Origin of the sequence: Bradyrhizobium sp. URHA0013 (genome assembly GCF_000518345.1) — a bacterium.
Taxonomy (GTDB): domain Bacteria; phylum Pseudomonadota; class Alphaproteobacteria; order Rhizobiales; family Xanthobacteraceae; genus Bradyrhizobium.
Window position 1 is genome coordinate 222,964 of record NZ_JADK01000008.1, and the last position, 55,870, is coordinate 278,833.

Here is a 55,870-nt window from a genome sequence, read left to right on the forward strand (position 1 = left end):
CAAGGCGGATTCGGTTGCGGCGAATTTACACCAGTGGGAACCGCGCAACCGGCCGCAGCGTCGCGGGGTAGTCATCGATCACACCTAGGCTCTCCGCCAGCGACTTGGGGAAGTTCGTCAAACGATGGAGTCATGACGTGAGTAGGACAAGAATTGCAGCCACGGCGATGGGTCTCGCCGCCGCACTGGCAGCCTCGCAGGCCCAGGCCCAATCGGCGAGCAGCAGCGACCAGGAGATCGCGCTCCTGAAGCAGCAGCTGAAGATGCTGGAGCAGAAGCTCGACAAGCTCCAGAGCCAGACCGCCGCGAATACTGCGGCCACAGCGAAGGCCAGGCTTGAGGCGAAGGCGGAGGCAAAAGCCGAAGCGCGTTCCGAAGCGAAGGCCGCCGTCGCCAACGCCAACGCGGCGATCCCGCTCAAGGGACCGGCGCCCGCATCCGGCGTCGTCGTGACAATGCCGAACAACCGACCGACCATCTGCACTGCCGATGGGGCTAACTGCGTCGGGATCACAAGCCGCGTGCATTGGGATGTCGGCGGCTATGACTATCGGCCCAACACGGCGGCAACCGTGCCGCAAAAGCTCGACAGCGGCGAGAACGTCCGCCGCGCGCGCATCGGTGTCGCCGGCAAGTTCTTCCACGACTGGAATTTCGCGCTGGTCTACGACTTCGGCGGCTCCTCCGACGGGTTTGGCGGCGCAGCTCCGGGTTCGCTGCCCGGCGGCGGCGTCTCTGGCGTCGAGAACGCCTATCTCAGCTATACCGGCCTGAAACCGTTCGGCGGCAAGATGGCCATCGAAGGCGGCATCATGGACCTGCCCTACACTCTCGATGAGGCCACGAGCTCCAACGATATCATGTTCATGGAGCGCGCCTCGGCGGGGATCGTCGCCACGAGCATCGCCGCGGGCGACTTCCGTTCGGCGGTCGGCACGCGCTGGTACAACGACGAGTTCTGGGTCGGCGCCTATGTCACCGGCCCCTCCACCGGTGCGATCCACTCAGCGTCGAGCGTTGCGCCGAACGGCGCCACGGAACAATACGGCGCGGTCGCGCGTGTCGCCGGCCAGGTCGTCAGCGGCAAAGACTACTCGGTCCATCTCGGGGGCAATGCCGAATGGCTGATCCAGCCGACGCGCAATCTGGTGACGGGTGCACAGACGGTGACGCTGACCGATCGTCCGGAACTGCGCATCGATCCCACGGCGCTGGCTACGACCGGCGCGATCGCCAATGCCTCCGGCGCGCAGGTCTACAGCGTCGAAGCCGCCGCCACCTATGGACCGCTGATCCTGCAAGGCGAGTATTTCTGGTACAACATCGATCGCAGCGCCAATACCGGCCTGCCGCCGCTGGGTGCGCCGAGCCTCAAATTCCAGGGCGGCTACGCGCAGGCCGGCTACGTGCTGACTGGCGAGGGTCGCAGCTATAATGCGGCGAATGCGGCCTATGGCGGCGTCAAGCCGGCGCACCCGTTCTCGCTCGAGGGCGGCGGCTGGGGCGCGTGGGAAGTCGCGGGACGCTTCTCCACGATCGACCTCAACGATCAGCTCGGGACCGCCACCGGCATCGCAGGCGGCCGGCAGACCGTCTACACGGCGGCGCTGAACTGGTATGTCAACGGCAACGTCCGTTTCATGCTGGACTATCTGCATGGCACGGTGTCGAGGCAGGCCTCGCCGGTCTCGACCGCCGATGTCGGCTCGAAGTTCGATGCGGTCGCCATGCGGACGCAGTTCGCGTTCTAGGTATCGCCTGTCGTCCCGGGGTACGCGAAAACGCGAACCCGGGACCCAGCATCTGCAACGCTATCTGAAGGAGACAAGCCATGAAGGCCGTCGGCTACAAGAAATCGCTTTCGATCGAGGATCAGGACGCGCTGATCGATTTCGAGACCGCAAAGCCCGAGCCCGGCGGCCGCGACATCCGCGTCGCCGTGAAGGCGATCTCGGCCAATCCGGTCGATTACAAGGTGCGCAAGCGCGCCGCTCCGCCCGAGGGCGAGACGAAGATTCTGGGCTATGACGCGGCCGGCGTGGTCGACGCCGTCGGTCCCGACGTCACCTTATTCAAGCCGGGCGACGAAGTATTTTACGCCGGCTCGATCCTGCGCCAGGGCACCAATTCCGAATTCCATCTCGTTGACGAGCGCATCGTCGGCAACAAGCCGAAGAGCCTGTCGTTCGCGCAGGCAGCCGCCCTTCCCCTCACCTCCATCACCGCCTGGGAGCTGTTGTTCGACCGGCTGGGTGCGGTGCCCGGCAAGAGTGTCGATCCACGTACGCTGCTGATCACGGGCGGCGCCGGCGGCGTCGGCTCGATCCTGATCCAGCTCGCTCGCCGCCTCACCGGGCTGACCGTGGTTGCAACCGCAACGCGGCCGCAATCGCAAAAATGGTGCCTCGATCTCGGCGCGCATGCAGTAATCGACCACGGCCAACCGATGAAGGAGCAGATCGAGAAGCTCAAGCTGCCGCCAGTCGCGCTGGTGGCGAGCCTCACCTTCACCGACCAGCACTACAAGAGCATCGCCGATTTGATGGCGCCGCAGGGCAAGTTCGGCCTGATCGACGATCCGCCGGAATTCACCATGAGTGCGTTCAAGGGCAAGGCAATCTCGGTGCATTGGGAATCGATGTTCACGCGCTCCTCGTTCCAGACCGCCGATATGATCGCGCAACATCATCTGCTGAACGACGTCGCCGACCTCATCGACAAGGGCGTCTTGCGTACCACGCTCGACCAGACCTTCGGCACGATCAACGCGGCCAATCTCAAGCGCGCGCACGCGCTTTTGGAGAGCGGCAAGTCGCGCGGCAAGATCGTGCTGGAGGGGTGGTAGGTCTTAGCTCGAAGCGGGCGCCGCTTTCGTCTCCGGCGGACGCGTCGCCCGCTCGATAAAGCCCTTGGCGAGCGCGTGGTAGATCCCTTCCTCGCAGATCAGCCGTGAGGTGGCGTGTGCGATCAGGGCAGCGGCCATTAACGGCACCACCATGGCGTGGTTGTCGGTCATCTCGGTCACGATGACGAAAGCGGTGATCGGCGCCTGCACCACCCCTGCAAAATACGACACCATGCCGAGCAACATGATCGCACCGAGCGGAGCGTCGTGGAAGAAGGACGCGATATTGCTGCCGAGGCCGGCTCCAACGGCGAGTGACGGCGAAAAAATTCCGCCGGGTATGCCACTGATCGCCGCGAAGGTGGTGGCGAGAAGCTTGAGGATGCCGAAGTCCTGCGGCAGCGGTGCGCCCTGCTCCAGAGCCGTCTTTACCTGCTGGTAGCCTGTGCCATAGACCGTATCGCCGGAGACGATGCCGCAGATCGCGACCGCCAATCCGCACGCGAGCGCGAACCACAAAGGGTGGCCCTTGACCGCACGCCCGAACGGATGGGCCGAGCCCCGCGCCATGGTGATGACGATGCGGCTGAAGACGCCGCCGGCCACGCCGCCAACCACGCCGCACACCGGAACCGCGAGCCAGTCGGCGCCGGGGGCCAGCGACATCGCACTGCTGCCGAAATAGGCGTAGTTGCCCATCAGCGCGAGCGAGGTCAGGCCGGCCGCGATCACCGCCGCGATGATCAGGCTGCTGGTACGCGTCTCGAAAGCACGGCTCATCTCCTCGATGCCGAAGACGATCCCCGCCAGCGGCGTGTTGAAGGCGGCCGCGACGCCAGCAGCCGCGCCGGCCAGGATCAATCCGGGCTGGCGGCGTGGCGAGACGCGGCCGAGCGCGAACATGATGGAAGCGCCGACTTGAACGCTCGGTCCTTCCCGGCCGACGGAGCCACCGCACAGCAGACCGAACAAGGTGAGGATCACCTTTCCGATCGCGATTCGGATCGAGACCAGGCTCTCGCGCGCCGTCTGGTCGGTCAGATGCCGTGCGGCGATCGCCTGAGGAATGCCGCTGCCCTGTGCGTTCGGGAACAACCGGGTGGTCAGATAGGCCGAGAGCATGAAGCCGAGAGGTGTCACCGCGAGCACGGCGTAGCGCGATTTGGCTAGCAGCAGCGCAAAGGCGTGCTGGGCGAGATCGGCAAGCTGCGCCAGCGCCACCGCCGCGGCGCCAACCCCGATTCCACCGAGCACGAAGATCGCCCGCCGCTGCCATCGCGCGGATGTCAGCCTGAACAGGCGTTTATGGCGGGTCGAGAGGGGCCAGAGCATAAAACCGAGGTTTAGCCGGTCCCGCCGCGAATTGAAGAGGCAAGCGAGCAGACCAGCTAGACCGGAACCATGCCCTCGACGAACATCAACCGCCGCTCCAGCGCGGTCTGCCGAAGCTTTAGCGCCTCCGCATATTCCGGCGACGCGTACCATTCGCGCGCGCGTTCCATCGAGGTAAACTCCACGATGATGATGGTCTTGGGCGGCGGGCCGCCCTCCACCAATTCGGCGGCGCCGCCGCGGACGAGATAGCGGCCGCCATATTGCGCGATGGTAGCAGCAGCCAGCGTACGATAGGCCTCCATCGCGGCCTGATCACGCGCCTCGACCTCCGAGATCACATAGGCCGGCATGAGACGGCCTCAGGCAATCGTGTTGACGATGCCGCCTTCCGCGCGCAGCGCCGCACCGTTGGTCGCGGAGGCTTCCTTCGAAGCCGCATACACCACCATGTTGGCGATCTCGTCGACGCTGGCGAAGCGTTGGAGCAGCGAGCTTGGGCGATGCTGTTTGACGAAATTGGCCGCGGCCTCATCGACCGACTGCCCGTTCTGCTTGGCGAGATCCTTCACGAAGGTCTCGACGCCTTCCGACATGGTCGGGCCCGGCAGCACGGAATTGACGGTGACACCGGTCCCGCGTGTGAGCTGCGCCAGGCCGCGCGCGACCGAGAGCTGCGCCGTCTTGCTCATGCCGTAGTGGATCATCTCGACGGGAATGTTGAGCCCTGATTCCGAGGAGATGAAGACGATTCGGCCCCAGTTGCGCTTGAGCATGCCCTTCATATACGCGCGTGACAGACGCACGCCGCTCATCACGTTGACCTCGAAAAAGCGACTCCAGTCTTCGTCCGGAATGTCGAAGAAGTCTTTCGGCTCGAAGATGCCGGCATTGTTGATAAGGATGTCGACGTCTGGCAGCGCCGCCGCCAACGCCTTGCAGCCCGCCGCGGTCGAGACGTCGGCGGCGATGCCGCGGACCTTTCCGCCCGCCCCTTCCAGCTTGCGCACGGCCGCATCGACCTTGCCCTGGCCGCGTCCGTTGATCACGACGCTCGCACCGGAGCCGGCAAGGCCCTTGGCGATGGCGTGGCCGATGCCGGCGGTCGAGCCGGTGACGAGGGCGGTCTTTCCGGAAAGGTCGATCTTCATGCGATGTCTCCATTGAAACTGACGGAGATATCGTGCGCTGCGCGGGCGGGTGCAATCGCCCCTCACCGACGCGTGAGGATTTAGTTGCGAGGCGGAAGCGTCCGGAGAAACGCGACGATGGCATCGAGATCCTGGGCCGTCATGCTGGCATAGGCAGCATAGGCCATCGGCGGCTTCAGTTTGTGGCCGTCGCGTGCGATGCCTTGCGCAATCGCACGTTTGATTTCGTCGTCGCTCCACCCGCCGACGCCCGCGGCTATATCCGCGGTGATGTTGGCGGAGACGGATTCGCCCCACGGCCCCTTGAATGTCCGGCCGCCCTTGCCGCTCGCTCCGGCGAAATCGTGCACGACGGACGGGCCGTCCGGCGTGTGGCATTCCAGGCAATGGGCGATGGTCAGGAGATAGCGGCCGCGCGCAAGCCCGTCGGAAAGCTCAGCCTCGTTCGCCTGCTTGCCGGCGTAGATCGGCGTCTCCGGCTTCGGCGCGCTTCTGTATTCCGGCGGCGGCGTCTCGTGGCGTACGGCCGGCACTGAGCGCAAATAAGCTGCGAGCGCGTCGAGATCGCGGGCCGTGAGCACGGTGTAGAACGCGGTCGGCATGATCGGCGCGACCCTGGTTCCGTTCGGCCTGACGCCGCTGACGAGAAACCGCTTCAGCTCGGCGTCGGTCCAGTTGCCGATGCCGGTGTCCTTGTCCGGTGTGATGTTGGAGCCAGAGACCTTGAAGGCGGGCTCGTCAAAAACCTGGCTGCCCCCGGAGAGCGCGCGAGAGAGATCGAGCCCTTGCGGCCCTCGCGGCGTGTGGCAGTTGTGGCAAACCATCACGCTGTTGACGAGATAGGCGCCGCGCTCGACGAGCGTCTCGCCAGAGGCCGGCGCCATCAGCAGCGCCAGCGCAATCCCTGACACAATCCTCATCGAGAGCCCCCCCGGCCGGAATCGCGTTCAACGAAACGATGCGCGGTATGAGATGCAGCCGCGCCAACAAAAAAGCGGCGCCCGAAGGCGCCGCTTTCTGAAAACTCTCCGCGGTCGGCTTACGCCGCCTCGGCTTCCTTTTCCTGCACCGGACCGGAGTCCTGGCCCTTGGCATCGACGTCGCGGTCGACGAACTCGATCACGGCCATCGGGGCGTTGTCGCCGTAGCGGAAGCCGGCCTTGATGATGCGGGTGTAGCCACCCTGGCGATCCTTGTAGCGGGGCGCGAGCGTGTCGAACAGCTTCCTGACCTGATCCTTGTCGCGCATCTCGGAGATGGCCTGGCGGCGCATGGCCAGCCCGCCCTTCTTGCCGAGGGTGATAAGCTTCTCGACGATCGGACGCAATTCCTTCGCCTTCGGCAGCGTGGTGACGATCTGCTCGTGCTTGATCAGCGCGGCGCACATGTTGGCGAACATCGCGCGGCGATGCTCGGCGGTGCGGTTGAGCTTGCGATGAACCTTGCCGTGACGCATTTTATCTATTCCTTGAATTTCATTCGTCGCGACGGTTCGTCGGACCAGTTGCTCAGGTGGGCTGCCTGCGTTCGCCCGCTAAGGCGCGATGAATTCGCGCCTCAGCCTGTCGTCGTTCGGATCAGTAATGATCCTCGAAGCGCTTGGCGAGCTCGTCGATGTTCTCCGGCGGCCAGCCCGGCACTTCCATGCCGAGATGCAGACCCATCTGGGCCAGCACTTCCTTGATCTCGTTCAGCGACTTGCGGCCGAAGTTCGGAGTGCGGAGCATTTCGGCTTCCGACTTCTGCACGAGGTCGCCGATGTAGACGATATTGTCGTTCTTCAAGCAGTTGGCCGAACGCACCGACAGCTCGAGCTCGTCCACCTTCTTGAGGAAGGCCGGGTTGAAGGCGAGGTCCGGGATGATCTCCTGGGCGACTTCCTTGCGCGGCTCTTCGAAATTGACGAACACGTTGAGCTGGTCCTGCAGGATGCGCGCAGCGTAGGCCACGGAATCATCCGGCGTCAGCGCGCCGTTGGTCTCGATCGTCATGGTCAGCTTATCGTAGTCGAGGATCTGGCCCTCGCGGGTGTTCTCGACCTTGTAGGAGACCTTGCGGACCGGCGAGTACAGGCTGTCGACCGGGATCAGGCCGATCGGCGCGTCCTCGGGACGATTGCGCTCGGCGGGCACGTAGCCCTTGCCGGTGGCGACCGTGAACTCCATGCGGATCTCCGCGCCCTCGTCGAGCGTGCAGATCTGCAGGTCCGGATTGAGCACGACGACGTCGCCGACGGTCTGGATGTCGCCGGCGGTGACGACGCCCGGGCCGGACTTCTTCACGACCATGCGCTTGGGGCCTTCGCCCTGCATCTTGATCGAGATGTCCTTGATGTTGAGCACGATGTCGGTGACGTCCTCACGGACGCCCGCGATCGAGGAGAACTCGTGCAGCACGCCGTCGATGTGCACCGACTGCACAGCCGCGCCCTGGAGCGACGACAGCAGGATGCGGCGCAGCGCGTTGCCGAGCGTCTGGCCGAAGCCGCGCTCGAGCGGCTCGGCGACGATGGTCGCGAAACGGTTCGAATCGCTGCCGGGCTGCACCTGGAGCTTGTTCGGTCGAATCAGTTCTTGCCAATTTTTCTGGATCGTCACTGTTTCACCCATACAGGCCAGTCAAACTGCCGTTGCAGATACTGGCGTTGGAGAAAGGCCACAGGTCGCACCTGCGGCTTCTTAAAAAAGTCATCGCGGGCGACGATGCGCCCGCAACTTCGTATCAAACGCGCCGACGCTTGCGGGGACGGCAACCGTTGTGCGGGATCGTGGTCACGTCGCGGATCGAGGTGACGGTGAAGCCTGCGGCCTGGAGCGCGCGGAGCGCCGATTCGCGGCCCGAACCGGGACCGGCGACTTCGACTTCCAGCGTGCGCATGCCGTGCTCCTGCGCCTTCTTCGACACGTCCTCGGCCGCAACCTGTGCGGCATACGGGGTCGACTTGCGCGAGCCCTTGAAGCCCATCGTGCCGGCGGAGGACCAGGCAATCGTGTTGCCCTGCGCGTCGGTGATGGTGATAGTCGTGTTGTTGAACGACGAGTTCACGTGCGCGACGCCGGAGGCGATGTTCTTGCGCTCACGACGACGAACGCGGGTGGCTTCCTTGCCCATAGACTACCTTTCCTGAAGATCTCAAACGCCGCCGTAATGCCAGCGGCTACACCTGTAGAACGAAAGGCGTGTGGCGAACGGGTCATCCCCGGGTCGCCACACGCCGTAATTGGATGCGAAAACTTACTTCTTCTTGCCGGCGATGGCCTTGGCCGGACCCTTGCGCGTGCGCGCATTGGTGTGGGTACGCTGGCCACGCACCGGCAGACCGCGACGATGGCGCAGGCCGCGGTAGCAGCCGAGATCCATCAGACGCTTGATGTTGATGCCGACCTCACGACGCAAATCGCCCTCGACGAGATAGTCGCGGTCGATCACTTCGCGGATCTGAAGCACTTCGGCGTCGCTGAGCTGATTGACCCGACGATCGTCCGGGATTTTGACCTTCTCCATGATCTCACCGGCGATCTTCTGACCGATGCCATGGATGTACTGGAGCGCGATCAGCACGCGCTTGTTGGTCGGGATGTTCACGCCGGCAATACGGGCCACGGCCTTCTCTCCTGTCGCCGATCCCTCGTCAGGAATCGGGCTTTAAGTGCTTGGTTTCTCGGGCAGGTGTTCACAAACGCGAACACGACGCCCACCCCCGGTCTTCCTGGGGCCCGGCATCGTTTGAAACTATCCGACTTGGATGCGGGGCTTATTAGGGGATTCAGGGGGCTTTCGTCAACCGCTGCTAGCGCTTAGCTCGCCTTTTCGTGACCTTTTTTGCGGCCTTTTTGGCACCTTTCTTGACAGCCTTCCTGGCGGTCTTTTTGGCTGCCTTTTTCTTCACGGTTTTCTTAACGGTTTTTTTGGCCGCCTTCTTAGGACCCTTCACGGCCTTCTTGGCCGCTTTCCTGGATTTGGCGGCCTTTTTGGCCGCCTTCGCCGGCTTTTTGGCCGATTTCTTCGCCGCCTTGGCCTTTTTGGCCGGGGCCGCCTTGGCCGCGCGCCGGGCGGGGGCCTTGCCGTGCGTCTTGCCATGCGTCTTGGGCTCGACCGCCCCAAGCGCCAGGAGCAGGCGATGGATGGCGCGGGTGACCTCGTCGATCGCCATCATGCCGTCGATGGTCGAGAGCTTCCGCCGCTCGGAATAGTAGTGAATCAGCGGTTCCGTCTGGTTGCGGTAGCTGGCTAACCGCTTGGTCAGGACCTCCGGGGTGTCGTCGAGTCGGACCTCCTCCCCGCGCTCGCGCATCTGGGCGACGCGGGTCTCGACACGGTTCAGGAGTGCACTCTCGTTGACGCGGAGCTCGATCACGGCGTCGAGCTTGAGGTGCTTGTGCTTGAGCAGCTCATCCAGCGCCTCCGCCTGCGGCACAGTGCGCGGGAAACCGTCGAGGATAAAACCGTTTTTGGCATCCGGCTGATCGATTCGATCGGAGATGATTCCGACCACGACATCGTCGGGCACAAGACCGCCGCTGGCCATGATCTCCTTGGCCTTGAGACCGACCGGCGTTCCGGCCGCCACCGCGGCACGCAACATCTCGCCGGTCGAGAGTTGGACGATGCCATAGCGCTGCACCAGCAGCTGCGCCTGGGTGCCCTTGCCCGATCCCGGCGGCCCCAGAAGTATAATTCTCATCGGCGTACGCCCCCCGATTGGTGCGCGATACGTCGCGCACCTGTGTTTTGAAGTCCAGTTACAGTGCAAATCATAATCAGCGCCGCACCGCTACCCATATCATAGGGGAGCAAATGGCCGGACGCCAAGAAGCCTTTGAGATCAGTGATTGCGCTTCAGTGCGAGTGGCTCTGCCGATGCCACCGGATGGCTGGCTGGCCGCTCCCGCAGGCGCCGCGCGTTACTCGCGCGGCGAATCGGCGGCGCAATTGCGCCGCCTGAGAGGACTCCGCGCTTAGCGGCGCCGGCCGCGCAGCTTCGATTTCCGGATCAGACCTTCGTACTGATGCGCCAGGAGATAGCCCTGCACCTGCGCCACCGTGTCCATGGTGACGCTGACGACGATCAGCAGCGAAGTGCCGCCAAAGTAGAACGGCACCGAGGCGTAGGAGATCAGGATTTCCGGAATCAAACAGACGATCGCCAGGTAGACCGCGCCGAGCACGGTGATGCGCGACAGCACGTAGTCGATATATTCCGCGGTACGCTCGCCCGGACGGATACCCGGAATGAAGCCGCCGTGCTTCTTCAGATTGTCTGCGGTCTCGGTCGGATTGAACACGATCGCGGTGTAGAAGAAGGCGAAGAACACGATCAGCGCCAGATACATGATCAGGAACAGCGGACGGCCGTGGCCGAGCTGGGTGTTGATCCACTGGAACCATTCCGGCCCGCTCCCCGCGTTGAAGTTCGCAACCGTGGTCGGCAGCAGCAGCAACGAGGACGCGAAGATCGGCGGGATCACGCCCGAAGTGTTGAGCTTGAGCGGCAGATGCGAGGACTGCCCCTCGAACATCTTGTTGCCGACCTGGCGCTTCGGATACTGGATCAAGAGCCGGCGCTGGGCGCGCTCCACGAACACGATGAAGGCGATCACGGCCACCGCCATGATGATGACGACCAGAATCAGGCCGGTCGACATCGCACCCTGACGGCCGAGCTCGAGCATGTTGGCGAGCGCCGCGGGCAGCTCGGCGACGATGCCGGAGAGAATGATCAGGGAAATGCCGTTGCCGATGCCGCGCGAGGTGATCTGCTCGCCCAGCCACATCAGGAACATGGTGCCGCCGGTCAGCGTGATCGCGGTGGACAGACGGAAGAACATGCCGGGGTCGCTGACGACGTTGCCGGCGCCTTCGAGGCCCACCGCGATGCCGTAGGACTGGAACGCGGCCAGGATCACCGTGAGATAGCGGGTGTACTGGTTCAGCAGCTTGCGGCCGGACTCGCCTTCCTTCTTCAGTGCCTCGAGCTGCGGCGAGACGGTGGTCAGGAGCTGGATGATGATGGAGGCCGAGATATACGGCATGATGTTCAGCGCAAAGATCGCCATGCGGTGAATGCCGCCGCCGGCGAACATGTTGAACATGCCGAGGATGCCGCCCGCCTGGGAGCGGAAGACCTGCTCCCAGATGTTGGGATCGATGCCGGGCAGCGGGATGTAGGTCCCGAGCCGATAAACGAGCAGCGCACCCAGGGTGAACCAGATGCGCTTCTTCAGTTCGTCGGCCTTGGCAAACGCACCGAAATTGAGATTGGCTGCCAGTTGTTCCGCTGCAGAGGCCATCTTGGACTTTCTCCCGCCGCCTTTTGCGCCGTTATGCCCGCGGCCGGGCTACATTATACCGGACACCGGACATTATCTGGGGCTACGGCTTCGATAAGTCCATCGTCCCGCATGCGTAAAGGCCCGCGAGCCGCGGGCCGATGACGCAGTTGTTACGCCGCCTCGCCTTCTTCCTTGGCAGGCGCGAGGATCTTCACCGAGCCGCCGGCCTTCTCGACTGCCGCGATCGCGGTCTTCGAGGCGCCGTGCACTTCGATGTTGAGCTTGGCCTTGAACTCCCCGCGGCCGAGCAGCCGCAGGCCGCCCTTGGCGCGGCGCAGCACGCCGGCCTTGACCAGGGATTCGACGTTCACGACGCTGCCGGCATCGATCTTCTTGGCATCGACCGCGTCCTGGAGCCGGTCGAGATTGATCTCGGCGAACTCGATGCGGAAGATGTTGTTGAAGCCGCGCTTGGGCAGACGGCGATGCAAGGGCATCTGACCGCCTTCGAAACCCTTGATGCGCACGCCCGAACGCGCGGTCTGGCCCTTGCCACCGCGGCCGGCCTGCTTGCCCTTGCCCGAACCAATGCCGCGGCCGACGCGCATACGCTTCTTGCGTGAGCCGGCATTGTCGGCGATATCGCTGAGCTTCATCGCCCTGCTCCTTGTTTCTTGCGCATGACCTTCACCGAAAACGGGTCCCCGCTTCGGGATCGTGCGCCTTTGCTTACTTCTCGTCGACGATGCGAACGAGATGGTGAACCTTCAAGATCATGCCGCGCACCGCCGGGGTGTCCGGCAGTTCGCTGGTGCGGCCGATCTTGTTGAGCTTGAGCCCGATCAGCGTCGAGCGCTGCGAGTGATGGCGGCGGATCGCGCTGCCGGTCTGCTCGATCTTGATCGTCTTTGCGGTCGTAACGGCACTCTTGGCCATGGGCGTCTACTCCGAAAAGCTTCCGTTATTCGGCAACCGCCTCGGCGTCGCCACCGATACGGCGGGACTGGAGGGTGGACACCTTGATGTTGCGGCGGGCAGCGACCGAACGCGGCGAATCCTGATGCTTCAGCGCATCGAAGGTCGCGCGAACCATGTTGTACGGGTTCGACGAGCCGATCGACTTCGCAACCACGTCCTGGACGCCGAGCGTCTCGAACACGGCGCGCATCGGACCGCCGGCGATGATCCCGGTACCGGCCGGAGCTGCGCGGAGGTAAACACGGCCCGCGCCATGACGGCCGGCGATATCGTGATGCAGCGTGCGGCCCTCGCGCAACGACACGCGGGTCAGGTTGCGCTTGGCGGATTCGGTTGCCTTGCGGATCGCCTCAGGCACTTCGCGCGCCTTGCCGTGACCGAAGCCGGCGCGGCCCTTCTGGTCGCCGATCACGACCAGCGCTGCGAAACCGAAGCGCTTGCCGCCCTTGACGACCTTGGCGACGCGATTGATGTGGACGAGCTTGTCGACGAACTCGCTGTCGCGCTCTTCCCTGCGTTCACGTCCGCCGCCGCGTTGATCGCGTCCACCACGTTGCTCGCGTTCTGCCATGGTTTTTCCAGTCCTTCAGAGGCTTACGCCTCAATCCTCAAATTCTGTTAGAAGCTCAGCCCGCTCTCACGCGCCGCGTCGGCAAGAGCCTTGACGCGCCCGTGATAGAGATAGCTGCCGCGATCGAACACGACTTCCTTGACACCCTTCTCGGCGGCGCGCTCGGCCAGAAGCTTGCCGACCGCCTTCGCCGCATCGATGTCGGCGCCGGTCTTGCCGCCATCGCGCATCGACTTCTCGAGCGACGAGGCAGAGGCCAGCGTCTCGCCCTTCAGGTCGTCGATGACCTGGGCGTAGATGTGCTTGGACGAGCGGAATACCGACAGGCGCGGACGGCCGCCACCCGAGCGGCGCAGCTTCAGACGTACACTGCGCTTGCGCCGGGCATTCGTAACCTTGGCTTTCGACATGACCGGCTCCGTTACTTCTTCTTGCCTTCCTTGCGGAAGATGAATTCGCCAACATACTTCACGCCCTTACCCTTGTAGGGCTCCGGCGGACGATAGGAGCGAATCTCGGCGGCGACCTGGCCGACGCGCTGAATGTCGCTGCCGGTCACCGTGATCTCCGTCGGCTTCGGCACGGTGATCGTGATCCCTTCCGGGATCGCGTAGACCACATCGTGGCTGTAGCCGAGCGCGAGCTGCAGGTTCTTGCCCTGCAGCGCGGCGCGGTAACCGACGCCGGTGATTTCGAGCTTCTTCTCGAAACCCTTGGTGACGCCTTCGACCAGATTCGCGACCTGGGCGCGAGCGGTCCCGTAAAGGGCCCGCGCGCGGTTGGTCTCGACCCGCGGGTTCACCTTGACCTGGCCGTTGTCGAGCTTCACCTCGACGTCGCTATGGACGACGAACTGAAGCTGGCCCTTCGGCCCCTTCATCTTGACGGTCTGCCCGTCGACGGTCGCGGTCACACCCGACGGCACCGCTACCGGCCTTTTGCCAACACGTGACATGGATCAAAAATCCTTCTCAGAACACCGTGAAGAGAACTTCGCCGCCCACGTTCGCTTCACGCGCACTGTGGTCAGCCATGATTCCCTTCGGTGTCGACAACACCGAAATGCCGAGTCCGTTATTGACCCGCGGCAGGTTCTTCACCGAAGCGTAAACGCGACGCCCAGGCTTGGAGACACGCTCGATCTCGCGGATAACGGGCTCGCCGTCGAAATACTTCAGCTCGATCTCGATCTCGCTGCGACCCGAGGAGTGCTCGAGCGTGGCGTAACCGCGGATGTAACCTTCGCTCTTCAGCACCTCGAGCACGTTCTCGCGCATCTTCGAGCCCGGCGTGGAGACCTTGTTCTTGGAGCGCATCTGCGCGTTGCGGATGCGGGTGATCAGATCGCTGATTGGATCGTGCGTAGACATCTAAACGACCCTCCTTACCAGCTGGACTTCACGAGGCCCGGGACCATGCCCTTGGAGCCAAGGTCCCGCATTGCGATGCGGGACAGTTTGGTCAAGCGATAGTTCGAGCGCGAACGGCCCGACAGCTCGCAACGCAGACGGATGCGGGTCGCCGACGAGTTGCGCGGCATTTCCGCTAGCTTCAGGGTCGCGGCGAACCGCTCCTCCATCGGCAACGTCTTGTCGGCGATGATCGCCTTCAACCGCTCGCGCTTCGGAGCGGCGTTCTTCGTCATCCGCTTGCGCCGGTTGTTCTTCTCGATTGAACTCTTCTTTGCCATGTTTGGCTCCTGGGTATCCGCGTTTGAGAGGCTTTAGGTCAGCGTCTCACTGCCGGAACGGGAAATTGAAAGCGGTCAACAAGGCTCTCGCCTCGTCGTCGGTCTTGGCCGTGGTGCAGACGGTGATGTCCATACCGCGGGATTCCGTGACCTTGTCGAAGTCGATCTCGGGGAAAATGATGTGTTCCTTGAGGCCGAGCGAGTAGTTGCCGCGGCCGTCGAAGCTCTTCGGGTTCAAGCCGCGGAAGTCGCGGACGCGCGGCAGCGCGACCGTCACCAGGCGATCGATGAACTCGTACATGCGGGCCTTGCGCAGCGTGACCTTGCAGCCGATCGGCTGGTTCTCACGCAACTTGAAGGTCGCGATCGCGATCCGCGAATAGGTCACGATCGCCTTCTGGCCGGCGATCTGGGTCAATTCCGCAGCGGCGTTCTCGGCCTTCTTGCGGTCGTTGACGGAATCGCCAACGCCCATGTTCAGCACGACCTTGTCCAGGCGCGGAACCTGCATGACGTTCTCATAACCGAACTTCTCGGTCATTTCCGTCCGGATCTTCGCGTCGTATTCCGCGCGCAGGCGCGGCGTGTAAGCGGCCTCAGCCATCGATCTCAGCTCCCGAGCTCTTGGCGATGCGGACCTTCTTGCCGTCCGCCAGAATCTTGAATCCGACGCGGGTCGGCTTCCCGTCCTTGCCGACATACGCGATGTTGGACAGTTGGATCGGCGACTCTTTCGAGATGATGCCGCCCTCCTGGGCCTGCGTCTGCTTCTGGTGACGCTTGACCATGTTGATGCCGCGCACCAGCGCCGTACCGGCGTCGGGACGCACTTCGAACACCTCGCCGGTGCGGCCCTTGTCGCGGCCGGTCAGCACGACGACCTTGTCGCCCTTGCGGATCTTCGCAGCCATCACAGCACCTCCGGCGCGAGCGAGATGATCTTCATGTGGTTCTTGGCGCGCAGCTCGCGCGGCACGGGCCCGAAGATACGGGTACCGACCGGCTCGGACTGATTGTTGATCAGAACGGCGGCGTTGCGGTCGAAGCGGATGACCGAACCGTCGGCGCGGCGGATGTCCTTGCGGACGCGCACCACGACGGCCTTCATCACGTCGCCCTTCTTCACCTTGCCACGCGGAATCGCTTCCTTGATCGAGACAACGATGATGTCGCCGATCGTGGCGTAGCGGCGCTTGGAGCCCCCGAGCACCTTGATACACATGACACGGCGTGCGCCAGAATTATCGGCCACGTCGAGGTTGGTCTGCATCTGAATCATTGATGCACCTCGTCCTCTTCTATTTGCGCCAGCCCAGCCGGCGCTCAACATTTACCTGAAGTCAGTCGGCTAAAGCCAACAGATCAGGCGCTTTTCTTGTGCTCGCCCCGGATCACGACCCAGCGCTTCAACTTCGAAATCGGCTTCGATTCCTCAATCCACACCATGTCGCCCGGCTTGAACTCGTTGCTCTCGTCGTGCGCGTGGTAGTTCTTCGAACGGCGGATCGTCTTCTTGTAGATCGGGTGCGTGAAGCGGCGATCGACGCGCACCACGATGGTCTTGGCTTGCTTGTCGCTGACGACCACGCCCTGCAAAGTACGTTTCGGCATCTTCGTAAGCCTCTTACTTCTTCTTCGCGCGCGTCTGCGCGGCGACGGTCTTGATCCGGGCGATGTCACGGCGGGCCTCGCGCAGGCGCGAGGTGTTCTCGAGCTGCCCGGTGGCGCGCTGGAAGCGCAGGTTGAAGCGCTCCTTCTTCAGGTTCAGGATGGCGTCATCCTGCTGATCGGGGCTCAACGCGCGGATATCTTCGATTTTCATCTGAGCCATGGCCATTACTCCGCAATGCGCTCGACGAAGCGCGTCTTGATCGGCAGCTTGGCTGCCGCCAGGGTCAGCGCTTCACGCGCCGTCTGGGTGTTGACGCCGTCGATCTCGAACAGCACCCGGCCCGGCTTGACGCGCGCGACCCACAATTCCGGCGCGCCCTTGCCGGAACCCATGCGGACTTCGGCAGGCTTCTTCGACACGGGAACGTCGGGGAATATGCGGATCCAGACGCGGCCGGCGCGCTTCATGTGGCGGGTCAGCGCGCGGCGAGCGGCTTCGATCTGGCGCGCAGTGACGCGCTCAGGCTCGGTCGCCTTCAGACCGAACTGGCCGAACGCCAACGTCGCGCCCGAAGACGCAACGCCGTGGATACGGCCCTTATGCGCCTTCCGGAACTTCGTTTTCTTAGGTTGCATCATGACTTCAAGCCCTCAAATTCTCTGTGCTGGCGTCAGGCTGCAGCGTTGTCCCGGCGCTGCCGGCCGCCGCGATCGCCGCCGCCACCAGTCTCACCTTCGGCCATTCTCTTGTCCTGGGCCATCGGATCGTGCTCGAGGATCTCGCCCTTGAAGATCCAGACCTTGACACCGCAGGTGCCGAAGGTCGTGAACGCGGTCGCAACGCCGTAGTCGATGTCTGCGCGCAGCGTGTGCAGCGGCACGCGACCTTCGCGGTACCACTCCATGCGCGCGATTTCCGCGCCGCCCAGACGTCCCGAGCAGTTGATGCGGATGCCTTCCGCGCCGAGACGCATCGCCGACTGCACGGCGCGCTTCATGGCGCGGCGGAACGCCACGCGGCGCTCCAGCTGCTGCGCGATCGACTCGGCCACCAGCGTCGCATCGAGCTCCGGCTTGCGGATTTCGACGATGTTGATGACGACGTCGGACGCGGTGATGTCCGCGACCTTCTTGCGCAGCTTGTCGATGTCGGCACCCTTTTTGCCGATCACCACGCCCGGACGAGCCGAGTGGATGGTGACGCGGCACTTCTTGTGCGGACGCTCGATCACGATGCGGGCGACGGCCGCCTGCTTGAGCTCCTTGTGCAGGATCTCGCGGATCTTGACGTCCTCGTGCAGCAGCTTGCCGTATTCCTGCTTGCCCGCGTACCAGCGGGAATCCCAGGTCCGGTTGATGCCGAGACGCAGACCGATCGGATTGATCTTTTGACCCATCGTGTTCTCCTGCGTCCCTTAAGCCGCTGCTGCGGCTTCGACCTGACGAACGATGATCGTCAGCTGTGAAAATGGTTTGTAGACACGGCCCGAACGGCCACGGCCGCGGGCCGCAAAGCGCTTCATCACGAGGCCGTTGCCGACGAAGGCCTGCGCCACGACGAGATCGTCGACGTCGAGGTCGTGGTTGTTCTCGGCGTTGGCAATAGCCGATTCCAGGCACTTCTTCACGTCAACCGCGATCCGCTTGCGCGAAAACTGCAGGTCGGCGAGCGCAGCAGCCGCCTTCCGGCCGCGAATGAGCTGGGCGACCAGGTTGAGCTTCTGCGGGCTCACCCGCAGCATCCGGGCGACCGCCTTGGCCTCGTTCTCGGCGAGGCTCCGTTCGCGCTTAGGTTTGCTCATCGTTTAATCCTCAAGCCTTCTTGGCTTTCTTGTCCCCGGAGTGGCCATGGAAGGTCCGGGTCGGCGAGAACTCGCCGAACTTGTGACCGACCATTTCCTCGTTGACGGCCACCGGCACGTGCTTCTGACCGTTGTAGACGCCGAAGGTCAGACCGACGAATTGCGGCAGGATCGTCGAGCGACGGCTCCAGATCTTGATGACGTCGTGACGGCCGGACGAGCGCGCGGCATCTGCCTTCTTGAGCAGAGAACCCTCGACGAACGGGCCTTTCCAGACTGAACGAACCATGTCCGGCGTTCCTTACTTCTTCCGCTTGTGGCGGCTTAGGAGAATGAATTTGTTGGTCGACTTGTTGGAGCGGGTCTTCTTGCCCTTGGTCGGCTTGCCCCACGGAGTAACCGGGTGGCGGCCGCCCGAGGTACGACCTTCACCACCGCCGTGCGGATGGTCGATTGGGTTCATCGAGACGCCGCGGTTATGCGGCTTGCGGCCCAGCCAGCGGTTGCGGCCGGCCTTGCCGATCGACGTGTTCATGTGATCCGGGTTCGACACCGCGCCGATCGTGGCGCGGCAACGGCCGTGCACCAGGCGCTGTTCGCCCGAGTTCAGGCGGACGATCACGTAGTCCTGGTCGCGACCGACGAGCTGGGCGTAGGTGCCCGCGGAACGGGCGAGCTGGCCGCCCTTCCCGATCTTGACCTCGATGTTGTGGATGATCGTGCCGACCGGCATGTTGCCGAGCGGCATGACATTGCCCGGCTTCACGTCGACGTAGTTGCCGGCGACGACGGAATCACCGACGGCCAGGCGCTGCGGCGCCAGGATATAGGCCTGGGTGCCGTCTTCGTACTTGACCAGCGCGATGAACGCGGTGCGGTTCGGATCATATTCCAGCCGCTCGACCGTCGCGGGCGCATCGACCTTGTCCCGCTTGAAATCGACGGTACGCAAGGTCCGCTTATGACCGCCGCCGCGGAAGCGCACCGTGATGCGACCGGTGTTGTTGCGGCCGCCAGAGGAGTGCTTGCCTTCGGTGAGCGCCTTGACCGGCTTGCCCTTGTAGAGGGCCGAACGATCGACCATGACCAGCTGGCGCTGGCCCGGCGTCGTGGGATTGAATGTCTTCAGTGCCATCGTCGTACGACCTTACAGACCGGTGGTCACGTCGATCCGGTGACCCTCTTCGAGAGTCACGATCGCGCGCTTGGAGTTCGACTGCGAGCCGAGGTTGCCGCGGAAGATCTTGGTCTTGCCCTTGCGGACCAGCGTGTTGACACTCTTGACCTTGACGTCGAACAGCTTCTCGATCGCTTCCTTGATCTGCGGCTTGGTCGCCTTCGCGGCCACCTTGAACAGCACCTTGTTGTGCTCCGAGGCGATCGTTGCCTTTTCGGTCACGACCGGCGACAGGATCACGTCGTAGTGGCGAGGCTCGATGTTCTTCGTCATTTGAAGCGCGCCTCCAGCGCATCGATGGCGGCCTTGGTCAGAACGAGTTTCCGACGGCGCAGGATGTCATAGACGTTGATGCCCTGGATCGGCAGCACGTCCATGTTCGGGATGTTGCGGGCTGCAGCGGCGAAGCCGTTGTTGAGCTCGGCGCCGTCGATGATCAGCGCGTTGGTCAAACCCAGACCGGAGAAATGACCAAGCAGCGCCTTGGTCTTGGCGGCTTCCAGCGCGGCCTTGTCGATCACGATGAGATCGCCGTCCTTGGCCTTGGCCGAGAGCGCATGCTTGAGCGCGAGCGCACGGACCTTCTTCGGCAGGTCGGTGGCGTGCGAACGCACCACCGGACCGAAGGCACGGCCACCGCCGCGGAACTGCGGCACGCGAGCCGAGCCGTGACGAGCACCACCGGTGCCCTTCTGCTTGTACATCTTCTTGCCGGTGCGCCAGATCTCCGCGCGGCCCTTGGCCTTATGCGTGCCGGCCTGGCGCTTGTTGAGCTGCCACTGCACGCAACGTGCAATGATGTCCTGGCGCGGTTCGAGGCCGAAAATGGTGTCGGAAAGCTGGACCGAGCCGGCTTCCTTACCTTCGAGGGTGGTGACCTTCAATTCCATCTCACGCCTCCTGCGCAGCCGGAGCAGCGTCCGCTTCGCCAGCAACCTTGAACTTGCCGGGCTTCGGAGCTTCCTTAGGCAGCGGCTTCTTGACGGCGTCGCGCACGCGGATCCAGCCGCCCTTGGAACCGGGAACGGCGCCTTCGACGAGGATCAGACCGCGCTCGACATCGAGCTGAACGACCCGAAGGTTGAGCGTGGTGATGCGGTCGACGCCCATGTGACCGGGCATCTTCTTGTTCTTCCAGGTCTTGCCCGGGTCCTGACGGCCACCGGTCGAACCGATCGAACGGTGCGAGACCGAGACGCCGTGAGTGGCGCGCAGACCGCCGAAGTTCCAGCGCTTCATACCGCCGGCAAAACCCTTACCGACCGAAGTACCGGTGACGTCGACGAACTGACCGACGACAAAGTGGTCGGCCAGGATCTCGGCACCGACGGGGATCATCTGATCCGCGGAGACGCGGAATTCCTCGACCTGCCGCTTCGGCTCGACCTTGGCGACCGCGAACTGGCCGCGCTCCGCCTTGGGCATGTACACGGTCTTGCGGCTGCCAGAACCAAGCTGGAGCGCGACATAACCGTTTTTCTCTTCGGTGCGGTGGCCTACGACCTGGCAATTGCCGAGCTTCAGCACGGTCACGGGGATATGTTCGCCGGCCTCTGTAAAGACCCGCGTCATCCCGACCTTTTGTGCGATCACTCCGGAGCGCATCGGCGTGCTTCCTGTTCTTTCTGTCCGCTAGTGGCGAACGTGATCCAAAAATCTTAGAGCTTGATCTCGACGTCGACACCGGCGGCCAAGTCGAGCTTCATCAAAGCATCGACGGTCTGCGGGGTCGGATCGACGATGTCGAGCAGGCGCTTGTGAGTGCGCATCTCGAACTGCTCGCGGCTCTTCTTGTCGACGTGCGGCGAACGGTTGACGGTGAACTTCTCGATGCGGGTGGGCAGCGGAATGGGTCCGCGGACCTGCGCGCCGGTGCGCTTCGCCGTGTTCACGATCTCGCGGGTCGACGTATCGAGGATACGATGGTCGAACGCCTTGAGACGGATACGAATGTTTTGGCCGTTCATTGCCGTGGTCTTTCTTCAGTGGGGTGGCGAATAGCGAATAGCGAATGTCACATTCGCTATTCGCCGATCCCTATTCTCGTAATTACTCGATGATCGAGGCGACGACGCCGGCGCCGACGGTACGGCCACCTTCGCGGATCGCGAAGCGGAGCTTCTCTTCCATCGCGATCGGCACGATCAGGTGCACTTCCATCGCGATGTTGTCGCCCGGCATCACCATCTCGGTGCCTTCCGGCAGATGCACGACACCGGTCACGTCGGTGGTGCGGAAGTAGAACTGCGGACGGTAGTTGGTGAAGAACGGGGTGTGGCGGCCGCCCTCTTCCTTGGTGAGGATGTAAGCCTCAGCCTTGAACTTGGTGTGCGGCTTGACCGAACCCGGCTTGCACAGCACCTGGCCGCGCTCGACGTCCTCGCGCTTGGTACCGCGAAGCAGCGCACCGATGTTATCGCCGGCCTGGCCCTGATCGAGCAGCTTGCGGAACATTTCGACGCCAGTGACCGTGGTCTTCTGCGTGGCGCGCAGACCGACGATCTCGATTTCCTCGCCGACCTTGACGATACCGCGCTCGACACGGCCGGTCACGACGGTGCCGCGGCCCGAGATCGAGAACACGTCTTCAACCGGCATCAGGAACGGAAGGTCGACCGGACGCTCCGGCTGCGGAATGTAGGCGTCGACCTGCTTCATCAGCTCGAGGATCGCGTCATGGCCGAGCGTCTTGTCGGAATCTTCGAGAGCGGCGAGCGCCGAGCCCTTGATGATCGGGATGGTGTCGCCCGGGAATTCGTACTTCGAGAGCAGCTCGCGAACCTCGAGCTCGACGAGCTCGAGCAGTTCCGGATCGTCGACCATGTCGCACTTGTTGAGGAACACGACGAGCGCGGGAACGCCGACCTGGCGGGCGAGCAGGATGTGCTCGCGGGTCTGCGGCATCGGACCGTCAGCGGCCGACACGACCAGGATAGCACCGTCCATCTGGGCGGCGCCGGTGATCATGTTCTTCACGTAGTCGGCGTGGCCGGGGCAGTCGACGTGCGCGTAGTGGCGGTTCTTGGTCTCGTATTCGACGTGCGCCGTCGAGATCGTGATACCGCGCGCCTTCTCTTCCGGCGCCTTGTCGATCTGGTCGTACGCCGTGAACGTCGCGCCGCCGGCTTCGGCGAGGACCTTGGTGATCGCCGCGGTCAGCGACGTCTTGCCATGGTCGACGTGACCGATGGTGCCGATGTTGCAGTGCGGCTTGTTACGTTCAAACTTTGCTTTGGCCATTTGACTCTCCGTTCAATCGTCAGTTCGAGACCGACGACAATCAGGCAAACTTCTTCTGGACTTCTGCCGACACGTTGGCCGGCGCTTCTGCGTAGTGGTCGAACTGCATGGTAAAGGTCGCGCGACCCTGGCTCATCGAGCGCAGGTTATTCACGTAACCGAACATGTTCATGAGCGGCACCATCGCGTTGATGACGTTGGCGTTGCCGCGCATGTCCTGGCCCTGGATCTGACCGCGCCGGGAATTCAGGTCGCCGATGACCGAGCCGGTGTAATCTTCCGGGGTCACCACTTCGACCTTCATGATCGGCTCGAGCAGGACGGACTTGCCCTTCTGCAAGGCTTCGCGGAATGCAGCACGCGATGCGATTTCGAAGGCGAGCGCCGACGAGTCGACGTCGTGATACTTGCCGTCGACGAGCTGAACCTTGACGTCGACTACGGGGAAGCCCGCGACGACACCAGAGCCCATCACGCTGTTGAGGCCCTTTTCGACGCCGGGGATGTATTCCTTCGGAACCGCACCGCCGACGATCTTGGACTCGAACTCGTAACCCTTGCCGGGCTCGTTCGGTTCGACCACGATCGACACTTCCGCGAACTGACCGGTACCGCCGGTCTGCTTCTTGTGGGTGTACTTGACTTCGGCCCTCTTGGTGACGCGCTCACGGAACGCCACCTGCGGCGCGCCGATGTTGGCATCGACCTTGTAGGTGCGGCGGAGAATATCGACCTTGATGTCGAGATGGAGTTCGCCCATTCCCTTGAGGATGGTCTGGCCGGACTCCTGGTCGGTCGACACGCGGAAGGACGGATCCTCCGCAGCGAGCTTCGCCAGCGCCACGCCGAGCTTTTCCTGGTCGGCCTTGGACTTGGGTTCGATCGCGATCTCGATGACCGGCTCGGGGAATTCCATCTTTTCGAGGATCACCGCCTTGTCGGGATCGCACAACGTGTCACCGGTGCGCGCTTCCTTCAGGCCAGCCAGTGCGACGATGTCGCCGGCATAGGCTTCCTTGATGTCTTCGCGGTTGTTCGCATGCATCAGCAACATGCGGCCGATGCGCTCCTTGCGGTCGCGCGTCGAATTGATGACGCCGGTGCCCGACAGCAGCGTGCCGGAATAGATGCGGCAGAAGGTGATGGTGCCGACGAACGGGTCGTCCATGATCTTGAAGGCCAACAGAGCCAGCGGCTCCTTGTCGTCCGGCAGGCGAACGACCTCGTTGCCGTCTTCGTCGACGCCCTTGATGGCGGGCACGTCAACCGGCGACGGCAGATAATCCACGACCGCGTCGAGCAAAGGCTGCACGCCCTTGTTCTTGAACGCCGAGCCGCACAATACCGGGAAGAACGCGCCAGTCAGCACGGCCTTGCGGATCAAGCGCTTCAACGTCGCCTCGTCCGGCTCCTTGCCGTCGAGGTAAGCGGCGAGAACTTCGTCGTCGAGCTCGACGGCGGCTTCCAACAGCTTCTCGCGATATTCCTTGGCCTTCTCGACCATGTCCTCGGGAATATCGATGTCGACGAACTTGGCGTCGAGCTTCTCTTCTTCCCAGACCACGCCCTTCATACGAACGAGATCGACCAGGCCCTTGAAGTTGTTCTCGGAGCCGATCGGAAGCTGGATCGCGATCGGCTTCGCGCCGAGACGATCGACGATATCCTGCATGCACTTGTAGAAGTCGGCGCCGGTCTTATCCATCTTGTTGGCGAAGACGATGCGCGGAACCTTGTACTTGTCGCCCTGGCGCCAGACCGTCTCGGTCTGGGGCTCGACGCCCTGGTTCGAGTCGAGCACGCACACGGCGCCGTCGAGCACGCGCAAGCTGCGCTCGACTTCGATGGTGAAGTCGACGTGGCCGGGAGTGTCGATGATGTTGAGACGCTTGCCTTCCCAGAACGCGGTGGTCGCGGCCGACGTAATCGTAATGCCGCGCTCCTGCTCCTGCTCCATCCAGTCCATCGTCGCGGCACCTTCGTGCACTTCGCCGATCTTGTGGCTCTTGCCGGTGTAATAGAGGATGCGCTCGGTGGTCGTGGTCTTGCCGGCATCGATATGCGCCATGATACCGAAGTTACGGTAGTTCTCTATGGCATGAACGCGGGGCATGGAGTGTTCCTTAGATTCCGTGTGTCGCCGTTACCAGCGATAGTGCGAGAAGGCGCGGTTGGCTTCCGCCATCCGGTGCACGTCTTCGCGCTTCTTGACGGCGTTACCCCGGTTGTTCGACGCGTCCAGGAGCTCCGCAGAGAGCCGCTCGGTCATCGTCTTCTCGTTGCGATCGCGCGCAGCCGAAATCAGCCAGCGAATGCCCAGCGCCTGACGGCGCACCGAGCGAACTTCGACCGGAACCTGATAGGTCGCGCCACCGACGCGGCGGGAGCGCACTTCGATCGTCGGCATGACGTTCTCGAGTGCCTGCTCGAACACGCCGAGCGGGTTCTGCTTGGTCTTGCTTTCGATGAGGCCGAACGCGCCGTAGACGATGCCTTCGGCGACAGACTTCTTTCCGGCGTACATCACCGAATTCATGAACTTCGTGACGATGATGTTCCCGAACTTCGGATCGGGAAGGACTTCGCGCTTTTCGGCAGAATGGCGACGAGACATGGACCTGGTTCCCGCTTACTTCGGACGCTTGGCGCCGTACTTCGAACGGCGCTGCTTACGGTTCTTGACGCCCTGGGTATCCAGAACGCCGCGGAGGATGTGGTAGCGCACGCCGGGCAAGTCCTTGACGCGACCGCCGCGGATCATGACCACCGAGTGCTCCTGGAGGTTATGGCCCTCACCGGGGATGTAGCCGATCACCTCGAAGCCGTTGGTCAGGCGCACCTTGGCAACCTTACGAAGCGCCGAGTTCGGCTTCTTCGGGGTCGTGGTGTAAACGCGCGTGCAAACACCGCGCTTCTGCGGCGACTGCTGCAGTGCCGGCACCTTCTTGCGCGACTTCTGCACTTCCCGCGGTTGAGCGATCAGCTGGTTGATCGTCGGCATCCTGGCATTACCCTTTGTGTTCTGCCGCGGCCCGTCACCGGGTCCGCAAATTCTTTCGAGCTACCCGCCCGACGAGGCCGCCTTGCGCGGAACAATCCGCACAAAGCGAAATCGCGCCAACCACCCATCAACGGGCGGAAAGCGCTTCGACGCCACAGAGGACCGCAGTAGTTGAACCGGCCAGCTTGAAGCTGCGGCCCGCGCACCGAGGTCATGCATCCGAATTTGATCTCGAGAGAACATGCTCAAGAGAACTAAAATCGCACTGGCATTGCCTAGCTATGATCGACAGCGTTTGAGCGGCATTCGTCGAGGTTGGTGCCTGTCTTGGCGATCCCAGGGGATCAAACAGGTGGCCCGTTCCGACGTTGGCGATGCTCACCGCCTGTCGTTAAGTGAGGGGGTTCTATAAGTGGGAGTCGGTCAAGTCAAGGCGAAACGTCAGTCAGAAGCGCTTCCCGCGCCTGCTGAAATCGCTTCACGGGCCGCTCGCTGCACGTTCGCGAGATGGAAACGAAGAGCGCGTTCCGCCACCTCGAAACCAATTTATACCCGGGTTAAATATACTTTTGTAACCTTTGGCTAAGGCTTTCTTTCCGGTTGGAGCGCCAATGTGCCGCCTTGAGCAGAGATTAGCACCATGCGGTACACCGACATTGCCATTATCGGCGGGGGATTGTCCGGCTCAACCGCCGCCGCGATGCTCGGCCGTAGCGGCATTTCGACCATTCTGATCGATCCGCATGAGAGCTATTCGGCGGACTTTCGTGTCGAAAAACTCAGCGGTCACGTGCAGGTCGGGCGATTCCTGCAGACGGGAATCGCCGAATCGGTGCTGCGCCGCGCGACCTTTGTGGGTGAGAACTGGATCGCCCGCTTCGGCCACCTTCTCGACAAGGCGCCAAGCCGGCAGTTCAACATCCTCTACGATTCCCTCGTCAACGCTGTTCGCGACGAAATTCCTGCCGGCGTCGAGCGCATCTGCGCCAAGGCCATCTTGGTCGAGACAAGCGCGGAGCGGCAGAGGGTCACCCTCTCCAACGACGAGATGATCTCCGCCCGGTTGGTCGTGCTCGCCAACGGCCTCAATGTCGGCCTGCGCCACCAGCTGGGAATCGCCCGAAAGATCGTCAGTGCCTGCCATTCGATTTCGATCGGGTTCGACGTGGTGCCCGCGGGACGGGACTCCTTCGACTTCCCGGCGTTGACCTATTTCTCGGAACGGCCGAGCGACCGCATCCCCTACCTCACGCTTTTCCCGATCGGGACGCGGATGCGCGCCAATCTGTTCGTCTACCGCAGCTTCGACGATCCCTGGCTGCTTGAGCTGCGCCGCGCGCCCGCCGAGACGCTGAACGCCGCGCTGCCACGACTCAAGCGCATCACCGGACCATTCGACATTCCCGGTGAACTGAAAATCCGCCCGGTCGATCTCTATGTGAACGATGCCAGCGGCCTACCCGGCCTCGTGCTGGTGGGCGATGCCTTCTCGACCTCCTGCCCTGCCGCCGGCACCGGCTGCGACAAGGTCTTCACCGACGTCGAGCGGCTCTGCAACCTCTACATCCCGCGATGGCTGGCCTCCGACGGGATGGATACAAGCAAGATCGCCACCTTCTACGCAGATCCGGTCAAGCGGGCGTGCGACGATTGGTCGGCGGCGAAGGCCTTCGACTTCCGCTCAGTCTCGATTGCGACGAGCCCCTATTGGACGGCGCAGCGCTGGGCACGCTTCATTGCCTGGTCGGTTCAGGGGCTATTGCGGCCGCTTGGAGGAGCCTTCGATCTGGAGCCGAACTTCCTCGGTCACTCCTCCTCATCGTCCTCGTCGAGATCGTCTTCATCCTCGTCGTCATCGTCGCTGTCCTCGTCGACGTGAGCCGGCGCGCCATGAGGTTGGTGGATCTGGTCGTTCCACAGCTTGCGATAGGTGCCGTTCCTGGCGAGCAGTTCCGCATGCGAGCCGCGCTCGATCGCCCTGCCTCCTGAAATCACGATGATCTCGTCCATCTCGACCACCGAGGTCAGGCGGTGGGTCGACCAGATCATGGTGCGGCCCTTGGCAACCTTCAGCAGCGTGCGGTTGATCGCAGCTTCCGTGGTCTGGTCGAGCGCCGACGTGGCTTCGTCCAGCAGTAGCACGGAAGGATTACGGATGACCGCGCGCGCGATCGCGATGCGCTGGCGCTGGCCGCCCGACAAGGTATCGCCGCGCTCGCCCACCGGCGTATCGTATCGCTGCGGCAGGCTCATGATGTAGCGGTGGATCTCGGCCTTCTTGGCCGCCTCCTCCACTTCCTCGTCGGTCGCGCCCTCCTTGCCGAGCCGGATGTTCTCTCGGATCGACATGTTGAACAGCATGTTCTCCTGGAACACCACCGCCATGCTCCGGCGCAGCGAATCCAGCGTCACCTTGCGGACGTCGACGCCGTCGATGGTGACGCGCCCCTCGTCAGGCACATAGAGCCGCAGGATCAGATTCAGCAGCGTGCTCTTGCCGGAGCCCGAGGGACCGACGATGGCAATGCGCTTGCCGACACTGAGCTTGAGACTGAGATTGTCCAGCACCGGCGTCTGGCTGCCTTCGTACTGGAAGGTCACGTGGTCGAAGGTGATGTCGTTGGTGATGCGCGGCAGATCGGGCGCGCCGGCACGATCGGCGCTGCGCGTGGGCTCGTCGAGCAGCTCCTGCATGTGACGAATCGCGGCTGCCGAGGAGATCGACACGGGGATGAAATGCATCACATGGGCGATGTTGTAGGACACCTCCCAGAACGCACTCTCGAAGGTGACGAAGGTGCCGATGGTGATCTGCCCCTTGGTCGCCAGATATGCGCCGATCGCGAGCACGACGAGATGCAGGAGCAGCACCGAGATGGTGACCGTCCGCTCCACCATAGTCGACAGGAACGCCGCCGAGGCCATCTTGTTTCGCGTCTCGTCGTTGCGGAATTTGAAGAACCCGAACATCCGGCGTTGCAGGCTGAACGCCTTGATCACGGCCTGCGCCGCCACGTTCTCCTGCACCATGCCGAGCAGCGCGGACTCATTGAGCTTCTGCTCGTAATTCGCCTGAACAGCCTTCGGTGTGAGCATGCGGGGACCGATCAGCGTGATCGGGAACACCAGCAGCGCAACCGCCGCGAGCTGCCAGTTCAGGAACACCATCAGGATGATGCCCGCGATCAATTCCAGGAACGGCAACGCCGCGCTGTTGGCGAAGGTCTTGACCGAGCCCTCGAAGGCCGCGAGGTCGACGGAGAAGCGCGACAGGATCTCGCCGCGCTTGGTGCGACCGAAATAGGCCGCCGGCAGGTCCTGGACGTGCTCGAACAGCCGTTTGCGGACGTCGGAGATGATGCACGCCGCGAGCCTCGCATCCCAGCGCTCGTACCAGACCGCGACGATCGAGGTGAAGATGCCCGCGACCGCGAGCACGCCGAGGATCTTGTACAGCGCCTGGAAATCCTCCTCGCCGAGCGCGTCGTCGATCAGGTACTTCAGGCTGAGCGGCATGATGACGTTGAAGAGCGTCTCGACGAAGACGCCGAACGCCACGAACGACAGCATCTGCTTGTAGTTGACCAGGAACGGCTTGACGAAGCCCAGGATGGTCGCGAGCGCGCCGGCGGCCTCGCGCGCGGTAAAGACGACGAGGTCCTCGTCCTCATCATCGTCATCGAGCTCCAGTCCGTCATCCTCCTCGTCCTCATCGTCCTCGTCGTCTTCGAGGTCCGGCTTGGCGGTAGGGACGAGCTTCTCGTCGAGCTCGGCCGCCTCTTCCGCGGCGAGCTTCTGTTTGTCGGGCGGGAGGGGCTTGGACGCCATGAAACCAACCGATGCTGACGGCCGGCATGACCGCGGAGAAAGCAGGAAATAGCGGAAACCGCTATTGCATCGATTCTATGCGATCAGGATGAATTCGGCAAAACAATTGGCGAAGGCGCCCGTTCAGGCGGCTAGTCGTCTTCCTCGTCCTCGACCTTGTCGAAAAAGGAATAGCGCAGGGAATCGGCGTCGGCGTACCACTGGCCCGGCCCCTTGTTGGCGGCGAGCGTCGTCTCCCAGAGCGCGTCCGTGCAGTCCTTACGGTGCATCGACAGCTCGAAGCCGTTGCCGAAGAACAGTTCGGACCATTCCCACCAGGTGCCGAGCTTCTTGACCCCACGCAGGAGGTCGTAGCGGTCGATCAGTGCCGGCGCCATGTCCGAGGTGACCGAGCCGAACACGAGCCCGGTCTTGACCACACGGTTCAGCTCCCTGATCGCACGGACCACCTGCTTCGGGGAAACGTGGCAGAGGCTGGTCTCGAACACGAAGTCGAACGCACCGTCCTTGAACGGCATGTCGGTGATCGAACCGAGCTTGTTGTACTTCTTCAGCGCCTTCGGCGTTCTGGCGTGAATGGTGCGGTTGTTCTCGATGCCCCAGGCATCGATGCCGCGATCGCGCAGCGCGCCGACAAGCTCGCCGCTGGCCGAGCCCGCGATCAAGAGCTTCGTGCCTTTGGCCTTGCCCCAGACAATGCCGATCAGTTTTGTGAGATAGTCGGGATCGGTGAAGTGTTGCCACGCTTCGCTGTAGGGACCCTGGCCGCGGTAATTGTCAAAATAGTCGCGATCGATCTTGTCCGAGAGCGGCTTGTCGTCCTGCGAACGCTCGCGGCGCAGGCGCATCATTTCGGTCAAGATGATGTCGGTCGCCGCGTCCGAGGAATCGAGCAGGCCGTTCAGCGTCGAGTCGAACAGATAGTCGCCGACCACCACGATTCCGGGATGTTCCTTCGGCTCCGGCCGGTGATTGGTCATGACGTCGCGCACGGGCAAGCCGCCCGGAATCGCGTTCACCGACGACAGCCAGCGGTGGATCTTGCCTTCCATGAAATGGGCGCGCGCATCGCCGAGCGATGCCGGCAGCGATTTCAGCGCGGCATCGATCAGCTCCTGGTCGGAGAGATTCGCAAAGGCCAGCGCGTCGGAGCCCGGAATCAGCCAGTTCAGTACGCCGTGCTTGCCCACATCATGGCGCGCGCCCTCGTTGTAGACGCAGCAACCGCCAAAGGCTTCCGACATGAACCAGGCGCCGGCGATCTTGTCGCCCCAGAACGGCGTGTCGAACAGGATTGAGACGCGCAAATAGTGCGCGGGACGGTCGAAGTACGAGACGTGCTTGACCATCGACTTGCGGAGCTGTTCGCCCTCCCAGCCGACGGTCCCGAGCCAGGAATGCGGCAAGCAGACCAGCACAAGGTCGAAGTCGCGCGTCTCCGGCCCCTTGCCGTTCATCATCTTGAGCTGATAGCGGCCGGTCGGCGCCTTGCCGACGGTGAGGACGCGGTGATTGAGCTGGATGTCGGCATTGACCTCGGACTGGAGGCACTCGATGAGCTGCTCGTTGCCGTTCTGGATGGAATAGAGGCCGATGTAGCCGTCGACATCCATCAGGTAGTTCTTGAGCGCGTTGAGCCCGTTGGTGTTGTGGCTCTCGGTCGCGAGGTCCGAGCGTGCCATCACCTTGAAGAATCGCTTTGCGGTCTCGTCCTCGACCTCCTCGTCGAGCACCTGTTCGGCGGTCTTGTAGGCCCAGGGATTCTCGTTGTCGTGAGCACCGACACCCTCGTAATACTCGATCGGCGTCATCGCCTCGGCGCAGCGCTTACGGAACGCCTCGATCGCGGCCGCGGTCTTGGCGCCGTATTTACGGCGCATGCCAGCGACGTCGTTGAGGAGTTCGCCGCCGAACTGCACCTGCTCGGCATCCATCGGAATGGTCTGCAGGCCGAAATGCTGGATCAACTCGCGCAACGGATCCGGCCCGGTCATCGAGTAGTCGTAGATCTCGGCAACGCCGGCCTCGTACATCGCGGGCGCGGAATCGAATTTGCGCGTGACGATCTTGCCGCCGAGCCGGTCGGATGCCTCGTAGATGGTGACGCGGCAGAGATCGCCGAGCTTGCGCTTCAAATACCAAGCGCTCATCAGCCCGCCGGGGCCGCCGCCTACGATTGCGAGATCAAGCATGAGAATTCCGTGGTCTCCGGCCCGCCCCCTTCACGGGACCACCGGTCTAAGCTCTCCTAGCAGAAGCGCTTTTGCGCCTGAAGGAAAGATGAACAAAGGTTGATCCTGCACCGCAACAGGGAAACAAAGCAGCAAAAAGGCCGGCTTTCGCCGGCCTTTTCAGTGTCCTCGGTATTCCTACGGATGAACGATCATTCCGCAGGTGGCAGCGCCATCGGCTCCACTTCCGGCGCCGGCGGCACGACCGCCGCCTGCTTCTCGCGCTCGTCGAGGATCATCTTGTCGCGCTTCACGGCGACTTCGCGGATCTTCGCCATGGAGGCGCCGGTGCCTGCCGGAATCAGCCGGCCGACGATGACGTTCTCCTTGAGGCCTTCGAGCGGATCGACCTTGCCGTTGACCGCCGCTTCCGTAAGGACGCGGGTGGTCTCCTGGAACGAGGCCGCCGAGAAGAAGGAGCGGGTCTGAAGGCTCGCCTTGGTGATGCCGAGCAGAACCGGCGTCCCCGTGGCGATCTTCTTGCCCTCTTCCTTGGCCTTCGCGTTGATCTGGTCGAACTCGATCTTGTCGATCTGCTCGCCCGAGATCATGTCCGTGTCGCCCTGGTCGGTGACTTCCACCTTCTGGAGCATCTGACGAACGATCACCTCGATATGCTTGTCGTTGATGAGCACGCCCTGGAGCCGGTAGACCTCCTGGATCTCGTTGACCAGATAGGCTGCGAGTTCCTCGATGCCCTTGACCGCCAGAATGTCGTGCGGCGCCGGGTTGCCTTCTACGATGAAGTCGCCCTTTTCGACAATGTCGCCGTCCTGAAGGTGGATGTGCTTGCCCTTCGGGATCAGGTACTCACGCGGCTCGTCGGTCTTGTCCATCGGCTCGATCGAGATGCGACGCTTGTTCTTGTAGTCGCGCCCAAACCGGATGGTGCCCGCGATTTCGGCGATGATCGCCGCATCCTTCGGACGCCGAGCCTCGAACAGTTCCGCGACCCGCGGCAGACCGCCGGTGATGTCGCGCGTCTTGGCGCTTTCGGTCGAGACACGGGCGAGAATGTCGCCCGCCTGGACCTTGGCGCCGACATCGACCGACAGAATGGCATCGACCGACAGCATGTAGCGGGCATCGCCGCCACGGGCGAGCTTGAGCACCTTGCCGTCCTTGCCCTTGATCACGATGGCGGGACGCAGGTCCCCGCCGCCGCGCATCGAGCGCCAGTCGATGACCACGCGCTTGGCAATACCGGTGGCCTCGTCCAGTGTTTCCGAGATCGACTGTCCCTCGACCAGATCCTCGAAGCCGATGGTGCCTTCGACCTCGGTGAGAAGCGGACGGGAGTAGGGATCCCACTCTACGATGCGCTGGCCGCGCTTGACCGTATCGCCTTCGTCGACGTGCAGGCGCGAACCGTACTGAATACGGTGCGTCGCACGCTCGGTGCCGTCGGCATCGACGATCGCGATCACCATGTTGCGAACCATCGCGACCAGGTGGCCGTCGCTGTTGCGAGCGATGGCCTTGTTCCGGATCACGATCTTGCCGTCGAAGTTGGATTCGACGAAAGATTGCTCGTTCAGCTGCGCCGCACCGCCGATGTGGAAGGTGCGCATGGTGAGCTGGGTGCCAGGCTCGCCGATCGACTGCGCCGCGATGACGCCGACCGCTTCGCCGTGGTTGACCGGCGTGCCGCGAGCGAGATCGCGGCCGTAGCACTTGCCGCAGATGCCGTTGACGAGCTCGCAGGTCAGCGCCGAGCGGATCTTCACCTCCTGGACGCCGCCCTGATGGATGGCATCCAGATGGCTCTCTTCCATCAGCGTACCGCGCTTGAAGATCACCTTGCCCGTGCTGTCACGCACGTCTTCACAGGCCGTGCGTCCGAGGATGCGCGAGCCGAGCGAAGCGACCACGGTGCCGGCATCGACGATGGCGCGCATCTTGATGCCGAGCTTGGTGCCGCAATCGTCCTGCGTGATGATGCAATCCTGCGCGACGTCGACGAGACGACGGGTCAGGTAGCCGGAGTTCGCGGTCTTCAACGCGGTGTCCGCGAGGCCCTTGCGGGCGCCGTGGGTCGAGTTGAAGTACTCGAGCACCGAGAGGCCTTCCTTGAAGTTCGAGATGATCGGCGTCTCGATGATCTCGCCAGACGGCTTGGCCATCAGGCCGCGCATGCCGGCGAGCTGGCGCATCTGGGCCGGCGAACCGCGGGCACCGGAGTGAGCCATCATGTAGATCGAGTTGATGTCGGCATCCGCCCCGCTCGCCGTCTTCTTGGTCGAGGAGATCTCCTTCATCATCGCCTTGGCGATTTCTTCCGTGGCCTTCGACCAGGCGTCGACGACCTTGTTGTACTTCTCGCCATGGGTGATCAGACCGTCGTTGTACTGCTGCTCGAAATCCTTCGCCAGCGTACGGGTGGCGTCGACGATCTTCCACTTGGAGTGCGGCACGACCATGTCGTCCTTGCCGAACGAGATGCCGGCCTTGAACGCGTTGTAGAAGCCGAGCGCCATGATGCGGTCGCAGAAGATCACCGTCTCCTTCTGACCGCAGTGGCGGTAGACCTGGTCGATGACGCCGGAGATCTCGCGCTTGGTCATCAGCTTGTTGATGATCTCGTAGGGAACACGCGGGTTCTTCGGCAGCAAATTGCCCAGCATGACGCGGCCAGCGGTGGTCTCGATCCAGCGCTTGGAGATCTTGCCGGTATCGTCGATGCCTTCCCACCGGTACTTGATCTTGGTGTGGAGGTGGATGACCTTCGCGTGCAGCGCGTGCTCGAGCTCCGCCATCTCGCCGAAGATCTTGCCCTCACCGGGCAGGCCTTCGCGCATGATGGAGACGTAGTAGAGACCGAGCACGATGTCCTGCGACGGCACGATGATCGGCTGGCCGTTCGCCGGATGCAGGATGTTGTTGGTCGACATCATCAGGACGCGCGCTTCCAGCTGCGCTTCCAGCGACAGCGGGACGTGCACGGCCATCTGGTCGCCGTCGAAGTCGGCGTTGAACGCGGCGCAGACCAGCGGGTGGAGCTGGATCGCCTTGCCCTCGATCAGCACGGGCTCGAACGCCTGGATGCCGAGGCGATGCAGCGTCGGTGCGCGGTTGAGCAGCACGGGATGCTCGCGGATGACCTCGTCCAGGATGTCCCAGACCTCGGGCCGCTCCTTCTCGACCAGCTTCTTCGCCTGCTTCACGGTGGTGGACAGGCCCTTGGCGTCAAGCCGCGAGTAGATGAACGGCTTGAACAGCTCGAGCGCCATCTTCTTCGGCAGGCCGCACTGATGCAGGCGCAGCTCGGGACCGACCACGATCACGGAACGGCCCGAATAGTCGACGCGCTTGCCGAGCAGGTTCTGACGGAACCGGCCCTGCTTGCCCTTGAGCATATCGGCGAGCGACTTCAGCGGACGCTTGTTGGCACCGGTGATGACGCGGCCACGGCGGCCGTTGTCGAACAGCGCGTCGACGGCCTCCTGAAGCATGCGCTTCTCGTTGCGGATGATGATGTCCGGCGCGCGCAGCTCCATCAGCCGCTTCAAGCGGTTGTTGCGGTTGATGACGCGGCGGTAGAGATCGTTGAGGTCCGAGGTCGCGAAGCGGCCGCCGTCCAGCGGCACCAGCGGACGCAGGTCCGGCGGAATCACCGGGACCACGGTCATGATCATCCATTCCGGCTTGTTGCCGGAGTGGCGGAACGCTTCCACGATCTTCAGGCGCTTGGCGAGCTTCTTGTGCTTGATGTCGGAGTCGGTCTCCTGCATCTCCGCGCGCAAGGTCAGCTCGAGCTTCTCGAGATCCATGCCCTTGAGCAGCTCGCGGATCGCTTCCGCGCCGATCATGGCGGTGAAGGAATCCTGGCCGTATTCGTCCTGCGCCTTCAGATACTCGTCTTCCGACAAGAGCTGACGGTCCTTCAGCGCGGTGAGGCCCGGCTCGAGCACGACGTAATATTCGAAGTAGAGGATCCGCTCGAGATCCTTCAGCGTCATGTCGAGCAGGAGGCCGATGCGCGAGGGCAGCGACTTCAGGAACCAGATGTGGGCGACGGGGGCCGCGAGCTCGATATGGCCCATGCGCTCGCGCCGAACGCGCGACAGCGTGACCTCGACCGAGCACTTCTCGCAGATGATGCCCTTGTACTTCATGCGCTTGTACTTGCCGCACAAGCACTCGTAGTCCTTGATCGGCCCGAAGATGCGGGCGCAGAACAGGCCGTCGCGCTCGGGCTTGAAGGTACGGTAGTTGATGGTTTCCGGCTTCTTGATCTCGCCGTACGACCAGGACAGAATCTTCTCGGGGCTCGCGATCGAGATCCGGATCTGGTCGAAGACCTGAGCCGGCGTCGTCGGATTAAAGAGATTCATAATTTCTTGGTTCATCGTCTTCTCCTCGCGTGCCGGTCGCCTCCGGCAGCAAATTCGAAAATCACTATGCGGGGCGCCCTGCCCTCGCGATTCGAGGACTGGGCGCCGATGCCCGGCCATTCAGGCCGGGCATGAAGGGTCGTATTACTCGGCCGCTTCCGCCGTCCCCGGTCCGACCTTGGAATTGTGCAGGTCGACGTTGAGGCCGAGCGAGCGCATTTCCTTGACCAGCACGTTGAACGATTCCGGAATACCGGCCTCGAAGGTGTCGTCGCCACGCACGATCGCCTCGTACACCTTGGTACGGCCGGCGACGTCGTCCGACTTCACGGTCAGCATCTCCTGGAGCGTGTACGCCGCGCCGTAAGCCTCGAGCGCCCACACTTCCATTTCACCGAAGCGCTGGCCGCCGAACTGCGCCTTGCCGCCCAGCGGCTGCTGGGTAACGAGCGAGTACGGACCGATCGAACGCGCGTGGATCTTGTCGTCGACGAGATGGTGCAGCTTGAGCATGTAGATGTAGCCCACCGTCACCTTGCGGTCGAAGGCGTCGCCGGTGCGGCCGTCATAGACGGTCGACTGGCCCGAAGCGTCCAGACCGGCAAGCTTCAGCATCTCCTCGATGTCGGCTTCCTTGGCGCCGTCGAACACCGGCGTCGCGATCGGAACGCCGCGGCTCAGATTGTGGCCGAGCTCGATCAACTCGTTGTCGTTGAGCGACTTGATCGTCTCGTCCTCGCCGTAGACCTTCTTCAAGGTTTCCTTCAGCGGCCTGATGTCCTGCTTCGACAAATAGGCATCGACCGTCTGGCCGATACGCTTGCCGAGGCCGGCACAGGCCCAGCCGAGATGGGTCTCGAGGATCTGTCCGACGTTCATGCGCGAGGGCACGCCGAGCGGATTGAGCACGATGTCGGCATGCGTACCGTCTTCGAGGAACGGCATGTCCTCGATCGGCACGATCTTCGACACCACGCCCTTGTTGCCGTGGCGGCCGGCCATCTTGTCGCCGGGCTGGATCTTGCGCTTCACTGCGACGAAGACCTTGACCATCTTCATCACGCCGGGCGGCAATTCGTCACCGCGCTGAAGCTTTTCGACCTTGTCGAGGAAGCGCTGTTCCAGCCCCTTCTTCGACTCGTCGTACTGCTTCCGCATGGCCTCGATCTCGGCCATCAGCTTGTCGTTCGGCGAAGCAAACAGCCACCACTGCGACTTCGGGTACTCCTCGAGCACCGCACGGGTGATCTTGGTGTCCTTCTTGAAGCCCTTCGGACCGGCGATGCCCTGCCGTCCTTCGAGCAGCTCGGCAAGACGGTTGTAGACGTTGCGGTCCAGGATCGCCTGCTCGTCGTCGCGGTCCTTGGCCAGACGCTCGATCTCTTCCCGCTCGATTGCCAGCGCACGCTCGTCCTTGTCGACGCCGTGCCGGTTGAACACGCGCACTTCGACGATGGTGCCCTGCACGCCCGGAGGAACGCGCAGCGAGGTATCGCGGACGTCGGAAGCCTTTTCGCCGAAGATGGCGCGCAGGAGCTTTTCTTCCGGCGTCATCGGGCTTTCGCCCTTCGGCGTGATCTTGCCGACCAGGATGTCGCCGGCGCGCACTTCCGCGCCGATGTACACGATGCCGGCTTCGTCGAGGTTCTTCAGCGCTTCTTCCGAGACGTTCGGAATGTCGCGGGTGATTTCTTCGGGTCCGAGCTTGGTGTCGCGGGCCATCACCTCGAATTCTTCGATATGAATTGAGGTAAACACGTCTTCCTTCACGATCCGCTCGGAGAGCAGGATCGAGTCTTCGAAGTTGTAGCCGTTCCACGGCATGAACGCGACGAGCACGTTCCGGCCGAGCGCGAGCTCGCCGAGATCGGTCGACGGACCGTCGGCGATGATGTCGCCCTTCTTGACGATGTCGCCGACCTTCACCAGCGGACGCTGGTTGATGCAGGTCGACTGGTTGGAGCGCTGGTACTTCATCAGCCGGTAGATATCGACGCCCGACTTGGTCGGATCGAGATCTTCCGTGGCGCGGATGACGACGCGGGTTGCGTCGATCTGGTCGATCACGCCCGAACGGCGCGCTGCGATCGCAGCACCCGAGTCACGCGCAACCACGCCTTCCATGCCGGTGCCGACGAACGGCGCTTCGGCGCGAACCAGCGGCACCGCCTGGCGCTGCATGTTCGAGCCCATCAGCGCGCGGTTGGCGTCGTCGTTCTCGAGGAACGGGATCAGCGCGGCCGCGACCGAAACGAGCTGCTTCGGCGACACGTCCATGTAGTCGACCTTGTCCGGGGTCACCGGCAAGACTTCGCCGGCGTGACGGCAGACCACGAGATCTTCGGTGAAGCGGCCCTTCGGGTCGAGCGGCACGTTGGCCTGCGCGACCGTGTAGCGGCCCTCTTCCATCGCCGAGAGGTACACGACCTCGTCGGTGACGCGGCCGTCCTTGACCTTGCGGTAAGGGGTCTCGACGAAGCCGTACTTGTTCACGCGCGCGAAGGTCGCGAGCGAGTTGATCAGGCCGATGTTCGGGCCTTCCGGCGTCTCGATCGGGCAGATGCGGCCGTAATGCGTCGGATGCACGTCGCGCACCTCGAAGCCGGCGCGCTCGCGGGTCAGACCGCCCGGTCCAAGTGCCGAGAGGCGGCGCTTGTGGGTGATCTCCGACAGCGGGTTGGTCTGGTCCATGAACTGCGAGAGCTGCGAGGAGCCGAAGAACTCGCGCACGGCGGCGGCCGCCGGCTTGGCGTTGATCAGGTCCTGCGGCATGACCGTGTCGATGTCGACCGAAGACATGCGCTCCTTGATCGCGCGCTCCATGCGGAGCAAGCCGATGCGGTACTGGTTCTCCATGAGCTCGCCGACCGAACGCACACGGCGGTTGCCGAGATGGTCGATGTCGTCGATCTCGCCCTTGCCATCGCGCAAATCCACCAGCGTCTTGATGACGGAGAGGATGTCTTCCTTGCGCAGCGTGCGCTGGGTGTCGGGCGCATCGAGGTCGAGGCGCATGTTCATCTTGACGCGGCCGACCGCAGAGAGGTCGTAGCGCTCGGCGTCGAAGAACAGCGACTGGAACATCGCCTGCGCCGAATCCAGCGTCGGCGGCTCGCCCGGACGCATCACGCGGTAGATGTCAAACAGCGCGTCCTCACGCGTCATGTTCTTGTCGGCCGAGAGCGTGTTGCGGATGTAGGCGCCGACATTGACGTGGTCGATGTCGAGCAGCGGCAGCTCCTTGTAGCCCTGCTCGTTGAGAGCCTTCATCGACTTGTCGGTGATCTCTTCACCGGCTTCCGCGTGGATCTCGCCGGTCTTGGGATTGACGAGGTCCTCGGCGATGTAGTTGCCGACGAGCTCCGCATCCGAGAGGCGCAGCGCCTTCAGCCCCTTCTCCTGCATCTGACGCGCACCGCGCACGGTGAGCTTCTTGCCGGCTTCGAGCACGACTTTGCCGGTATCGGCGTCGATCAGGTCGTTGATGGTCGAGTAGCCGCGGAAACGATTGGCGTCGAACGGAACACGCCAGCCCTCCTTGATCCGCTTGTACTGGATCTTCTTGTAGAAGGTGCTGAGGATCGCCTCGCCGTCGAGACCGAGCGCGAACATCAGCGACGTCACCGGAAGCTTGCGGCGACGGTCGATACGCGCATAGACGATGTCCTTGGCGTCGAACTCGATGTCGAGCCAGGAGCCGCGATACGGGATCACGCGGGCGGCGAACAGCAGCTTGCCCGACGAATGGGTCTTGCCCTTGTCGTGATCGAAGAACACGCCCGGCGAACGGTGCATCTGCGAGACGATGACGCGCTCGGTGCCGTTGACGATGAAGGTGCCGTTCATCGTCATGAGCGGGATGTCGCCCATGTAGACGTCCTGCTCCTTGATGTCCTTGACCGACTTCGCGCCGGTTTCCTCGTCGATATCGAACACGATGAGGCGCAGCGTCACCTTGAGGGGGGCAGCGAAGGTCATGCCGCGCTGGCGGCACTCGTCGACGTCGTATTTCGGCGGCTCGAACTCGTAGCGGACGAATTCCAGCATCGAGGTGCCCGAGAAGTCCGAGATCGGGAACACCGAGCGGAACACCGCCTGCAAGCCCTCGTCCGACCGACCGCCCTGGGGCTCGTCGACCATCAGGAACTGGTCATAGGACGCCTTCTGAACCTCGATGAGGTTCGGCATCTCGGCCACTTCCTTGATGTGTCCGAAGAACTTGCGAACGCGTTTGCGACCGGTGAATGTCTGCTGCGCCATCGTGGCCTCTCATTTTCGTCGCCCGATTTGGGCGCGCCCTCCGGAACGCGGCGACCGCCGCTCCCCGGGTTGAATTTTTCGAACCCGTCTTGGGGGCCGGAGACTCAGTTTCAGGCAGGAATGTCCTGAATCTGTTCTTCAGACCTTCAAAACGCAAAACGACGCGCGGGGCGCAGGAGCGCGCCCGCCCGTCACAACCAACCTCTTCACGGACTGCAAAAGCCCGAAATAGCTTGCTCTCCCAACGGCTTACAGGGAATCCGGCATCCCTGCCCACCGCGCTTTCGTGCTGCCGACCCGATATGGGGCGACATTAGTGCAGATTCGAGGGGTAAACCCTCAAATCCCCACACTTTTTCGTGTTCGGCCTGCGTCGGGTCGTTCCGTCGCACGCCTTTTGCATCTGGCCCACCCTTTCAGGAGTGGACCGAGATCCCGGTTGCGATGATGCTGACCGGGATCTCGTGCCAGTAAGCGCTGCTTACTTGAGCTCGACCTTCGCGCCAGCCTTCTCGAGCTGGGCCTTGAGCTTCTCGGCTTCGTCCTTGTTCACGCCTTCCTTGACAGGCTTCGGCGCGCCCTCGACGAGGTCCTTTGCTTCCTTCAGACCCAGGCCGGTGATGGCGCGGACTTCCTTGATGACCTCGATCTTCTTGTCGCCGGCGGCGGCAAGAACGACCGTGAACTCGGTCTTCTCTTCGGCCGGAGCGGCGGCGGCGCCACCACCAGCCGGGCCGGCCACGGCGACAGCCGCGGCAGCCGAAACGCCCCACTTCTCTTCGAGGAGCTTCGCGAGTTCGGCAGCTTCGAGCACGGTGAGGCTCGAGAGGTCGTCAACGATCTTCTGCAGGTCAGCCATTGTTCAGTTTCCTTGAATGTAAGTCTGGTTCGGGTTTGAGTTTTGCGAAGGGCGTCAGGCCGCTTCGCCCTTTGAGGCATAAGCCTGGATGACGCGCGCGAGCTTGCCCGCGGGCGCGTTGGCGAGCTGAGCGATCTTGGTCGCCGGGGCCACAAGCAGGCCGACGATCTTGGCGCGCAGTTCGTCAAGCGACGGCAGCGAGGCAAGAGCCTTCACGCCGTCGACATTCAGGACGGTCGTTCCCATCGAGCCACCAATGATGACGAACTTTTCGTTCGCCTTGGCGAATTCGACGGCGACCTTTGGCGCCGCTACCGGATCGTCCGAAGTGGCGATCACGGTCGGTCCCTTCAGCATGGGGCCGATGGCAACGACGTCAGTGCCTTCAAGAGCAATTTTGGCGAGACGGTTCTTCGAGACCTTCACCGAGGCGCCAGCCTGCTTCATCTGCGAGCGCAGCTTCTGCATCTGGGCAACGGTCAGGCCGGAATATTGGGCAACGACCGCGACGCTCGTGGTCTTGAAGACCCCATTGAGCTGTTCGACCGCTTCCTTTTTTGCCGCTCGTTCCACAGCAAGCTCTTTCCGGTTGGCGGTCATCGCGAAAGCGGGACCGCCGGGTTGCACCCATCGTCCCGCCCAAACCTGAACCTCAGGGCCAAACCCATCGGACACGCCGGGCAAGACGACAATTCAAAGCCTGCCCTCCGGGAGCTCGTTGGAGCCCACGGCGTGTCGAGGTCCGAACCAAACTCATTCCGCAACCGACCCTAAGGCGGTCACGACGTGAAATCCGGTCTTCACCCGTCTATGCAGGCCATGCGATTAAGCCGTTGAGAAATCGAAATTCCCCGCGGGCGCCTGCAGTCTTGGACAGGACAAGGTCAGCCGGCGAACCGCCCGACCTCTGCCCGCATCCCACACCCGACGGGTTTCCCTCCTTTTCCGGCAAATCCTCACGGACGCCCTGAAAAGGAATGATCTCCATCGCTTGTTTTCGGAATGCGTGCACGAACGCGCCAGCCGAGGCCGGCACGTCCGGAAGCGGTTCTTTAACCGCTCGGCGCCGGCTTGCCAAGAGCAAAATTCACACCAGTTCCAATCCGTTGCCGCTGGCGCTTGACCCGGGCCGACAAGGGCCGATTCAGGCTCCTTTGACCGCGTAAGGCAGCGGCTGGCCCTCGAAAAATGCGGTCAGGTTCGCCAGCACGCAGTTCTGCATGGCGACGTGCGATTCGAGGGTGTGGCCGCCGATATGGGGGGCGAACACGACGTTGGGCAGCGCCGTCAGCGCGTCCGGGGCGTGCGGCTCCTTGTCGTAGACGTCGAGACCGGCTCCGGCGATGGTCTTTTCGGTGAGCGCCACCACCAGGGCTTTCTCATCGATCACCGAGCCGCGGGAGATGTTGACAACATAGCCGTCCGCCCCGAGGCGCCTGAGGATATCGGCGCCGACGGCATGCTGGGTCTCGGCCCCTGCCCGGACCGCGATCATCAGCACGCTGCACCAGTCGGCGAGCGCCTTCAGCGTCGGGAAATATTGATAGGGCAGATCGTATTTGCTGCGGCTGAAATAGCCGATTTCGCTCTCGAAGGCGGCGCAGCGCGCTGCGATCTTGCGGCCGATTTCGCCCATGCCGTAGACGCCGATGCGGCGGCCCGGCATCCCGGCCTGCGGGCGCATCATCGGCGAGGGCTTTGACGCGGCCCAATCGCCGCTTCGGACGTACTGGTCGGCAACCAGGATTCGCCGCGTCGTCGCGAGCATCAGCGTCATCGCTATGTCGGCGACCGAGGCCGCATTGGCGCCCGGGCTATGTCCGACCGCGATGTTGCGGGCAGCAGCGGCCTTCAGGTCAACACCGTCATAGCCAGTGCCGTAGCAGACGATGGCACCGAGCTTCGGAAACAGGTCCATCGCCTCCGCGCCCAGCGGCGTGCCGCCGGCGGTGAGCACTGCGCGGATATCGCCGAGCGCGTCGGCCGAAAACATCTCCCGCGCCGGCTTGCCGCCGGTGTCGAGCAGCTCGAACCGCTCGGCGAAGCGCGCCATCATCGTCTTGGGAAAGCGCGAGTAGATCAGGACCTTGTCAGTCATTGTTCTTGTTTCCGGTGAACGCCGTGACAAACGACGAGGGGCGGAATCGGTTGCCCAATTCCGCCCCTCGCCTCATGTCGTTTCCAAACCTTAGCCGAGAATGGTGCCCGGCTCGACCTTCACGCCGGGACCCATCGACGAGGACACCGCAACGCGCTGGATGTAGGTGCCCTTGGAACCGGCCGGCTTGGCCTTGGAGACGGCGTCAGCGAGAGCCTTGATGTTCTCGACCAGTTTTTCCTCGGTGAACGAGGCCTTGCCGACGCCGGCCTGCAGGATGCCGGCCTTCTCGACGCGGAACTCGACCGAGCCGCCCTTGGCGCCCTTCACAGCGCCGGTGACGTCCATGGTCACGGTGCCGATCTTCGGGTTCGGCATCAGGCCGCGCGGGCCGAGCACCTTACCGAGGCGGCCGACCAGCGGCATCATGTCGGGGGTTGCGATACAGCGGTCGAAATCGATCGTGCCGTTCTGAACCTTCTCGACCAGGTCCTCGGCGCCGACGACATCGGCACCCGCAGCCTTGGCCTCGTCGGCCTTGGCGCCGCGGGCGAACACGCCGACGCGGAGCGTACGGCCGGTGCCGTTCGGCAGGGTCACAACACCGCGGACCATCTGGTCGGCGTGACGCGGATCAACGCCGAGATTGATCGCGACCTCGATGGTCTCGTCGAACTTCGCTTTCGCGCGTTCCTTGACCATCTTGATGGCGTCCGCGAGCGGGTAAAGCTTTTCGCGATCAATACCTTCGCGGGCTTTGTTCAAACGCTTTCCGATTGCCATGAGCCCTTACCCCGCCACTTCCAGACCCATCGAACGGGCAGAGCCCTCGACCATCTTCATGGCCGACTCGATCGAGTCGCAATTGAGATCCTTCATCTTCTTCTCGGCGATCTCGCGCACCTGCGCTTTGGTCACCGCACCCGCCTTGTCACGGCCCGGCGCCTTGGAGCCGGACTGGATCTTGGCAGCCTGCTTGAGGAAGAAGGACATCGGCGGCGTCTTCATCTCGAACGTGAACGAACGATCGGCGTAGATCGTGATCACGACGGGAATGGGGGTATTCTTCTCTTCCTTCTGGGTCTGGGCGTTGAACGCCTTGCAGAACTCCATGATGTTGAGACCGCGCTGACCGAGCGCGGGACCGATCGGGGGCGAAGGATTCGCCGCACCGGCCGGGACCTGAAGCTTCAGGTATCCGGTCACTTTCTTTGCCATGTATCACTCCTGTTGGGCCGGCCTGGGCCGGCGGTTTCAGGTTCGTGGTCTGGGTCGGATGCGGCTGGCAACCGCCCTCTCCCTCCCACGGCCTCTTGCTGCGCGAGACCGAAGCCTCACGCCTACCCGATCAGACCTTCTCGACCTGACCGAATTCCAGTTCGACCGGCGTGGCGCGGCCGAAGATCGACACCGCGACCTTCACGCGCGAGCGCGCCTCGTCGATTTCCTCGACCACACCCGAGAACGAGGCAAACGGGCCGTCGGCCACGCGCACGTTCTCGCCGATTTCGAACGACACCGACGCCTTCGGCCGCTCCACGCCCTCCTGCACCTGGTGCAGAATGCGCATGGCCTCGGCTTCCGAGATCGGCATCGGCTTGTTTTCCGCGCCGAGGAAGCCGGTCACCTTCGGCGTATTCTTGATCAGATGAAACGCCTCGTCGGTCAGCTTCATCTTCACCAGCACGTAGCCCGGGAAGAACTTGCGCTCGGCGTCGATCTTGCGGCCGCGGCGCACTTCCGTGACCTTCTCAGTCGGAACCAGCACCAGCTCGAACAGCTCCTCGAGCCCGCGCTGCTTGGCCTGCTCGCGGATCGATTCGGCGACCTTCTTCTCGAAGTTCGAATAGGCGTGGACGATGTACCAGCGCTTGTCAGACAATTGAGCCGTTGCTGTTGCCATCAGTGAATGCCCAGAAGGAAGGTGATGAGGACGCGGATGATCTGGTCGGCGGCGAAGAAGAAGATCGAGGCCACGGCGACCATCACGAACACCATGATGGTGGTGATCGTGGTCTCGCGGCGGGTCGGCCAGGTGACCTTGGCGGTCTCCGAGCGCACTTCCTGCAAGAACTTGAACGGGCTGACTGCCATCGTTTGATGTCCAACGTCCGTCGACAGACGCGAATGAATTTCAGGGATCCGAACAGCCGCCGTTGGCCCAGCCCTCTGTCGAAGGATGAGCCGGAAATCGGGCTCGATTGTTCGGGGATTTCAAAGCCGCGCCGGAAATCCGCGTCTAACGGGCCGGCTGCGAGTGCGCGGTATCTACTGCGGATGGGACCAAAGGTCAAGATAGAGAGGGCCCGCGCGAGTAAACCGACCTCCGCGGGCGACCGACTAGAGATCAGGCCGATCAAGGGCTTATCTGCCGCCTGCAAAGCGCCTTCCCAGGGCCTCAGCCGGTTCCTCGCAGAACGAGACCACCGGGCCCGTCCCCCTCACCTGCGGCCTCTTTGGCGACCCCTCAAGGTCAGTCGGCCCGATCGATCGTCGAAATGCCCGGCAACGGCACAACGAACTTTCCGCCCTCGGCGAAATAGCCGGCATGCTTGGCCCGGATCGGATCCACATAGCGCCAGGCGAAGACGACGACGAACGCCGGCTTGCGCTCGTAAAGGGCGGCGGGCGGCAGGATCGGGATGTCATACCCCGGGCCGGCCATCACGCTCCCCTTCTTGGGGTCGTCGTCCACCAGGAAGTCGATCTTGTTCTCCAGGCCGAACTGCGGCAGCAGGGTCGTGGTCCCGACCGAGACGCCGTAGCCGGCCACGAGCTGGCCGCGCGCATGGGCGGCATCGGCCATCGCGACCAGCTCGTCGCGGATGGCGGCGATTCTCTTCGCATAGGGCACATAGTAGGCCGGCCGGTCGACGCCGAGCCGGTCTTCCTCGGCGATGAAGCGCGCGACCTCCGCGGACGGCTTCTTCGCGCCGCCGGCACGCTGCACCGTCACCCGGATCGAGCCGCCCTTGGTCTCGATGTGCTGGACGTCGATCAATTCCATGCCGAGCCGCGCGAAGAAGCGCGTCAGCGGCTTGATGTTAAAATACGACAGATGCTCGTGATAGACGGTGTCGAGAAGGTTCTTCTCGGTGACGTCGACGCCATACTGCGTTTCGAAAACGAACAGCCCGTCCGGCGCAAGCACGTCGCGAACCCCGATCACCAGCGGGTCGAGATTGTCGACATTGGCGATCATGTTGTTGGCGATCACGACACTGGCCGCGCCGTGGCTTTGCAGGATGCGGCGACCGATGGCATCGATGAAGAAATCGCCGATGGTCTCGATCCCCGCTTCCGTCGCACGCCGCGCGATGTCGACGGCGGGATCGACACCCAGCACCCGCATGCCGCGCTCCCTGAAGGAACCGAGCAGCGATCCGTCGTTGCTGCCGAGCTCGACGACCAGCGAGCCCGGCGCGATGGCGAATCGGCTGACGACGTCGTTGGCATAGCCCGCGAAGTGCTCCCGCAGGCCAAGCGAGAGCGAGGTGGTATAGACGTAGTTTCGGTATTGGATCTCTGGATTGCCGACGTGGAGAATCTGCAGATGGCCGCAGTCCGCGCACAGGTGCAGCGCCATCGGCACCGCGGCCCGAAAGACGGGATCGTCGACGCTTGCGTCCGGCACCTGAAAGTTCGGCGTGCCGATGGGCATGCCTGCCATCGGCACGACGAGCTCTTGCTTGTCCGAATGACAGAGGCGGCAGGTATGGCGGACGTAGAACAGGTTTTTCATCGTAGGACCGTAAGACGGAGACATGCGAACAGGCGAGGCAATCTCACCCGTGGTGATCAGATAGAGGGCACCGCCTCAGGAGGCCGGATATTCCGCGCGACCGATGATGAGGTCGATCGCGGCCATCATCCAGAACTGATGCGTGGTCTCGACAATATTGTAGCTGCGACTGTCGACGTAATAATTGACGTCGCCGAGATTGCGCAGCGGATTCTCCGCGGTCATGCCCGACAGCGTGATCACATCGAGCTTCATCGTCCGCGCCTGCGCGACCGCATTGAGAATGTTCTTCGAGCGTCCCGACGAGCTGATCGCGACGAGGCAGTCGCCGGCGCGGGCGCTCAACCTCACGGCATGCGCAAGCCAGTCCTCGAAACCATAGTCATTGGCGAGGCACGACATCATGCTGGCATCGCTGAAGCAGAGTGCCGGCACCGATGCGTTCTTCGCCAGATCGATCGCGAGATGGGAGGCGATGCCGGCCGAGCCTCCATTGCCGATGAAGATGACGCGGCCGCCCTGCTCGCGCGCGCACAACCAGGCCGTGCGGGTGGCGGAAATCCTGGCGAAAACACCGTCGTCAATCGCCGTCGCGCGATGGAGGCGTCCTACGTAGTCGTCAAGGAAAGCCTTGTGATCGGGATCGACGGACTCGGCAGGCATGGGCTCGCAGCTCGACGGCGACATGACGCCCTGATACCGGCTATCACCAGTGATTGCAAAGGTATATTACCTTCGAAGTTGACCAGCAGCCGATTCGGTTTCCACCTTCACTCAACATTGGCGGGCCTGTTTCGCTGGGCATTCGCATCACGGATGTTCCTATGAAATGCATCGTTACCGGTGGCGCCGGCTTCATCGGCAGTCACCTCGTCGACCGCCTCCTCGACGACGGCCACGAGGTCGTCGCGCTCGACAATTTTGTGATCGGACGTCCCGAAAATCTGGCCTCGCGCGTCGATTCTGATCGACTGAAGATCGTGCGGGCCGACGTCACCGAGCTCGAATCGATCAAGCCGCATTTCGACGGCATCGACTGGGTATTCCATCTCGCAGCGCTGGCAGACATCGTTCCCTCGATCGAGTCCCCGATCCCGTATCACCGCGCCAACGTCGACGGCACCGTCAACGTTCTCGAGGCTGCACGGCAGGCGGGCGTCAGTCGCTTCGTTTATGCCGCGTCGTCGTCCTGCTACGGAATTCCCGACGTCTATCCGACGCCGGAGAGCGCCGAGATCCGGCCGATGTATCCCTATGCCCTCACCAAGAATCTCGGCGAGCAGTGCGTCATGCACTGGTGCCAGGTCTACAAGCTGCCCGCGGTCGCGCTGCGCCTGTTCAACGTGTACGGGCCGCGCCATCGCACCACGGGAACCTACGGTGCGGTGTTCGGCGTGTTCATGGCGCAGAAGCTCGCCGGCAAGCCCTTCACGGTGGTCGGCGACGGCGAGCAGACCCGCGACTTCACCTTCGTCAGCGACGTCGCCGACGCTTTCGTGACCGCCGCGCGCTCCGATGTCTCGAACGAGAGTTTCAACGTCGGCTCCGACAACACCTACAGTGTCAACCGGCTGGTCGAGCTTCTCGGCGGCGACAAGGTCCACATTCCCAAGCGTCCCGGCGAGCCCGATTGCACCTATGCCGACATCACCAAGATCAAGCGTATCTTGACATGGGCGCCGAAGGTAAAATTTGAGGACGGGGTCGCGACGATGCTGAAGGCGATGGATCAGTACAAGGACGCCCCCCTGTGGACGGTGGACAAGATCGCGGACGCCACGAAGGACTGGTTCAAATATCTCGGGGACAACAACGACGCGGCGCCCGGCGTGCCGCAGAAGGCAAGCCAGTGAACAGGTTCGCCGGGTATCGTTGCCGCGAATCGATCAATTCCGGGCCGCCCGGCTGAGGCCGGCTGGCGCTTTAGGTTATTCACATGGGCAATATTCCGACCGGCAATCCCGCGTTGAACGACCAACTGGCGGCGCACGAAAAGATCAAGACGATCGAGGAACTGGGCGAGATCGCGCGGTCCGCGCAAGCGCGAGGCCGGAAGGTTGCGCTCTGCCACGGCGTCTTCGACCTCGTGCATCTCGGCCATATCAGACACATCCAGGCGGCGCGCAACGAGGGCGACGTCGTCATGGTGACGATCACCGCCGACCGTTATGTCAACAAGGGACCGGGTCGGCCGATTTTCCCCGAAAACATGCGGGCCGAGATGCTGGCCTCGCTCGCGACCGTCGATTGGGTCGGCATCAATCACACCTCCAGCGCCGAGCCGATCCTGGATACGGTGCGGCCGGACATCTACGTGAAGGGATCCGACTACGAGAATCCCGAAGACGACGTGACCGGCAAGATCCGGAGCGAGCGCGACGTCGTCGAGCGTCACGGCGGACGCATCGTGTTCACCCGGGACGTGACATTCAGCTCCTCGTCGCTGGTGAACCGGTATTTCGACATCTACGATCCGCCGCTCCGCGACTACCTGCAAAAGGTCCGTGAAGGTGGCGGCGCCGATCGCCTGCTGAAACTGATCGACAAGGTGCAGGACATGCACGTCGTGCTGGTCGGCGACACCATCATCGACGAATACCAGTACGTCACGGCGCTTGGAAAGGCATCGAAGGAAAACATCGTCGCCACGCTGTTCAAGAGTGGCGAGCAATTTGCCGGCGGCGTCATTGCCGCGGCGAACCATGTCGCGAGCTTCTGCAAGTCGGTGGAGGTCGTCACGACGCTGGGTGGCAACGACTACCCTGAGGAGTTCATTCGGGCGCATGTCCGCCCAAACGTCACGTTGACGCCGATCCGCCTTCAGGGCCGTCCGACGACCCGCAAATCGCGGTACGTCGAGCTGGGATATCTGCACAAGCTCTTCGAAGTCTACACCATGGACGACACGCCGCTCGACGAGGCCGATCGGACGGAAATCGACCGTATCACGACGGAGCGTGTGCGTAGCGCGGATGTGGTGATCGCCACTGATTTCGGTCACGGCATGATCGCGTCGAGCACGATCGACACCCTGATCGCCAACTCCAAGTTCCTGGCGGTCAATGCCCAGAGCAACAGCGGCAATCACGGCTACAACCTGATCACGAGGTATCCGCGGGCCGACTACATCTGCATCGACGCGCCGGAGGCGCGTCTGGCTGCAACCGACAAGTTCAGCGACATCGCGTCCGTGATCGAGGCCGGCCTGCACGGCAAGATCGACTGCGACAACATGATCATCACGCACGGCTCCTTCGGCTGTTACCCTTTCTCGTCGAAAACCGGCGTCACGCGCGTCCCCGCCTTCACCAAGACCGTCGTCGACACCGTCGGCGCGGGGGACGCCTTCCTGACGATCACCGCGCCGCTGGTCGCCGCCGGCGGCAATATCGAGGACGTCGCCTTCATCGGCAACGCGGCCGGCGCAATCAAGGTCGGGATCGTTGGCCACCGCAGCTCGGTCGAAAAGGTGCCGCTGGTCAAGTTCGTCACCGCGTTGCTGAAGTAGCGCGACGGCAGATACTGGAGAACGACAGTGATTGGTCAAAAATGGAATGTGATGGTCACCGGTGGTGCCGGCTATGTCGGTAGCGTGCTGGTTCCCCAGTTGCTCGCTGCGGGCCACAAGGTCACCGTGCTCGACCTGTTCATGTATGGCGAGGACGTGTTCGATGCCGTCCGCAGCAATCCCGATTTGCGCCTGATCAAGGGCGACATCCGTGACGAAGCCGCGATCAACGAGGCCCTGCGCGGCAACAACGCCGTGATTCACCTCGCCTGCATCTCCAACGACCCGTCGTTCGAGCTGGACCCGGGGCTCGGCAAGTCCATCAATTACGACTGCTTCCGGCCGATGGTGCGCGCCGCCAAGAAGGCGGGCATCAAGCGCTTCATCTACGCCTCCTCGTCCAGCGTCTACGGCATCAAGGACGAAGCCGAGGTGACGGAGGACCTGTCCTGCGAGCCGCTCACGGACTACTCGAAGTTCAAGGCGATGTGCGAGACCGACCTTGCCGACGAGGCCGCGTCCGGTTTCGTCACCTGCACGGTTCGTCCCGCCACCGTCTGCGGCTACGCACCGCGGCAGCGGCTCGACGTCGTCGTCAACATCCTGACAAATCTCGCGGTCAACACCGGCCGCATCCGCGTGTTCGGCGGAACGCAGCGCCGGCCCAATTTGCACATCGAGGACATGTCAGCGGCCTATCTGTTCCTGCTCCAGCAGGATGACGCAAAGATCGACGGCAAGACTTACAATATCGGTTACGAGAACCATTCGCTGATGAAGATCGCCGACATCGTCAAGTCGGTGGTCGGCAGTAATGTCGACGTCGTCGTCGAGCCGACCGACGATCTCCGCTCCTACCACGTCTCGTCGGAGAAGATCCGCCGCGAGCTCGGCTTTGCGCCGACCCACACGATCGAGCAGGCCGTGTCCGGCCTCGTGAACGCCTTCAAGGGCGGCCGCCTGCCGAACTCGCTCAACGACCCCCGGTACTTCAACATCAAGATGATGCAGAACATCAGCCTGAAGTGAGCGGCGTGCGGATCGGCATCGATTTCGACAACACGATCATCTGCTACGACAAGGTCTTTGCCGCCGTCGCACGTGAGCGTGGGCTGGTGCCGGAAGGGTGGGAGGGGCTTAAGACCGACCTGCGGGATCATCTCCGGTCCCGCCCCGGCGGCGAGCTCGCCTGGCAAGGACTGCAAGGCTTCGTCTACGGCAAGAGAATTGGCGGCGCCGAAATCTATCCGGGAGTGCGGGAATTCCTGGCGGCGTGCAAGCAGGCCGGCTCGAAGGTCTGCATCGTCAGCCACAAGACCCGATTCGGTCATCAGGACCCCGACCGCACTGACCTGCGTGACGCCGCGCGCAGCTGGCTGCGGGGGGCGGGCCTAGTCGACGCTGCGGATGCGGCGCTGGCTATCGGCGATATCTATTTCGAGGACACACTGCCCGCCAAGGTCGAGAGGCTCGTGATCCTGAAGCTCGACGTCTTCATCGATGACCTCGTCGACGTCTTCGAGCAACCGCATTTTCCGAAGGCCACGCGATCGATCCTGTTCACGCAGTCGCAGCCGCCCCACCCCGAACACTGCAAGCCAATCGCGACATGGGCCGATATCCGCCGCGAGGTGTTTGCGGCATGAGCGAGACCGACATCACCGCGCCGGATGCGATCGCGATCGGCAGCCGCCTGGCCGGTGCGCGTGTTGCGTCCGCCCAGCCGGCACGATCCGGCGGCAACAACAGGGTGTTTCGGCTGGAGATGGCGGATGGACCGCCCCTCGCCCTCAAGCATTATCCGTCCGACGGACGCGATCGCCTGGGACAGGAGTATGATGCACTCTCGTTCCTGGCGCGCCACGGCATCACGTCGACACCGCGGCCAGTCGCGAAGGACGCAGATGCATTCTGCGCGCTGTACCAATGGTTCGACGGCGAGGCCGCGGCGCTGCGTCCCCAGGGCGACGACGCCGACCAACTCGCCGATTTCCTCATAGAGCTGCAGAAGCTGCGCAAAGCCGAAGGCGCGCAGATTTTGCGCAACGCCTCAGCCAGCATCTTTTCGCCGGAGGCGGCCATCGCCCAGTACGAACAGCGCCTGGACGCATTGAGGCGAGCCTCGGATAGTCATTCCGACCTGCGTGCGTTCCTCGAAGGCAGCCTGGTTCCCAGCATTGACGTCGCGATTCGGCAGCTCCGCCGGCGCTACGCGGAACTGGGTCGGGATCCCGCAGCGGACCTTGCGCCCACCCATCGCGCGCTGAGTCCGTCCGATTTCGGACTGCACAACGCACTGCGCGCCGAAGACGGGCGCTTGCGATTCATCGACTTCGAATATTTCGGCTGGGACGATCCGGTCAAGCTCGTGTCCGACACCGCCATTCACCCCGGCAGTGACCTGCCGGAAGCGAGCGCGAATCGCTTGATTGAACGGCTGTCGCGCGCCTTCGAGGCGAACGATGACGCGTTTGCGGTCCGACGTGACGTACTGTATCCTGTGTTCAAGGGAATCTGGTGCCTGATTGTCCTGAACGCCTATTTGCCGGACAGCCGCTCCCGGCGCGCAATGGCTGCGCAAGGTGGCGATGTTAGGATCCGCCTCGCCGGTCAGCTCGACAAAGCCCGCCGGCTTCACCAGACGATTCGCCCAACCGATTTACCGAAGTGACCCAGATCTCGCCCCACGCTGAAGCCGCCCTCACCTGCACGCTGGACGAGCGTAGCCTTTATCTGCGCCGACTGGTGCTCGGTTCTGTCCGCTCCGCGGGACGCGGACATGTCGGTCCGGCATTGTCGCTGATCGAGATGGTCCGCGTACTCTACGACGACGTGCTGCGGATCGATCCGAACAACCCGCGCGATCCGGCCCGCGACCGCGCGATCCTCAGCAAGGGACACGGGTGTCTGGCGCTCTATGCGCTGCTGGCCGATCGCGGCTTCTTTCCTTTGTCGGAGCTGGACCGTTTCTGCGGCCCCGACAGCATTTTGGGCGGACATCCCGAATACGGAATGGTGCCGGGGGTCGAGGCCTCGACGGGCGCGCTCGGACACGGCCTGTCGATCGGTGTCGGCCTCGCGCTCGCCGCGCGCATGCGCGAGCGCACCTACCGCACCTTCGTCCTGCTCGGAGACGGCGAGATCAACGAGGGATCAGTGTGGGAAGCCGCCATGGGCGCGGCCAAGCACGGGCTCGACAATCTGATCGCGCTGATCGACTACAACAAGCTGCAGAGTTACGGGCCCACCGATTACGTCCTGCCGCTGGAGCCGCTCGCGGACAAGTGGCGCAGCTTCGGCTTTGCCGTCCAGGAGCTCAACGGCCACGACGTCGGCGCCCTGCGCACAGTCCTGAAGCAGGTCCCAGCCATTCCGGGAAAACCCACCGCGATCGTTTGCCATACCGTCAAGGGCAAGGGTCTGCCGGCCGCGGAATCCAACGCCGATTGGCATCACAAGAACAAGCTCACCGACAGCGAGCTCGACGCCATCCGCGTCGCCGTCGGGGATTTTTGATCGGGTCCTCATGCGCAACACCGCGATGAACATGGTCCACAAGCTCGCCGCACGCGACGAGCGTGTGCTCTACATCGGCTCCGATCCCGGCGCAGGTACCTTGCGCGCGATGAGCAAGGAGTTTCCCAAGCGCCACCTGATCGAAGGCATTTCGGAAGCACACATCATCGGCATGTCAGCCGGCCTCGCGATGGAAGGCTTCGTGCCCTATGTCAACACCATCGCCACATTCCTCACCCGCCGCTGCTACGAGCAAGTCGCGGTCGATCTGTGCCTGCACAATCTGCCGGTGCGGCTGATCGCCAATGGCGGCGGGCTGGTTTACGCGCCGCTCGGCCCCACTCACCAGGCGATCGAGGACATCGCCATCATGCGGGCGCTGCCGAACATGACGGTGGTCTGCCCGTGCGATGCCGACGAGGCGGCGCGGCTGATGGAGCAAACCCTCGACTGGACCGGGCCGATCTACATCCGGCTAGGCAAAGGTGGCGACGCCGTGGTCTCGAAGGCCGAGCACGGCTTTGAGATCGGCAAGGCCATCCTGATACGCCCGCCCGGCGACGTCGTCATGGTCACGACAGGCATCATGCTCCAGCGCGCACTCGCTGCGGCCGACCTGCTGGCGGCGCAAGGCATTCGCGCCGGCATCCTGCACATGCACACCGTCAAGCCGCTCGACACCGAGGCGCTGCTGCAAGCGATCCGGGGCACCAGGCTGGTAGCGACGCTGGAGGAGCACGTGCCCTCGGGCGGCCTTGGCAGCGCGGTCGCGGAGGCGCTGATCGACAAGCTCGGCTCTGGCCTGCCCGCGATGCTGCGGTTGTCGCTGCCGGACCGGTTCATGCACAATTACGGATCGCAGGACTCGCTGCTGAAGAAGCACGGACTTTCCGCCGACGCCATTGCGACCTCGATCGCGCGCGCGCTCCCCGCCTCGCTCATCTCCTCTCCGCAACTTCATTCCACCTGACGGGCCCCATGCACGACGTTCGATATTCTTATCTGCTCGAGCAATTCTCCGACCCGGCACCGATCCTGGCCGAGATCGGCCGACTGGTGGCGACCGGTGACTTCACCCTGGGCAAGCCGGTCGCGGAATTCGAACGGCGCTTTGCCGAGCTGATCGGCGTGCGTCACGCCATCGGCGTCGGATCGGGCACCGATGCGCTCAAATTGCCGCTCAAGGCGCTCGGCATCGGCCATGGCGACGAGGTCATCACGGCTGCCAACACCTTCATTGCCACGGTCGGTGCCATCGCCGAGACCGGCGCGACGCCGGTGCTGGTCGACTGCGACGACTCCTTCTGCATGAACGTCGACTACGTCGAAGCCGCGATCACCAAGAAGACCAAGGCGATCATGCCGGTTCAGTTGACCGGCGAGGTCACCGACATGGGCAAGCTGATGGCGATCGCCCAGCGTCACAACATCCCCGTCGTCGAGGATTCCTGCCAGGGCATCCTGTCGGAGTTCGCGGGAAAACGGTCCGGCACACACGGTATCGCGGCCGGCTTCTCGCTGCATCCGCTCAAGAACCTCAACGTCTGGGGCGATGCCGGCGTCGTCGTCACCAATGACGACGGGATGAACGAGCGGCTTCGCCTGATCCGCAACCACGGCATGAAGAATCGCGACGAGATCGCGATTCTCGGCTGCAATTCGCGGCTCGATTCCCTCCAGGCGGTCGTCGGCAACTGGCTGATCGGCCAGACCAGCGAGATCACGCGCCGTCGGATCGAGAACGCGGCCTATTACGATGCGGGCCTTGCCGGTCTGCCCGGCCTGCGGATTCCGCCGCGCCGGCCCAACGTCAAGCACGTCTAC

The 55,870-nt window shown here is 63.2% G+C and carries 59 protein-coding genes (1 of these 59 cut by a window edge); 11 read left to right on the top strand and 48 right to left on the bottom strand.

The genetic code is table 11. From position 1 onward, the window contains the following. Positions 1–137 precede the first annotated feature (137 nt). Together N551_RS0113875 and N551_RS0113880 are read left to right on the top strand one after the other, a co-directional pair. Positions 138–1,751, top strand: a complete 1,614-nt coding sequence (locus N551_RS0113875) for an OprO/OprP family phosphate-selective porin (protein WP_027567483.1) — start codon at positions 138–140, stop codon at positions 1,749–1,751. An 80-nt stretch (positions 1,752–1,831) separates the two neighbouring features. Further along, a complete protein-coding gene (locus tag N551_RS0113880) occupies positions 1,832–2,845 on the top strand; it encodes a zinc-binding alcohol dehydrogenase family protein (RefSeq protein ID WP_027567484.1) in 1,014 nt (337 codons plus the stop codon). A 3-nt stretch (positions 2,846–2,848) separates the two neighbouring features. On the opposite strand, the gene N551_RS0113885 is transcribed toward N551_RS0113880, so the two are convergent. From N551_RS0113885 to rpsL, 35 genes are all read right to left on the bottom strand, one after another. Then, positions 2,849–4,177: a chloride channel protein gene (locus tag N551_RS0113885; protein ID WP_027567485.1), complete on the bottom strand. Its 1,329-nt coding sequence runs from the start codon at positions 4,175–4,177 to the stop codon at positions 2,849–2,851. A 56-nt stretch (positions 4,178–4,233) separates the two neighbouring features. After that, the gene (locus N551_RS0113890) at positions 4,234–4,530 is read right to left on the bottom strand and encodes a DUF1330 domain-containing protein (protein ID WP_027567486.1); all 297 of its coding nucleotides are present in this window, start codon (positions 4,528–4,530) and stop codon (positions 4,234–4,236) included. 9 nt (positions 4,531–4,539) lie between these two features. Beyond that, positions 4,540–5,328 carry an SDR family NAD(P)-dependent oxidoreductase gene (locus N551_RS0113895; RefSeq protein ID WP_027567487.1) on the bottom strand — a complete coding sequence of 263 codons (789 nt, stop codon included), beginning with the start codon at positions 5,326–5,328 and terminating at the stop codon, positions 4,540–4,542. Positions 5,329–5,408: 80 nt separating this feature from the next. Continuing rightward, on the bottom strand, positions 5,409–6,248 hold the full coding sequence (locus tag N551_RS0113900) for a cytochrome c (protein ID WP_027567488.1): 840 nt from the start codon (positions 6,246–6,248) through the stop codon (positions 5,409–5,411). A 119-nt stretch (positions 6,249–6,367) separates the two neighbouring features. Next, the gene (gene rplQ, locus N551_RS0113905) at positions 6,368–6,784 is read right to left on the bottom strand and encodes a 50S ribosomal protein L17 (protein WP_007603047.1); all 417 of its coding nucleotides are present in this window, start codon (positions 6,782–6,784) and stop codon (positions 6,368–6,370) included. Between the two features lie 121 nt (positions 6,785–6,905). Further along, a complete protein-coding gene (locus N551_RS0113910) occupies positions 6,906–7,937 on the bottom strand; it encodes a DNA-directed RNA polymerase subunit alpha (protein ID WP_035961343.1) in 1,032 nt (343 codons plus the stop codon). Positions 7,938–8,049: 112 nt separating this feature from the next. Then, positions 8,050–8,439 (bottom strand): 30S ribosomal protein S11, encoded by a 390-nt coding sequence (rpsK, locus tag N551_RS0113915; protein WP_007603045.1) that lies wholly within the window; start codon positions 8,437–8,439, stop codon positions 8,050–8,052. Between the two features lie 123 nt (positions 8,440–8,562). Beyond that, positions 8,563–8,931 (bottom strand): 30S ribosomal protein S13, encoded by a 369-nt coding sequence (rpsM, locus tag N551_RS0113920; RefSeq protein WP_007611599.1) that lies wholly within the window; start codon positions 8,929–8,931, stop codon positions 8,563–8,565. Positions 8,932–9,118: 187 nt separating this feature from the next. Further along, positions 9,119–10,012, bottom strand: coding sequence for an adenylate kinase (locus N551_RS0113925; protein ID WP_027567490.1), 894 nt, complete (start codon positions 10,010–10,012; stop codon positions 9,119–9,121). Positions 10,013–10,286: 274 nt separating this feature from the next. Then, positions 10,287–11,618, bottom strand: coding sequence for a preprotein translocase subunit SecY (gene secY, locus N551_RS0113930; RefSeq protein WP_007611601.1), 1,332 nt, complete (start codon positions 11,616–11,618; stop codon positions 10,287–10,289). Between the two features lie 152 nt (positions 11,619–11,770). Next, a complete protein-coding gene (gene rplO, locus N551_RS0113935) occupies positions 11,771–12,256 on the bottom strand; it encodes a 50S ribosomal protein L15 (RefSeq protein ID WP_007611602.1) in 486 nt (161 codons plus the stop codon). Positions 12,257–12,329: 73 nt separating this feature from the next. Next, complete coding sequence (gene rpmD / locus N551_RS0113940; protein WP_007603038.1) at positions 12,330–12,536, bottom strand: 50S ribosomal protein L30; 207 nt, start codon at positions 12,534–12,536, stop codon at positions 12,330–12,332. A gap of 25 nt (positions 12,537–12,561) precedes the next feature. After that, on the bottom strand, positions 12,562–13,149 hold the full coding sequence (rpsE, locus tag N551_RS0113945) for a 30S ribosomal protein S5 (RefSeq protein WP_007603037.1): 588 nt from the start codon (positions 13,147–13,149) through the stop codon (positions 12,562–12,564). A gap of 47 nt (positions 13,150–13,196) precedes the next feature. Beyond that, entirely contained in the window at positions 13,197–13,559 is a 363-nt protein-coding gene (gene rplR, locus N551_RS0113950) for a 50S ribosomal protein L18 (protein WP_007603036.1), read from the bottom strand. A gap of 11 nt (positions 13,560–13,570) precedes the next feature. Further along, positions 13,571–14,104, bottom strand: coding sequence for a 50S ribosomal protein L6 (rplF, locus tag N551_RS0113955; protein ID WP_007611603.1), 534 nt, complete (start codon positions 14,102–14,104; stop codon positions 13,571–13,573). 16 nt (positions 14,105–14,120) lie between these two features. Further along, positions 14,121–14,519: a 30S ribosomal protein S8 gene (gene rpsH / locus N551_RS0113960; RefSeq protein WP_007603034.1), complete on the bottom strand. Its 399-nt coding sequence runs from the start codon at positions 14,517–14,519 to the stop codon at positions 14,121–14,123. Positions 14,520–14,533: 14 nt separating this feature from the next. Continuing rightward, positions 14,534–14,839, bottom strand: a complete 306-nt coding sequence (gene rpsN, locus N551_RS0113965) for a 30S ribosomal protein S14 (protein ID WP_007611604.1) — start codon at positions 14,837–14,839, stop codon at positions 14,534–14,536. Positions 14,840–14,885: 46 nt separating this feature from the next. Next, positions 14,886–15,443, bottom strand: coding sequence for a 50S ribosomal protein L5 (gene rplE, locus N551_RS0113970; protein ID WP_007603032.1), 558 nt, complete (start codon positions 15,441–15,443; stop codon positions 14,886–14,888). Continuing rightward, positions 15,436–15,750, bottom strand: coding sequence for a 50S ribosomal protein L24 (rplX, locus tag N551_RS0113975; RefSeq protein ID WP_007603031.1), 315 nt, complete (start codon positions 15,748–15,750; stop codon positions 15,436–15,438). Before rplX ends, rplE begins: the two co-directional genes overlap by 8 nt. Next, positions 15,750–16,118 carry a 50S ribosomal protein L14 gene (gene rplN / locus N551_RS0113980; protein ID WP_007603030.1) on the bottom strand — a complete coding sequence of 123 codons (369 nt, stop codon included), beginning with the start codon at positions 16,116–16,118 and terminating at the stop codon, positions 15,750–15,752. Before rplN ends, rplX begins: the two co-directional genes overlap by 1 nt. Before the next feature lie 83 nt (positions 16,119–16,201). After that, the gene (rpsQ, locus tag N551_RS0113985) at positions 16,202–16,450 is read right to left on the bottom strand and encodes a 30S ribosomal protein S17 (protein WP_007603028.1); all 249 of its coding nucleotides are present in this window, start codon (positions 16,448–16,450) and stop codon (positions 16,202–16,204) included. A 13-nt stretch (positions 16,451–16,463) separates the two neighbouring features. Continuing rightward, positions 16,464–16,670 carry a 50S ribosomal protein L29 gene (gene rpmC / locus N551_RS0113990; RefSeq protein WP_007603026.1) on the bottom strand — a complete coding sequence of 69 codons (207 nt, stop codon included), beginning with the start codon at positions 16,668–16,670 and terminating at the stop codon, positions 16,464–16,466. Positions 16,671–16,675: 5 nt separating this feature from the next. Continuing rightward, entirely contained in the window at positions 16,676–17,089 is a 414-nt protein-coding gene (gene rplP / locus N551_RS0113995; RefSeq protein ID WP_007603024.1) for a 50S ribosomal protein L16, read from the bottom strand. 32 nt (positions 17,090–17,121) lie between these two features. Continuing rightward, on the bottom strand, positions 17,122–17,847 hold the full coding sequence (gene rpsC, locus N551_RS0114000; protein ID WP_007603023.1) for a 30S ribosomal protein S3: 726 nt from the start codon (positions 17,845–17,847) through the stop codon (positions 17,122–17,124). Positions 17,848–17,865: 18 nt separating this feature from the next. Further along, positions 17,866–18,252 carry a 50S ribosomal protein L22 gene (gene rplV, locus N551_RS0114005; RefSeq protein ID WP_007603022.1) on the bottom strand — a complete coding sequence of 129 codons (387 nt, stop codon included), beginning with the start codon at positions 18,250–18,252 and terminating at the stop codon, positions 17,866–17,868. Positions 18,253–18,262: 10 nt separating this feature from the next. Further along, positions 18,263–18,541, bottom strand: a complete 279-nt coding sequence (gene rpsS / locus N551_RS0114010; protein ID WP_007603021.1) for a 30S ribosomal protein S19 — start codon at positions 18,539–18,541, stop codon at positions 18,263–18,265. Positions 18,542–18,553: 12 nt separating this feature from the next. Further along, entirely contained in the window at positions 18,554–19,387 is an 834-nt protein-coding gene (gene rplB, locus N551_RS0114015) for a 50S ribosomal protein L2 (RefSeq protein ID WP_007603020.1), read from the bottom strand. 12 nt (positions 19,388–19,399) lie between these two features. Then, a complete protein-coding gene (locus tag N551_RS0114020; protein WP_007603019.1) occupies positions 19,400–19,702 on the bottom strand; it encodes a 50S ribosomal protein L23 in 303 nt (100 codons plus the stop codon). Then, positions 19,699–20,319 carry a 50S ribosomal protein L4 gene (gene rplD, locus N551_RS0114025; protein ID WP_007603018.1) on the bottom strand — a complete coding sequence of 207 codons (621 nt, stop codon included), beginning with the start codon at positions 20,317–20,319 and terminating at the stop codon, positions 19,699–19,701. Before rplD ends, N551_RS0114020 begins: the two co-directional genes overlap by 4 nt. Before the next feature lies 1 nt (position 20,320). Then, complete coding sequence (gene rplC / locus N551_RS0114030; protein ID WP_007603016.1) at positions 20,321–21,034, bottom strand: 50S ribosomal protein L3; 714 nt, start codon at positions 21,032–21,034, stop codon at positions 20,321–20,323. Between the two features lie 53 nt (positions 21,035–21,087). Next, on the bottom strand, positions 21,088–21,396 hold the full coding sequence (gene rpsJ, locus N551_RS0114035) for a 30S ribosomal protein S10 (protein ID WP_002712302.1): 309 nt from the start codon (positions 21,394–21,396) through the stop codon (positions 21,088–21,090). Between the two features lie 82 nt (positions 21,397–21,478). Continuing rightward, positions 21,479–22,669, bottom strand: coding sequence for an elongation factor Tu (gene tuf, locus N551_RS0114040; protein WP_018456453.1), 1,191 nt, complete (start codon positions 22,667–22,669; stop codon positions 21,479–21,481). Between the two features lie 40 nt (positions 22,670–22,709). Continuing rightward, a complete protein-coding gene (gene fusA / locus N551_RS0114045; RefSeq protein ID WP_027518591.1) occupies positions 22,710–24,782 on the bottom strand; it encodes an elongation factor G in 2,073 nt (690 codons plus the stop codon). A 30-nt stretch (positions 24,783–24,812) separates the two neighbouring features. Continuing rightward, on the bottom strand, positions 24,813–25,283 hold the full coding sequence (rpsG, locus tag N551_RS0114050; protein WP_007603009.1) for a 30S ribosomal protein S7: 471 nt from the start codon (positions 25,281–25,283) through the stop codon (positions 24,813–24,815). Between the two features lie 15 nt (positions 25,284–25,298). Further along, on the bottom strand, positions 25,299–25,670 hold the full coding sequence (gene rpsL, locus N551_RS0114055) for a 30S ribosomal protein S12 (RefSeq protein ID WP_007603006.1): 372 nt from the start codon (positions 25,668–25,670) through the stop codon (positions 25,299–25,301). A gap of 640 nt (positions 25,671–26,310) precedes the next feature. On the opposite strand from rpsL, the gene N551_RS0114060 reads away from it, so the two are divergent. Next, positions 26,311–27,549 (top strand): NAD(P)/FAD-dependent oxidoreductase, encoded by a 1,239-nt coding sequence (locus tag N551_RS0114060; RefSeq protein ID WP_027567491.1) that lies wholly within the window; start codon positions 26,311–26,313, stop codon positions 27,547–27,549. Here N551_RS0114060 and N551_RS0114065 read toward each other — a convergent pair. From N551_RS0114065 to N551_RS0114125, 13 genes are all read right to left on the bottom strand, one after another. Continuing rightward, positions 27,477–29,498, bottom strand: a complete 2,022-nt coding sequence (locus tag N551_RS0114065) for an ABC transporter ATP-binding protein (RefSeq protein ID WP_027567492.1) — start codon at positions 29,496–29,498, stop codon at positions 27,477–27,479. The genes N551_RS0114060 and N551_RS0114065 overlap by 73 nt on opposite strands. Before the next feature lie 131 nt (positions 29,499–29,629). After that, positions 29,630–31,690, bottom strand: a complete 2,061-nt coding sequence (locus N551_RS0114070) for an FAD-dependent oxidoreductase (protein WP_027567493.1) — start codon at positions 31,688–31,690, stop codon at positions 29,630–29,632. A gap of 191 nt (positions 31,691–31,881) precedes the next feature. Beyond that, positions 31,882–36,078 carry a DNA-directed RNA polymerase subunit beta' gene (rpoC, locus tag N551_RS0114075; protein ID WP_027567494.1) on the bottom strand — a complete coding sequence of 1,399 codons (4,197 nt, stop codon included), beginning with the start codon at positions 36,076–36,078 and terminating at the stop codon, positions 31,882–31,884. Between the two features lie 129 nt (positions 36,079–36,207). Then, a complete protein-coding gene (gene rpoB, locus N551_RS0114080; protein WP_007602996.1) occupies positions 36,208–40,323 on the bottom strand; it encodes a DNA-directed RNA polymerase subunit beta in 4,116 nt (1,371 codons plus the stop codon). 481 nt (positions 40,324–40,804) lie between these two features. Next, positions 40,805–41,182: a 50S ribosomal protein L7/L12 gene (rplL, locus tag N551_RS0114085; protein ID WP_007602994.1), complete on the bottom strand. Its 378-nt coding sequence runs from the start codon at positions 41,180–41,182 to the stop codon at positions 40,805–40,807. Positions 41,183–41,236: 54 nt separating this feature from the next. Then, positions 41,237–41,755, bottom strand: a complete 519-nt coding sequence (rplJ, locus tag N551_RS0114090) for a 50S ribosomal protein L10 (RefSeq protein ID WP_027567495.1) — start codon at positions 41,753–41,755, stop codon at positions 41,237–41,239. A gap of 571 nt (positions 41,756–42,326) precedes the next feature. Further along, entirely contained in the window at positions 42,327–43,280 is a 954-nt protein-coding gene (locus tag N551_RS0114095; RefSeq protein ID WP_027567496.1) for a 2-hydroxyacid dehydrogenase, read from the bottom strand. Between the two features lie 90 nt (positions 43,281–43,370). After that, positions 43,371–44,063 (bottom strand): 50S ribosomal protein L1, encoded by a 693-nt coding sequence (gene rplA, locus N551_RS0114100; protein ID WP_007602988.1) that lies wholly within the window; start codon positions 44,061–44,063, stop codon positions 43,371–43,373. A gap of 6 nt (positions 44,064–44,069) precedes the next feature. Beyond that, positions 44,070–44,498, bottom strand: coding sequence for a 50S ribosomal protein L11 (gene rplK / locus N551_RS0114105; RefSeq protein ID WP_007602986.1), 429 nt, complete (start codon positions 44,496–44,498; stop codon positions 44,070–44,072). Positions 44,499–44,628: 130 nt separating this feature from the next. Beyond that, positions 44,629–45,183, bottom strand: a complete 555-nt coding sequence (nusG, locus tag N551_RS0114110) for a transcription termination/antitermination protein NusG (protein WP_007602985.1) — start codon at positions 45,181–45,183, stop codon at positions 44,629–44,631. After that, positions 45,183–45,374: a preprotein translocase subunit SecE gene (gene secE, locus N551_RS0114115; protein WP_007602984.1), complete on the bottom strand. Its 192-nt coding sequence runs from the start codon at positions 45,372–45,374 to the stop codon at positions 45,183–45,185. The genes nusG and secE overlap by 1 nt, the downstream gene beginning before the upstream one ends. A 379-nt stretch (positions 45,375–45,753) precedes the next feature. After that, positions 45,754–47,022: a class I SAM-dependent methyltransferase gene (locus N551_RS0114120; protein WP_027567497.1), complete on the bottom strand. Its 1,269-nt coding sequence runs from the start codon at positions 47,020–47,022 to the stop codon at positions 45,754–45,756. A gap of 75 nt (positions 47,023–47,097) precedes the next feature. Next, complete coding sequence (locus tag N551_RS0114125) at positions 47,098–47,685, bottom strand: SIS domain-containing protein (RefSeq protein WP_245287774.1); 588 nt, start codon at positions 47,683–47,685, stop codon at positions 47,098–47,100. Positions 47,686–47,846: 161 nt separating this feature from the next. Here N551_RS0114125 and N551_RS0114130 point away from each other — a divergent pair, with 161 nt between their 5' ends. The 8 genes from N551_RS0114130 to N551_RS0114165 form a co-directional block, all read left to right on the top strand. After that, a complete protein-coding gene (locus tag N551_RS0114130) occupies positions 47,847–48,875 on the top strand; it encodes an SDR family oxidoreductase (protein WP_027567499.1) in 1,029 nt (342 codons plus the stop codon). An 83-nt stretch (positions 48,876–48,958) separates the two neighbouring features. Beyond that, on the top strand, positions 48,959–50,530 hold the full coding sequence (locus tag N551_RS0114135) for a PfkB family carbohydrate kinase (protein ID WP_027567500.1): 1,572 nt from the start codon (positions 48,959–48,961) through the stop codon (positions 50,528–50,530). 27 nt (positions 50,531–50,557) lie between these two features. After that, positions 50,558–51,559, top strand: coding sequence for an NAD(P)-dependent oxidoreductase (locus N551_RS0114140; RefSeq protein WP_027567501.1), 1,002 nt, complete (start codon positions 50,558–50,560; stop codon positions 51,557–51,559). A 5-nt stretch (positions 51,560–51,564) separates the two neighbouring features. Then, entirely contained in the window at positions 51,565–52,176 is a 612-nt protein-coding gene (locus tag N551_RS0114145) for a hypothetical protein (RefSeq protein ID WP_245287775.1), read from the top strand. Next, the gene (locus N551_RS0114150; protein WP_035961351.1) at positions 52,173–53,201 is read left to right on the top strand and encodes an aminoglycoside phosphotransferase family protein; all 1,029 of its coding nucleotides are present in this window, start codon (positions 52,173–52,175) and stop codon (positions 53,199–53,201) included. The genes N551_RS0114145 and N551_RS0114150 overlap by 4 nt, the downstream gene beginning before the upstream one ends. Beyond that, positions 53,198–54,046, top strand: coding sequence for a transketolase (locus tag N551_RS0114155; RefSeq protein WP_081747829.1), 849 nt, complete (start codon positions 53,198–53,200; stop codon positions 54,044–54,046). The genes N551_RS0114150 and N551_RS0114155 overlap by 4 nt, the downstream gene beginning before the upstream one ends. Positions 54,047–54,056: 10 nt before the next feature. Beyond that, the gene (locus N551_RS0114160) at positions 54,057–55,016 is read left to right on the top strand and encodes a transketolase family protein (protein WP_027567505.1); all 960 of its coding nucleotides are present in this window, start codon (positions 54,057–54,059) and stop codon (positions 55,014–55,016) included. Between the two features lie 8 nt (positions 55,017–55,024). Continuing rightward, positions 55,025–55,870, top strand: the 5' portion of a protein-coding gene (locus N551_RS0114165) for a DegT/DnrJ/EryC1/StrS aminotransferase family protein (protein WP_027567506.1). It continues 261 nt past the right edge of the window; the window shows 846 of its 1,107 coding nt (coding positions 1–846); the start codon lies at positions 55,025–55,027; the stop codon falls past the right edge of the window.

What these genes read in the sequence shown, in the direction of transcription:
- N551_RS0113880 (WP_027567484.1), top strand. Translation starts at nt 1,832, where the DNA reads ATGAAGGCCGTCGGCTACAAGAAATCGCTTTCGATCGAGGATCAGGAC.
- N551_RS0113885 (WP_027567485.1), bottom strand. Translation starts at nt 4,177, where the DNA reads ATGCTCTGGCCCCTCTCGACCCGCCATAAACGCCTGTTCAGGCTGACA.
- N551_RS0113890 (WP_027567486.1), bottom strand. Translation starts at nt 4,530, where the DNA reads ATGCCGGCCTATGTGATCTCGGAGGTCGAGGCGCGTGATCAGGCCGCG.
- N551_RS0113895 (WP_027567487.1), bottom strand. Translation starts at nt 5,328, where the DNA reads ATGAAGATCGACCTTTCCGGAAAGACCGCCCTCGTCACCGGCTCGACC.
- N551_RS0113900 (WP_027567488.1), bottom strand. Translation starts at nt 6,248, where the DNA reads ATGAGGATTGTGTCAGGGATTGCGCTGGCGCTGCTGATGGCGCCGGCC.
- rplQ (WP_007603047.1), bottom strand. Translation starts at nt 6,784, where the DNA reads ATGCGTCACGGCAAGGTTCATCGCAAGCTCAACCGCACCGCCGAGCAT.
- N551_RS0113910 (WP_035961343.1), bottom strand. Translation starts at nt 7,937, where the DNA reads ATGGGTGAAACAGTGACGATCCAGAAAAATTGGCAAGAACTGATTCGA.
- rpsK (WP_007603045.1), bottom strand. Translation starts at nt 8,439, where the DNA reads ATGGGCAAGGAAGCCACCCGCGTTCGTCGTCGTGAGCGCAAGAACATC.
- N551_RS0113925 (WP_027567490.1), bottom strand. Translation starts at nt 10,012, where the DNA reads ATGAGAATTATACTTCTGGGGCCGCCGGGATCGGGCAAGGGCACCCAG.
- secY (WP_007611601.1), bottom strand. Translation starts at nt 11,618, where the DNA reads ATGGCCTCTGCAGCGGAACAACTGGCAGCCAATCTCAATTTCGGTGCG.
- rplO (WP_007611602.1), bottom strand. Translation starts at nt 12,256, where the DNA reads ATGAAGCTCAGCGATATCGCCGACAATGCCGGCTCACGCAAGAAGCGT.
- rpmD (WP_007603038.1), bottom strand. Translation starts at nt 12,536, where the DNA reads ATGGCCAAGAGTGCCGTTACGACCGCAAAGACGATCAAGATCGAGCAG.
- rpsE (WP_007603037.1), bottom strand. Translation starts at nt 13,149, where the DNA reads ATGGCAGAACGCGAGCAACGTGGTGGACGCGATCAACGCGGCGGCGGA.
- rplR (WP_007603036.1), bottom strand. Translation starts at nt 13,559, where the DNA reads ATGTCGAAAGCCAAGGTTACGAATGCCCGGCGCAAGCGCAGTGTACGT.
- rplF (WP_007611603.1), bottom strand. Translation starts at nt 14,104, where the DNA reads ATGTCACGTGTTGGCAAAAGGCCGGTAGCGGTGCCGTCGGGTGTGACC.
- rpsH (WP_007603034.1), bottom strand. Translation starts at nt 14,519, where the DNA reads ATGTCTACGCACGATCCAATCAGCGATCTGATCACCCGCATCCGCAAC.
- rpsN (WP_007611604.1), bottom strand. Translation starts at nt 14,839, where the DNA reads ATGGCAAAGAAGAGTTCAATCGAGAAGAACAACCGGCGCAAGCGGATG.
- rplE (WP_007603032.1), bottom strand. Translation starts at nt 15,443, where the DNA reads ATGGCTGAGGCCGCTTACACGCCGCGCCTGCGCGCGGAATACGACGCG.
- rplX (WP_007603031.1), bottom strand. Translation starts at nt 15,750, where the DNA reads ATGGCTGCGAAGATCCGCAAGGGCGACAAGGTCGTCGTGCTGACCGGC.
- rplN (WP_007603030.1), bottom strand. Translation starts at nt 16,118, where the DNA reads ATGATTCAGATGCAGACCAACCTCGACGTGGCCGATAATTCTGGCGCA.
- rpsQ (WP_007603028.1), bottom strand. Translation starts at nt 16,450, where the DNA reads ATGCCGAAACGTACTTTGCAGGGCGTGGTCGTCAGCGACAAGCAAGCC.
- rpmC (WP_007603026.1), bottom strand. Translation starts at nt 16,670, where the DNA reads ATGGCTCAGATGAAAATCGAAGATATCCGCGCGTTGAGCCCCGATCAG.
- rplP (WP_007603024.1), bottom strand. Translation starts at nt 17,089, where the DNA reads ATGATGCAACCTAAGAAAACGAAGTTCCGGAAGGCGCATAAGGGCCGT.
- rpsC (WP_007603023.1), bottom strand. Translation starts at nt 17,847, where the DNA reads ATGGGTCAAAAGATCAATCCGATCGGTCTGCGTCTCGGCATCAACCGG.
- rplV (WP_007603022.1), bottom strand. Translation starts at nt 18,252, where the DNA reads ATGAGCAAACCTAAGCGCGAACGGAGCCTCGCCGAGAACGAGGCCAAG.
- rpsS (WP_007603021.1), bottom strand. Translation starts at nt 18,541, where the DNA reads ATGGTTCGTTCAGTCTGGAAAGGCCCGTTCGTCGAGGGTTCTCTGCTC.
- rplB (WP_007603020.1), bottom strand. Translation starts at nt 19,387, where the DNA reads ATGGCACTGAAGACATTCAATCCCACGACGCCGGGCCAGCGCCAGCTG.
- N551_RS0114020 (WP_007603019.1), bottom strand. Translation starts at nt 19,702, where the DNA reads ATGACGAAGAACATCGAGCCTCGCCACTACGACGTGATCCTGTCGCCG.
- rplD (WP_007603018.1), bottom strand. Translation starts at nt 20,319, where the DNA reads ATGGAATTGAAGGTCACCACCCTCGAAGGTAAGGAAGCCGGCTCGGTC.
- rplC (WP_007603016.1), bottom strand. Translation starts at nt 21,034, where the DNA reads ATGCGCTCCGGAGTGATCGCACAAAAGGTCGGGATGACGCGGGTCTTT.
- rpsJ (WP_002712302.1), bottom strand. Translation starts at nt 21,396, where the DNA reads ATGAACGGCCAAAACATTCGTATCCGTCTCAAGGCGTTCGACCATCGT.
- tuf (WP_018456453.1), bottom strand. Translation starts at nt 22,669, where the DNA reads ATGGCCAAAGCAAAGTTTGAACGTAACAAGCCGCACTGCAACATCGGC.
- fusA (WP_027518591.1), bottom strand. Translation starts at nt 24,782, where the DNA reads ATGCCCCGCGTTCATGCCATAGAGAACTACCGTAACTTCGGTATCATG.
- rpsG (WP_007603009.1), bottom strand. Translation starts at nt 25,283, where the DNA reads ATGTCTCGTCGCCATTCTGCCGAAAAGCGCGAAGTCCTTCCCGATCCG.
- rpsL (WP_007603006.1), bottom strand. Translation starts at nt 25,670, where the DNA reads ATGCCGACGATCAACCAGCTGATCGCTCAACCGCGGGAAGTGCAGAAG.
- N551_RS0114060 (WP_027567491.1), top strand. Translation starts at nt 26,311, where the DNA reads ATGCGGTACACCGACATTGCCATTATCGGCGGGGGATTGTCCGGCTCA.
- N551_RS0114065 (WP_027567492.1), bottom strand. Translation starts at nt 29,498, where the DNA reads ATGGCGTCCAAGCCCCTCCCGCCCGACAAACAGAAGCTCGCCGCGGAA.
- N551_RS0114070 (WP_027567493.1), bottom strand. Translation starts at nt 31,690, where the DNA reads ATGCTTGATCTCGCAATCGTAGGCGGCGGCCCCGGCGGGCTGATGAGC.
- rpoC (WP_027567494.1), bottom strand. Translation starts at nt 36,078, where the DNA reads ATGAACCAAGAAATTATGAATCTCTTTAATCCGACGACGCCGGCTCAG.
- rpoB (WP_007602996.1), bottom strand. Translation starts at nt 40,323, where the DNA reads ATGGCGCAGCAGACATTCACCGGTCGCAAACGCGTTCGCAAGTTCTTC.
- rplL (WP_007602994.1), bottom strand. Translation starts at nt 41,182, where the DNA reads ATGGCTGACCTGCAGAAGATCGTTGACGACCTCTCGAGCCTCACCGTG.
- N551_RS0114095 (WP_027567496.1), bottom strand. Translation starts at nt 43,280, where the DNA reads ATGACTGACAAGGTCCTGATCTACTCGCGCTTTCCCAAGACGATGATG.
- rplA (WP_007602988.1), bottom strand. Translation starts at nt 44,063, where the DNA reads ATGGCAATCGGAAAGCGTTTGAACAAAGCCCGCGAAGGTATTGATCGC.
- rplK (WP_007602986.1), bottom strand. Translation starts at nt 44,498, where the DNA reads ATGGCAAAGAAAGTGACCGGATACCTGAAGCTTCAGGTCCCGGCCGGT.
- nusG (WP_007602985.1), bottom strand. Translation starts at nt 45,183, where the DNA reads ATGGCAACAGCAACGGCTCAATTGTCTGACAAGCGCTGGTACATCGTC.
- secE (WP_007602984.1), bottom strand. Translation starts at nt 45,374, where the DNA reads ATGGCAGTCAGCCCGTTCAAGTTCTTGCAGGAAGTGCGCTCGGAGACC.
- N551_RS0114120 (WP_027567497.1), bottom strand. Translation starts at nt 47,022, where the DNA reads ATGAAAAACCTGTTCTACGTCCGCCATACCTGCCGCCTCTGTCATTCG.
- N551_RS0114125 (WP_245287774.1), bottom strand. Translation starts at nt 47,685, where the DNA reads ATGCCTGCCGAGTCCGTCGATCCCGATCACAAGGCTTTCCTTGACGAC.
- N551_RS0114130 (WP_027567499.1), top strand. Translation starts at nt 47,847, where the DNA reads ATGAAATGCATCGTTACCGGTGGCGCCGGCTTCATCGGCAGTCACCTC.
- N551_RS0114135 (WP_027567500.1), top strand. Translation starts at nt 48,959, where the DNA reads ATGGGCAATATTCCGACCGGCAATCCCGCGTTGAACGACCAACTGGCG.
- N551_RS0114150 (WP_035961351.1), top strand. Translation starts at nt 52,173, where the DNA reads ATGAGCGAGACCGACATCACCGCGCCGGATGCGATCGCGATCGGCAGC.
- N551_RS0114160 (WP_027567505.1), top strand. Translation starts at nt 54,057, where the DNA reads ATGCGCAACACCGCGATGAACATGGTCCACAAGCTCGCCGCACGCGAC.